The 45,543-nt window shown below is 37.8% G+C and carries 37 protein-coding genes and 1 pseudogene (1 of these 38 cut by a window edge); 30 read left to right on the top strand and 8 right to left on the bottom strand.

Annotated features, from left to right (window positions below; all coding sequences use genetic code 11):
- The 8 genes and pseudogenes from EGI26_RS11635 to EGI26_RS11600 all read left to right on the top strand — a co-directional run.
- A pseudogene (locus EGI26_RS11635) lies at positions 1 to 181 on the top strand (transposase); the annotation flags it as partial.
- 55 nt (positions 182 to 236) lie between these two features.
- Entirely contained in the window at positions 237 to 1,157 is a 921-nt protein-coding gene (locus tag EGI26_RS11630; RefSeq protein ID WP_255077348.1) for a transposase, read from the top strand.
- Between the two features lie 161 nt (positions 1,158 to 1,318).
- Complete coding sequence (locus EGI26_RS11625) at positions 1,319 to 2,062, top strand: hypothetical protein (protein WP_255078509.1); 744 nt, start codon at positions 1,319 to 1,321, stop codon at positions 2,060 to 2,062.
- Positions 2,063 to 2,361: 299 nt separating this feature from the next.
- The gene (locus EGI26_RS11620; protein WP_255078507.1) at positions 2,362 to 2,817 is read left to right on the top strand and encodes a DUF6932 family protein; all 456 of its coding nucleotides are present in this window, start codon (positions 2,362 to 2,364) and stop codon (positions 2,815 to 2,817) included.
- Positions 2,814 to 3,746 (top strand): hypothetical protein, encoded by a 933-nt coding sequence (locus EGI26_RS11615; protein ID WP_255078505.1) that lies wholly within the window; start codon positions 2,814 to 2,816, stop codon positions 3,744 to 3,746. The genes EGI26_RS11620 and EGI26_RS11615 overlap by 4 nt, the downstream gene beginning before the upstream one ends.
- A gap of 350 nt (positions 3,747 to 4,096) precedes the next feature.
- Complete coding sequence (locus EGI26_RS11610; protein WP_255078503.1) at positions 4,097 to 4,765, top strand: hypothetical protein; 669 nt, start codon at positions 4,097 to 4,099, stop codon at positions 4,763 to 4,765.
- A gap of 141 nt (positions 4,766 to 4,906) precedes the next feature.
- On the top strand, positions 4,907 to 5,806 hold the full coding sequence (locus EGI26_RS11605; protein WP_255078497.1) for a hypothetical protein: 900 nt from the start codon (positions 4,907 to 4,909) through the stop codon (positions 5,804 to 5,806).
- Positions 5,807 to 5,902: 96 nt separating this feature from the next.
- Positions 5,903 to 7,531, top strand: coding sequence for an FAD-dependent oxidoreductase (locus EGI26_RS11600; protein WP_409035366.1), 1,629 nt, complete (start codon positions 5,903 to 5,905; stop codon positions 7,529 to 7,531).
- Positions 7,532 to 7,791: 260 nt separating this feature from the next.
- Here the strand turns inward: EGI26_RS11600 and EGI26_RS11595 are convergent, their stop codons facing one another.
- The 4 genes from EGI26_RS11595 to EGI26_RS11580 form a co-directional block, all read right to left on the bottom strand.
- Complete coding sequence (locus EGI26_RS11595) at positions 7,792 to 8,157, bottom strand: endonuclease domain-containing protein (protein WP_255078494.1); 366 nt, start codon at positions 8,155 to 8,157, stop codon at positions 7,792 to 7,794.
- Positions 8,158 to 8,399: 242 nt separating this feature from the next.
- Complete coding sequence (locus EGI26_RS11590) at positions 8,400 to 9,554, bottom strand: VCBS repeat-containing protein (RefSeq protein ID WP_255078492.1); 1,155 nt, start codon at positions 9,552 to 9,554, stop codon at positions 8,400 to 8,402.
- Positions 9,555 to 9,613: 59 nt separating this feature from the next.
- Positions 9,614 to 12,481: a PVC-type heme-binding CxxCH protein gene (locus EGI26_RS11585; RefSeq protein WP_255078490.1), complete on the bottom strand. Its 2,868-nt coding sequence runs from the start codon at positions 12,479 to 12,481 to the stop codon at positions 9,614 to 9,616.
- Positions 12,482 to 12,585: 104 nt separating this feature from the next.
- Positions 12,586 to 13,218 carry a DUF1080 domain-containing protein gene (locus tag EGI26_RS11580; protein ID WP_255078489.1) on the bottom strand — a complete coding sequence of 211 codons (633 nt, stop codon included), beginning with the start codon at positions 13,216 to 13,218 and terminating at the stop codon, positions 12,586 to 12,588.
- 591 nt (positions 13,219 to 13,809) lie between these two features.
- Here EGI26_RS11580 and EGI26_RS11575 point away from each other — a divergent pair.
- From EGI26_RS11575 to EGI26_RS11550, 6 genes are all read left to right on the top strand, one after another.
- Positions 13,810 to 15,075, top strand: coding sequence for an Hsp70 family protein (locus EGI26_RS11575; protein ID WP_255078487.1), 1,266 nt, complete (start codon positions 13,810 to 13,812; stop codon positions 15,073 to 15,075).
- 145 nt (positions 15,076 to 15,220) lie between these two features.
- Positions 15,221 to 15,907: a response regulator transcription factor gene (locus EGI26_RS11570; protein WP_310587956.1), complete on the top strand. Its 687-nt coding sequence runs from the start codon at positions 15,221 to 15,223 to the stop codon at positions 15,905 to 15,907.
- A 63-nt stretch (positions 15,908 to 15,970) separates the two neighbouring features.
- Complete coding sequence (locus tag EGI26_RS11565) at positions 15,971 to 17,338, top strand: HAMP domain-containing sensor histidine kinase (RefSeq protein WP_255078484.1); 1,368 nt, start codon at positions 15,971 to 15,973, stop codon at positions 17,336 to 17,338.
- Positions 17,339 to 17,472: 134 nt separating this feature from the next.
- The gene (locus EGI26_RS11560; protein WP_255078483.1) at positions 17,473 to 19,041 is read left to right on the top strand and encodes a SulP family inorganic anion transporter; all 1,569 of its coding nucleotides are present in this window, start codon (positions 17,473 to 17,475) and stop codon (positions 19,039 to 19,041) included.
- A gap of 19 nt (positions 19,042 to 19,060) precedes the next feature.
- Complete coding sequence (locus tag EGI26_RS11555; RefSeq protein WP_255078482.1) at positions 19,061 to 19,744, top strand: carbonic anhydrase family protein; 684 nt, start codon at positions 19,061 to 19,063, stop codon at positions 19,742 to 19,744.
- A 55-nt stretch (positions 19,745 to 19,799) separates the two neighbouring features.
- A complete protein-coding gene (locus EGI26_RS11550) occupies positions 19,800 to 20,432 on the top strand; it encodes a carbonic anhydrase (RefSeq protein WP_255078481.1) in 633 nt (210 codons plus the stop codon).
- Between the two features lie 38 nt (positions 20,433 to 20,470).
- Here the strand turns inward: EGI26_RS11550 and EGI26_RS11545 are convergent, their stop codons facing one another.
- The 3 genes from EGI26_RS11545 to EGI26_RS11535 form a co-directional block, all read right to left on the bottom strand.
- A complete protein-coding gene (locus EGI26_RS11545; protein ID WP_255078480.1) occupies positions 20,471 to 22,009 on the bottom strand; it encodes a peptidase in 1,539 nt (512 codons plus the stop codon).
- A gap of 84 nt (positions 22,010 to 22,093) precedes the next feature.
- Positions 22,094 to 23,197 carry a C1 family peptidase gene (locus EGI26_RS11540; RefSeq protein ID WP_255078479.1) on the bottom strand — a complete coding sequence of 368 codons (1,104 nt, stop codon included), beginning with the start codon at positions 23,195 to 23,197 and terminating at the stop codon, positions 22,094 to 22,096.
- A 3-nt stretch (positions 23,198 to 23,200) separates the two neighbouring features.
- A complete protein-coding gene (locus EGI26_RS11535) occupies positions 23,201 to 23,521 on the bottom strand; it encodes a hypothetical protein (RefSeq protein ID WP_255078477.1) in 321 nt (106 codons plus the stop codon).
- Positions 23,522 to 23,595: 74 nt separating this feature from the next.
- Here EGI26_RS11535 and EGI26_RS11530 point away from each other — a divergent pair, with 74 nt between their 5' ends.
- A complete protein-coding gene (locus tag EGI26_RS11530) occupies positions 23,596 to 23,829 on the top strand; it encodes a PLDc N-terminal domain-containing protein (RefSeq protein WP_255078476.1) in 234 nt (77 codons plus the stop codon).
- A gap of 5 nt (positions 23,830 to 23,834) precedes the next feature.
- On the opposite strand, the gene EGI26_RS11525 is transcribed toward EGI26_RS11530, so the two are convergent.
- The gene (locus EGI26_RS11525; RefSeq protein ID WP_255078475.1) at positions 23,835 to 24,683 is read right to left on the bottom strand and encodes a RimK family alpha-L-glutamate ligase; all 849 of its coding nucleotides are present in this window, start codon (positions 24,681 to 24,683) and stop codon (positions 23,835 to 23,837) included.
- 193 nt (positions 24,684 to 24,876) lie between these two features.
- On the opposite strand from EGI26_RS11525, the gene EGI26_RS11520 reads away from it, so the two are divergent.
- The 15 genes from EGI26_RS11520 to EGI26_RS11450 form a co-directional block, all read left to right on the top strand.
- Positions 24,877 to 26,889, top strand: coding sequence for a glycoside hydrolase family 127 protein (locus tag EGI26_RS11520; protein ID WP_255078473.1), 2,013 nt, complete (start codon positions 24,877 to 24,879; stop codon positions 26,887 to 26,889).
- A gap of 42 nt (positions 26,890 to 26,931) precedes the next feature.
- Positions 26,932 to 27,624, top strand: coding sequence for an NrtR DNA-binding winged helix domain-containing protein (locus tag EGI26_RS11515; RefSeq protein ID WP_303626741.1), 693 nt, complete (start codon positions 26,932 to 26,934; stop codon positions 27,622 to 27,624).
- A gap of 49 nt (positions 27,625 to 27,673) precedes the next feature.
- On the top strand, positions 27,674 to 28,702 hold the full coding sequence (locus EGI26_RS11510; RefSeq protein ID WP_255078472.1) for an LLM class flavin-dependent oxidoreductase: 1,029 nt from the start codon (positions 27,674 to 27,676) through the stop codon (positions 28,700 to 28,702).
- A 146-nt stretch (positions 28,703 to 28,848) separates the two neighbouring features.
- Positions 28,849 to 29,595: an SGNH/GDSL hydrolase family protein gene (locus EGI26_RS11505; RefSeq protein WP_255078470.1), complete on the top strand. Its 747-nt coding sequence runs from the start codon at positions 28,849 to 28,851 to the stop codon at positions 29,593 to 29,595.
- A 372-nt stretch (positions 29,596 to 29,967) separates the two neighbouring features.
- A complete protein-coding gene (locus EGI26_RS11500; protein WP_255078468.1) occupies positions 29,968 to 32,421 on the top strand; it encodes a glycosyl hydrolase family 95 catalytic domain-containing protein in 2,454 nt (817 codons plus the stop codon).
- A gap of 78 nt (positions 32,422 to 32,499) precedes the next feature.
- Complete coding sequence (locus EGI26_RS11495) at positions 32,500 to 34,122, top strand: glycoside hydrolase family 43 protein (RefSeq protein ID WP_409035365.1); 1,623 nt, start codon at positions 32,500 to 32,502, stop codon at positions 34,120 to 34,122.
- 73 nt (positions 34,123 to 34,195) lie between these two features.
- Positions 34,196 to 35,359, top strand: a complete 1,164-nt coding sequence (locus EGI26_RS11490) for an esterase family protein (protein ID WP_255078465.1) — start codon at positions 34,196 to 34,198, stop codon at positions 35,357 to 35,359.
- Between the two features lie 34 nt (positions 35,360 to 35,393).
- A complete protein-coding gene (locus EGI26_RS11485) occupies positions 35,394 to 36,506 on the top strand; it encodes an alpha/beta hydrolase-fold protein (RefSeq protein WP_255078464.1) in 1,113 nt (370 codons plus the stop codon).
- Positions 36,507 to 36,533: 27 nt separating this feature from the next.
- A complete protein-coding gene (locus tag EGI26_RS11480; protein ID WP_255078463.1) occupies positions 36,534 to 38,459 on the top strand; it encodes an alpha/beta hydrolase-fold protein in 1,926 nt (641 codons plus the stop codon).
- Positions 38,460 to 38,541: 82 nt separating this feature from the next.
- Positions 38,542 to 39,297: an acetylxylan esterase gene (locus EGI26_RS11475; protein WP_255078462.1), complete on the top strand. Its 756-nt coding sequence runs from the start codon at positions 38,542 to 38,544 to the stop codon at positions 39,295 to 39,297.
- 26 nt (positions 39,298 to 39,323) lie between these two features.
- The gene (locus EGI26_RS11470; protein ID WP_255078461.1) at positions 39,324 to 40,754 is read left to right on the top strand and encodes a family 43 glycosylhydrolase; all 1,431 of its coding nucleotides are present in this window, start codon (positions 39,324 to 39,326) and stop codon (positions 40,752 to 40,754) included.
- A 69-nt stretch (positions 40,755 to 40,823) separates the two neighbouring features.
- Positions 40,824 to 41,159, top strand: a complete 336-nt coding sequence (locus EGI26_RS11465) for a hypothetical protein (RefSeq protein WP_255078460.1) — start codon at positions 40,824 to 40,826, stop codon at positions 41,157 to 41,159.
- A 219-nt stretch (positions 41,160 to 41,378) separates the two neighbouring features.
- Entirely contained in the window at positions 41,379 to 42,728 is a 1,350-nt protein-coding gene (locus tag EGI26_RS11460) for a CotH kinase family protein (protein WP_255078456.1), read from the top strand.
- A 205-nt stretch (positions 42,729 to 42,933) separates the two neighbouring features.
- Positions 42,934 to 44,472, top strand: coding sequence for an alpha-N-arabinofuranosidase (locus EGI26_RS11455; RefSeq protein ID WP_255078455.1), 1,539 nt, complete (start codon positions 42,934 to 42,936; stop codon positions 44,470 to 44,472).
- A gap of 21 nt (positions 44,473 to 44,493) precedes the next feature.
- Positions 44,494 to 45,543 carry the 5' portion of an alpha-L-arabinofuranosidase C-terminal domain-containing protein gene (locus EGI26_RS11450; protein ID WP_255078453.1) on the top strand. 924 nt of this gene lie beyond the right edge of the window, so the window shows 1,050 of its 1,974 coding nt (coding positions 1-1,050); its start codon is at positions 44,494 to 44,496; the stop codon falls past the right edge of the window.

Below are 45,543 nucleotides of genomic sequence, written 5' to 3'. Positions count from 1 at the left end.
TGAGGAAGAAACAGTTAGGGATTTCCCACTTCGTGGCAAGGCTTGTTTTCTAAAAATCAAGCGACGTAAATGGCTCAATCATGATAGTGGAAAAATAGTCTATAGAAACTGGAATTTAGTAGCCTCAGGAACGCGAATGACATCGGAATTTGCGGCTTTTTTAAAAGGAGCTCTTGGATAATACGCCAATTAGCTGCAAAGTTATAGGTGAATTGTTTCAATTAGACGGCAAACGCTTGCAAGAACAATATGCAGCCCACCTGAGTGGATATACATCTTGGAAACAGCTTGAACATGCCCAACAATGGATACTTTATCCCGAAAATATTGGCGAAAATCTATCTCTGGATGAGACCTGTCTTTCAAATGGTGATTTATATACCATATTGACCAACAAGGCTGCAAAAGGCAAAAAAGGAGCTTTAATTGCGATGGTCAAAGGTACTGTCAGTGATACAGTCATTGAGGTTCTACACAAAATTCCAGAGTCAAAGAGGAAAAAGGTGAAGGAAATAACATTGGACCTTGCTCCAACCATGGAGCGAATTGCTAAACGTAGCTTTCCTAAGGCTAAGCTGGTTTCAGATAGGTTTCATGTCCAAAAGCTAGCCAGTGATGCAGTACAAGAAATCAGAATCAAACATCGTTGGGCGGCAATAGATCAAGAAAATAAAGAAATAGAATATGCTAAAGAACTGAAGAAGAGGTACGTTCCAGAAGTTTTAGAAAACGGTGATACCTTAAAACAACTATTAATCAGAAGTAGATTTCTTTTGCATCAAAGAGAAAGTAAATGGTCTGCTTCTCAAGTACATAGGTCTGAGGTTTTATTTAGACTATATCCTGACTTAAAGCAGGCATACGACCTCAGCATGGAACTATCCAATATTTTCCACCAGTCAAAGAATAGATTAGTAGCTTTTAAAAAACTGGCCTTATGGTATAATTCAGTAGAAAAGTTTGAGGTGAAAACCTTCAATACCATCGCTAGAACTATTCAGAACAATTATGAATATATCCTAAATTATTTCGACAATAGAAGTACAAATGCTTCAGCAGAGTCTTTTAACGCAAAAGTAAAAGCACTAAGAAGCCAATTCAGAGGAGTAAGAGACATAAGTTTTTTCCTATTTAGATTACAGAAAATATATGCTTAACCTCCCCCCAACTTTTTGGATTGATCCCTTAGAGTCTGTCTTTTTTTAAGTGTTGTTTGTTCCAGAAAGCCTATTTACTTAAAGTTTTCAATTTTTCCCCCGTTCTATAGTTCATAAAATCACATTTTTTATCGACCTTAGCATAAATCTAAATTTTAGCAATGAAAAGAAATCTACTTTTATTAATCACGTTAATAATCCTATTTTTAAAATCTTTCCCTACTACGGCTCAAATACTTAAACCATCAAAGGAAAATATCTTTTATCCCGAGATAGGAATTGAATCAGAGGGTGAATTAGGTTCAACACTCGTAAATAAAACAATACAAGAGGTTTATGATGGCATCCATTTAAATAAAAAGTTAGAAAAGAGTACATTTGGAGCATTTGTTAGCATAGAACCTACCGATTTATATTTGGTTCAAAAATCAGCCAAATGGAATTATTATGTCTGTGTAGATAAATGTTACATTCAGCAAGATAAGTTAGTTAAATCCTTTGTTCAAAATCTTTATTCGGTTCTAATGATTTCTCCTGATTTAAAGTACTATAAAATTGTACCGAGTTTAGAACCTGTAAATTTGACAACTGAGCTAACTGACCCTGCATTGATTAGGGCAACTAAATCCAAGGATTTAATTGATTTAAAACCTAAAAAAGTTGTTTTGAATAAAGAGCTATCGTTTAAACAAGAATTTATCTACAATGGCAAAGTTGGAAATTCTATTAAATTTATTTATCGAGAATTTTCTGATGACTTTGCAAGACCTAGTTTTACTCAAGATATTCAGTATGATTTGAATGAAAGTTCTGTAGTTGGGTTTAAAGGTTTAAAAATCGATGTATTGTCTGCCAGTAATACTTTGATTAAATATAAAGTTTTATCTTACTTTAATAGCAAATAACCCTCTACCTTTCAAATTAGTCTATGCTTTTGTTTACCCAAATCGGCTATAACAATTTAAAACACTTTAAAGATTTTAGAGACCCCGATTTATATTTTTTTTACCTAGGCTTTGAGACAAATTCAATTTTTAGATAAGAAGTGTTTAAGACAAATTCTAATAGATTACATCGATTTCGAAAAGATTCTCTTCGGATTTAAAAAAAGTTATTTATTTTTATGGAAAGAAACCCTTTCATAATGTCTATAATTAATAATGATTGGACAAATTGGTTCAATTACAATTAATGTTTATTTATAATGGCAAAAAAGGAATATCCACCATTAATTAAGAAGGGCTTTGTTGAAATCGGTCTTTGGCAATTTGATGCATTATTTTTACAACCATTTAAGTTTAATGATCACAGAAAGAAATTGATTGATTCTTTTATAGTATTTTTAGAGGAATTTAAAAAGTTGGGGTTAAGGGCTGAAATTTGGATTGATGGTTCATTTACAACAGAAAAGGAAGAACCAGATGATATTGATTTGTTGTTTTTATTAGATATAAATGAGGTTGACAATTTAACTGGAAACAAAGCAAAATTATTTAAAGATCTACTTATAAGTAGAGAAAAAGTAAAAGTAAGGTTTGGTCTTGATGTTTATTTTATAAATATGTATGATTCAAAAGAGAAAGCTAAGTGGATTGAAACTTATGGATTTGATTCTGGAAAACTAAATGAGAAAGGAATATTCAAGCTAGATGTACAATGATAGCTATACCTAGGATTAATGAACTACTTGTTTCAGCACAAGAAACGCTGTTGAAATATGATGAACTGTTAAAAGAAAACCCAAAAAGTTTGTTTTATAAAGGCGTAACCCTAAATACTCGTGATCAAATTCAAGAATTACAAAGAGAACTTAGGATTGAAAAGGAAAGAAGAAATAAAGAAATTATTGATCTAAAACTTCAAGGCTGGGTTGCAAAACATGGAACTTTACCTTTAGATATGTTAGCTAAGGTATCAAAATTGTTTTCTGAACTAATTTTTGAGTCATCAAAAATGGCTGGTTTTGGCTCTAAATCGAATAGTGGGAAAAGTAGTATTGTCAAAGAGACAATTGACTTAAGGATAGAACGATTAGTGCCAGGTTCAACTCACCTTATTATTACTGCAAATACCTCGCCAGACCTTTTTGGAAATAGTTTTGTTGAAGACGCTCTTTTGAATACGTTTGCAGTTCTTAATGCTAATGGAGAGGAGGAAATGATTTCTTTAGCTCCTAAATTGGGGTCTTCTGGAATATTAAAATTACACAATTTACTAACCTGGGGCATTAAGAATAAACTTGGGCTGGGACTAGAGTGGGAATCTGCTTTAAATCAATTTTATAAATGGGATGGCTTGCAAAATAGGGTTAAAATCCTGCATGATTCTCTTTCTCAGATACAAATTCAGGAACCGATTGAGGAACGGTTTGAGGGGATTGTTAGCGTATTAAAACTCAAAGGGCAGTTCGAAATTCAATGTGAAGATGGCACAAAAAATGTTAAGTTTTCTACTTCTCAACTCCCTTCTGTGAAACAATTGAAACTTGGTCAGCTTTCTTCTGGTACTTTTTTAAAGAAAACTGCTGTTAACAAGGCTACTAGTAAGGAAGTAATTGAATATGAACTAGTGGATTTGGAATTTATTTAGCTTTTAAAAGAGATAACTAATTTCATGTAGAAACTCAACTCCAACAATATCCTCAGAGAAATCTCAGGATAATGCTGTTTTTTTTTTTTGAGACAAATATTGGCCAGAAATTTCGAAGCGACTCTTCGCACCGCCCACAAGCCCACGATAGCCTCAGATATTTGGTTAGAACCTTAATGGGAACCGCTGGATCGCCTTCATTAACCACTCTTACCTTATAGAAATTTGAGATTTTTCATCACCATCGGTTTTTTTCTCTTTCAAAATATCATTTCTCAAAACTCACAAAATTCTATTATTCAACATTTCTATCGTATTTTTGACCTATAAACCCTTATAATTCAAACCAAATGAAAACCCTAATCACTATTGTTTCTTTCGCCCTACTTTTAGGATGTAATGCCAAAAAAGACGGCAAAACAGAATTAACTACCAATGCCATTTCTGAAGAAATAAAACTCGACAGCCTTGGCTTAGAAAAACTCTTTGCAGACTCCACTTTGAAAGTTGTAAATGCCTCAGATATAAAAGAGTTGACAAAAAACTTGGCGGATACAAGCCTTTTTGCAGGATTGGGCGAAGGTTTTTTACGTTTAGATTCCATAAAAAAGGCTGGAGCTTATGAGAATTATCTTTCTCATCTAGACATAGGAATGTATAAAGACATCAAGACGGTTTCTTACAAAGACGTAGATTTGGGAGACGGTAATACATTGAAAATTTGGGGATTTGATTATCAGACTTATGAAGCTTGTCCTTATGCCAACGGTAAAGTGATTTTGGTTAGTTCGTTTAAAGACGGTAAAAATGTGGGCTGTGTGCCTTTGGCCTATTTTCATAATTGGGCAGATGCTCCTTTTTATGATAGCTACAAAACAAACTCAGTTTTGGACAAAAACGGAAATTTAACCGTCAAGGAAACTAAAAATAGCGGAGGGATGGACGAAAAAGAGAAAGAATATCAGAGTACAAGTACTTCAAAATATCAGTCTAAATTGGTGGATGGTGTATTTAAGTGATATAATCGATACTAAAATTCGATTTGTATAAATTTTCAATTAACTTTTAGATGATACGTATTTATCTCGCTTTAAAATTCGGCTTAATTTTTGATAATATTTAAATGATTATCAATGCTTTATCATCTTAAATGATTCATTTTGAGAACTTGGTCTAAGTTTTTTGTTGTAGTAATTTTTATTGCGGCTATACTTACTGTTTTTCAATCTTGTAATGTACAAGATAATGTTGCTGTGCCGACCGAGGTAAATTTACTTCATAAAGGCTTGTATGTAGACAGATTTCAAGACATTTTGGGCGATACCACTAGGGAAAATAAGCTTTTGAGGTATGTAAAATCGCACGATTTCAATGAGCTGAGTCTCTACGGTCTTTGGGAAGTTACCAATAAACCAAGCAAATATCCGAGTTTGGCTAGATTTATTTCAAAGGCCCGATTAGACTTTGGTGTTACGAAAATATCTGCAACACACAGCACAACAAAAGCATTTGATGAGTGTGAAGCCTATAACATTGGAAGAAAAAATGAAACTGAGAAATTCGATGTTTTTTCGATAGAAAACGAGTGGTGGCAAACCAATCCTGAGTGTGATTATGCCTGCAATCAAAATCTAGTTTTGCACATAAAAAACCTCAAAACGCAGAATAATGACGTTTTTGACACCGAAATCTACATCGGATGGCTAGATAGCGGAAATAACGATTACGAAGAAGCCAAGTTTTTGGTGAATAATCTTGACAAAATTGCGGTACATTGTTATGACACTGTACCCAACTTTGCATACACAAAAGAACGTCTTCTGCTCCTAGCAAAGGCGGCCAAAGAACTAAATAAAAAACCAGAGATTTTGATAATCTTTAGTGCAGAGCAAGAGTTTATGTTTAAATATTTTTCTAAATCACACCAAAACAAAGAGTTTCTGACTGCTTACAACGACTTCGTAAAAGACCTCAAAACGTCTAATAGTTCGATTCTTTTAGACTTGAACTTTACAGGATATAAAATTTTCACATATTCCGAAGCTGCTACAGCTCGTTGAAAGTTAAGCCTTGTTGAATTTTTGCAAAAACTATGTATCTTGGTACACAATTTATTCAATCTCTCTATGAAAAAAATGCTTGTGCTTATTTTGAGCATGACTTCCCTTTTACTGATTAGTTTTAAAACTCTAATAATATTAAAAACTAATGTTCATTCAGCTGATGTAATCATTTATGGAGGCACCTCGGCAGCAATCACGGCGGCTGTTCAGGTCAAAAAAATGGGGAAATCTGTTATCATTGTTTCACCAGATACACATCTTGGCGGACTTTCATCCGGAGGTTTGGGTTTTACTGATACTGGAAACAAAGAAGTAATAGGTGGCCTTTCTCGTGAGTTTTACCAAAGACTGTATGCTCATTATCAAAATTCCGAAGCTTGGAATTGGCAGAAAAAAGAGGAGTATGGCAATAAAGGACAAGGCACTCCAGCCATTGATGGTACCAACCGCACGATGTGGATTTTTGAGCCGCATGCTGCCGAAAAGGTGTTTGAAGACTTTGTTAAAGAAAACAAACTGCCGGTTTTTCGCAATGAATGGTTAGATAGATCAAGCTACGGAATTGTTAAAACCAATGGAAGTGTTCGTTCAATAAAGACGTTATCTGGTAATGTTTATAAAGGTAAAATGTTTATTGATGCCACTTATGAAGGTGATTTGATGGCTCTTGCAGGTGTAAGCTATCATGTTGGGCGTGAGGCAAATAGTGTTTATGGTGAAAAATGGAATGGTGTACAAGCAGGTATTTTTCATCATGGTCATCATTTTAAATCCAAAATAAGTCCTTATAAAATTGCTGGAGATGCTTCAAGCGGCTTGCTACCTGAAATATCTTCAGAAAAATTGGGTGCAAACGGAACCGGCGATACTAAAATTCAAGCTTATTGTTTCAGAATGTGTTTGAGCAATCATCCAGAAAATCGGATTGCTTTTCCAAAACCGGCGGGCTATGATGCCAAAAGGTATGAATTGGTTGCTAAAGTTTTTGATGCAGGTTGGAGGGAGCTATTTGACAAGTATGATGCAATTCCTAACCGAAAAACGGATACCAACAACCATGGCCCGTTTAGTACAGATTATATAGGCAAAAACTATGATTATCCAGAAGCCAGCTATGAGCGACGCCAGCAAATCATAAAAGAGCATGAATTGTATCAGAAAGGCTTACTTTATTTCTTGCAAAATGACCCAAGTGTACCAGCGGACGTGCACGAACAAATGCAAAAATGGGGATTGCCCAAAGATGAATTTAAAGACAACGGCAACTGGCCACACCAATTATACATACGCGAGGCTCGTCGAATGATTGGTGATTTTGTGATGACCGAAGCAGACGCTCTTGGTAAAACGGCAATACCGAAACCTATTGGTATGGGTTCTTATACGCTGGATTCTCACAATATTCAACGGTATGTTACTGAGGATGGTTATGTGCAAAACGAAGGCGACATAGGTGTGCATCCAGACAAACCATATTCAATAGCTTATGGATCGATATTGCCGAAAGAATCAGAATGTAACAATTTGCTGGTACCTATGTGTGTGTCAAGCTCTCACATAGCCTATGGTTCTATCCGTATGGAGCCCGTTTTTATGATTCTTGGACAGTCGGCTGCAACTGCAGCAGTTTTGTCTATCAATCAGAAAATAGCTCCGCAACGTCTTTCGTATGATATTCTTGCCCAAACTTTGGAAAAATTTGGGCAGAGGTTGAAGCTTTGAGATTGGTGGATAAATTAGTGTGTCACTAACCACCCAACCTACAGTCGACCCTCCTTTTTTAAGGAGGGTAGTGGGTCGGTGTGTTTATTTTGGCATTTGTGGGTTGATTTTTCGCTTCGCTTAAATCTTTACACGTGCTTTGAAAAAGCTGAATTGCTTCTTTCAAATTGTTAAAACTAATTTACCACAACAATCTGCTATCCTCCTTCGCAAGGAGGGTCGGCCGAAGGCCGGGGTGGTTAGTATGGGTTATATTTATTTCAAACCCTAAAACTCCCTTCAATCTCCCTCAAAACTACATCAGTCTGTTCAAAAACATATTTATTTTCAAAGCGAAGTGTTCTGATTCCAAAATTGTGAAGAAGAAACGCATCTCTTCTTTTGTCTTTTTCTATTCCTTCTGGTTCAAAATGACCTTGACCATCTAGCTCAATAGCTAGTTTTTCACTTGGACAATAGAAGTCTAAAATACAGTTTTCCACCGAGTGTTGTCTTCTGAATTTTCTACCTGCGAGTTGTTTGTTTTTTATGAAATTCCAGAGGAATATTTCAGCCGAGGTGCTGTTGTTTCGCAGTGCTTTGCGGTAGGGTTCTAGTTCTTTGCGGTTGTTGATTTGGTGTTTCATGTGTTTTTTATTGGATTTGTTTCATTTACTAACCACCCCGACTTACGGTCGACCCTCCTTTTGCAAGGAGGGTAGTGGTTTGGTTGTTTTATTTTGGCATTTTGGGTTTGATTTTTCGCTTCGCTTAAATCTTATTTTGTGTCAATTTTAAATTTATCAAAAATCTTTTTTACAACTTCAATATACTACTCTCACTCCCTAGGAGGGTAGACCGTAGGTCGGGGTGGTTAGAATGAGTTAATTCACTTCACCCCATTCTCCAACAAAAACACCCCATTTTTGTTAGCGATAATGATATCTAGTTTTTTGTCTTTGTTCATGTCTTTTACCGCTATATTTAGGCCGGCTCCTGAGTCAGAATCGATGATGTGTTCAGTGTAAAAAGGCTGTTTTTTAGGATTTAGGTCAAACCACATCAGTATGGGTGCATCGCCGTCGCCAGCATCGTTGCCATTGTGGGCTAGGAATCTTTTACCAGTTATATAATCTTTTCTGCCGTCGCCGTTAATATCTGCCATTATGGACGAGTGGGTTTGGGCAGTAGTACGGCTTATTTCATGCATTTTGAAGTTTATTTGTCCATTTTCACTGGTTTGTTCATACCACCAAACACCCAATTTGTGTGCGGAGGCTGTAAGCACATCGTTTTTTCCATCACCGTTCATGTCCAATACTTGCATGTGCGAGCAAGCGTCGCCAAGATTGGCTGCATGGAACGTCCAGTCGCCCGAACTTTGGTTTTTCTTTCCTTCAAACCAGCCTTCCTTTATTACCACATCCTTGATGCCGTCCATGTTGATATCGCCAAAGCCAATTCCGTGCGAGAACCTCTCTGTTCCGTTTACGTTTTCTTTACTGATGGCATGTCTTTTCCATTCGGTTTCACCTTTTTTGGTGGGAGCTTGTAGCCAAACTATCTGCTTTTTCTTTACATCGCCGCACAAGAGATCTAAACGTCCGTCACCGTCAATGTCTATAAATCCTGGTGATTCGTTGGCAATGCCCATAGAATCTGCCATGATGTGTTTTTTCCATTGTCCGAGTTTGTTTTTCGGATTTTCGAACCAAAATGCAGGTTTTCCTGGATAATCTATAATAATTACATCTTCCCAACCATCAAGATTTACGTCCATGGCGTGGTTAAGAAACGACTCGCAATATTCTTTTCTAGGGTCGAATATGCGTGAAGGAGCCATTTCGTGACGTGTCCATTTGGGGGCTTCAAACCAATAATAGCCAGCAATGATGTCTGTTTTGCCATCTTTGTTGAGGTCGGCTACAGCTACTCCTTCAGAAACGAAGTCTCTGGTTAAGACAGTTTTTTTGAATGTTGGGACTTGGCCAAAAGCAATTGTTGCTATTAGACAGAAAATGGATAGAATTGTTATTTTTTTCATTTGGTTGATTTTTTTGACATAGAGCAAACGGAGTTTTACACAAAGTACACAGAACTTTTTTAGTGGTTTGTTTCTAATAATTTCTCTATCAAAATCATGTTTTCATGATTTTCGTGAGAGTGTCCAAGTCGAATACTCAAAGCTTTCAAGGCTTTTTTTGCATCCTCGCCATTTATAGCTCCAACACGTTGAATCATATAGTTTAACATTTTAGGCATTTTAGATTTTTCAGCTAAAACGATTGCTCTGTTTGGATCAAGTTCGGCCAACGGTTCCGAGGCATACCAAAGCATCAAAGGCATGTTGTGATCTGTTGCATCCATTTCATTTTTTGTCAATATTTCCAACACATTCCAGCGTTGTGAGGCTTCCAAACGCATCATTCCAGAAGTTAAATATAAACGAACTAAAGGCGATTTTTCTTCCTTTGCCAATACCTCAAAACTTGCTAAAGTTTCGTCCGAAACGTTTTTTTTCTCTGTCAAAAATTGTATAGCCCAACTTCTGATATTTTCATCAGCATGTGTTAGTAAATCTCTCAATTCTTTCTCTGAAATTCCTTTTACTACTTGCAAAGTCCATAATGCACGCAGTTTTCTTGTAATATCTGGATTTTTATTTAGAATATCTTTCAAAGCTGCATTTACTGATGCATTTTCACCTCTTTCTTGCAAAATAGTTCTGGCTTGGCGAACATAAAATTCGTTTTTATTTAAGTGATAATTGACCAATTCCATGTCCGTGGCTTTCCATAAATCCACTTTCACAAACTTGTCATTGTCGTTTGTGATTTTGAAAATCCTCCCCATGGTTTTGTCATGAACGTCAGGGTTGGAGCTATGGCATTGGTTTTTGTCGTACCAATCAATGGCGTAAACTGAGCCGTTTTGGTCGTACTTCATGTTGAGCCACTGACTCCACGAGTCGTTCATGGCCAAGAAATCTTTTCGATGAGAAGCTACATAGCCAGAGCCTTTTCGGGTGAGTTGGTCATTATTGAGTTTTGCTCCATTTATGTTGTTCATAAATATGGTGTTTCGATATTCTTTTGGCCAATTGTCGCCTCCTAAATAAATCATGGCTCCTGCGTGTGCATGCCCACCACCAGCAGAACCAGACTTGAAATTGCCAGCATGTGGCCCTCTTTCGCCCACATAATGTTTGTGGTCGGCTATGGTTTTGATTTCATCATACGTGTGAGGGTTAAAACTTTTGCCTGCTTGACGCTGATAACGTGCACCTTGTATGACGTGATACATGTGCGGAATCACACAAACGGTAATGAATGGATGTCCATAGTCATTAAAATCAACGCCCCAAGGATTGCTAGTGCCTTCAGCAAAAACCTCAAATTTGTTTTCAGTTGGGTGATATCGCCACACGCCAGCATTGATTTTGGTACGCTCAGCATCTGATGCACCTGGTTTTCCGACGTTGGAATGTGTAAAAACGCCATGAACACCGTAAAGCCAACCGTCAGGACCCCATCGGAGATTGTTCAGTACTTCGTGTGTGTCTTGTGTGCCCCAGCCGTCGAGGAGCTTTTGTGGAGGCCCTAACGGTTTGTCGTTTTGGAGGTCGGCAGGAATAAATAAAAGGTAAGGTGCTGCACCCAACCAAACACCGCCCATTCCCACTTCGATTCCACTGACCAAGTTGAGATTTTCCATGAAAATTTTTCTGGAGTCTAGTGTTCCGTCGCCATTGGTATCTTCAAAAATCAGGATTTTGTCTCGCCCTTCGCCCTCAGGGGCGGGTACTGGATATGTGTGTCCTTCCACCACCCAAAGTCTGCCTCGGGCATCAATGGTGAAACTAATTGGTCGAACTACGTCTGGCTCAGCTGCAGCCAAAGTTATTTTAAATCCTTTTGGCAAAGTCATGGCTTTGGCGGCTTCTATACCTGAAAGGCCGGCATTCAGAACTCTGTCAAGTGGAGGTAATATGATGATATCTTTTTGAAACAGTTCGTTTTCAAACTCTGGACGTTCAGAATAAAAAAGGAAATTGTCGAAGTTTATATGAGCCCATTTGTCGTTTGAAATATAAGGAATCTGCGAAATTCCGGTTTCGTTGTCTATGATTCTAATGAAAATGTTTTTGCCCAAATATGGCTTCAAATTAGCCACAACGGGCTGCAAAGTAGCTCTTCCTTGTCCAGTAGATTGAAAAATAACTTTGTTGGTTTCGGCTAGAACCAATTCTACCCGAGTATCCAGCAATGCACCTCCCGAAACCAAGAAACTGGCAAAAGGATGCGAAACTTTAAAAGTAGTAGATTTCAAAGTTCCAGTAAGTTTATAATTGACGGTACCACCACTGCTGAGGAAATTTTTTCCCTCAGCTTCAATTTTCATTTCTTTTTCATGAAAAGGAGAAGGAGTTTCTCCAACTATAGGATTTTTGAAAGCATCGCCAGTGGCGGTCCAATCTTGAAGATTTCCGGATTCAAAATTTAGATTTAATGGTTTACCGTTTTTCATGGGAATTTTCCCAATAACAACTTTTGGAGCAAGCGAACCTTCAACCACTTCAAATTTCCCTACCATCCCAGCAGCTTTGTGACCAGGAACTGTGCAAAAATAAGTATCGCTACTTTCTGCCACAAAAGTTATGCTTGTCGAAGTTCCTTTTTCAAAAATAGTTTTGCTTTTTATACCCAATTTTTCCATCGAAATATCGTGCGTCATCACTTCACCATTGGTGATGGTGATGCGAACCCTCATGCCTTTGTTAGCTTTTAAAACAGGATTTCGGGTGCCATTTTTAGCAAAATAGCCCAACATGGTGGCTTCTAAGAAATATTCTTTGTCGATTTTTGTAGTATCTTCTGAAAGGAATTTTTTAGGAATAGAAATTTCAGGTTTTCCGAAAAGCCATATACTTGAGATAACAAATAATAAGATGCTGATACGAAGAAAGGTCATTTATATATTATGGTTAAATATTGTTTTTCAATAAAATTGAGTAAAACTGTGAATTTATGAAATCGGCGAAAATCTGTTCAATCAGTTTCATCTGTGTTCCAAAATCATAGCAACTCCGTAATAAAAATGTCTTTAAAAGCCACTTGAGCTTTTCCACCACCGTGAATTTGAAGTCCAATGAGCCCAGATTGTGGAATATTGGTATCTGGTTCGGTATAATCTACCGTTTGGTGACCATTGATGAACAATCTGATTCTGCTGCCTTCAGCTTTTACCTCGTAATCGTTCCAGTCGTTTATTTTTATCCATTTAAGTACTTGTGCAGAATCTGGCTTGGCTATGGTTTTGTTTCTTCTTGATTCGTCATAAAGGCTCGCCCAATAATCTTTTCCCCAATCTGCCTGATAACCAATCATTTCATTGGCAGGGTCTTTGGAACGAACACTGCGGAATTGTATTCCAGAATTTATAAATCCCTCGTTTCCAGTAAGTTTTACTTTGAGTTTTAGAATAAAATTATTGTAAGTGCGAGCAGTACAAAGGAAGTCGTTTTGTGGAACAGTTTTCTCCAAAGAACCTCCCACAATTGCTCCATTTTCTATTTTCCACGTGTTTTTGATATCTCCTTGCCAGCCATTGAAGGTTTTTCCATCAAACAAGGTCACTGGTTTTTGATAGTTTTTTAAATAAAAACCACAAAGTCCCAAGGCTATTGAAGCTAAGATGAGTTTTTTCATGGATGGTTGAAATAAATAAGATATTCGAAACAAGAATACTTTTTAGTCTTGCTAAATTAATAAAATTTCTTAGAAAAGCAAAATTTTAAAACTTTGTGAAGTGATACAAACCCAAGATTTTTTTGAAATTAAAAATTCATAAAATTTTTATAACAAGTGGATTATGACATTTAAGTGGTTTGGCTTGTCAAGAAAATGTTCTATTTTTAGAATGCAAATCGTAGGAGTTGGTTTTTTATTTGGTTGGGGTTTAAATAAACTCACCAACCTTCTCTGAGCTTAGTTAAACCTATTTTTTGAGTAGGGTTATCGGTTCGGTGGATTTAATGAGTGTTTTATTTGTTCAAAACTCACATTCTTGTTTAAAAATATTTGATTTTGAAACCATCTTGAAGTTTCAAATATTACAACCTTACTTCCTAAGGGAGCTTGGCTGGAAGCCGGATTGGTTGGTTAAACCTATTTCTCAAAACCAAAACTTTGCAAGAAACCGGAAATTCCCAATCTATCCCCACCATTTTCTCCCTATATTTGTAGCCCTTTTGTGGGATTTACTCTTCAGGGTGGGTTTCTTTACTTCAATAGTTTTACATGCAAAAATACGTTTACGGTATAGATTTCGGCACTTCTAATTCAGCTTTGGCCATTCTTGACACTGAAACCCGCGAGGCGGTGAAGCTCTTTACAGTGCCATCGCTTTTGTTTTTTCAAGAACCTAAGGAACGTGGAGAATTTACCAAGGTAGCGGTGGGTCAAGATGCCATTGACCAATATGTACAAAACCGCATGAATGGGCGTTTTATGAAGTCAATAAAGAAGGTTTTGCCCAATAAAAGTTTCGTGGATACCCGCATTGGCAACCGAATGTATAAAGCCGAAGATTTAGTGGCCTTGATATTAGTTCACTTGAAAACTCTGGCGGACGAGTTTCTTTCAGAAAACGTAAAAACTGCTGTAATTGGCCGTCCGGTGGTTTTTGACGAAGACGCAGATAAGGACACTTTGGCACAGATTAGGCTTGAAAAAGCGGCTCGAATTGCTGGCTTTGAGGAGATTCATTTTCAACTGGAGCCCATCGGAGCGGCTTTCACTTATGAGCGTGAAATTGAGAAATCGGAGTTGGTTCTTGTGGCTGACTTTGGTGGCGGTACCTCCGATTTTTCTCTGATGAAACTTGATCCTGAGGCCAAAAGTTTGGTAAATCGAAAAAGTGATATCATCGGCCAAGGCGGTATTTACATCGGTGGCGACAATTTTGACTCAGACATCATGTGGCACAAAGGCACGCCGCATTTCGGTAGGGGAGTGAAGGAAGAATTTACGCCTGGAAAACCGTTAGATTTGCCGCTTTCGTATTTTCAAAATATATGTTCTTGGGAAAAAATGAACTTTCTTGATACACTACGGATGAAGCTTAACATTGAGAAATCATATCAATACTCAGGAAAAGACCACCGTGTGAAAAACTTACAAACTTTGGTGGCCGAAAACCTGGGATATTCTTTTTTTAAAGAGATTGAAAAGGCCAAAATAGAGCTTACACATGAAGAAAATGTGGGTCTTGTGTTTAGAAATCATGGAATAGACATAGAAGAAACCATAAGTTTGCTTGAGTTTGAAAATCAAATAATAGCTCAAAATTTAATAAAAATTGAAGCCTATTTAGATTCGTTTTTACTGGAAAAGGGTATCTTGAAATCTGACATTGATGTGGTTTTTATGACTGGTGGCACGTCGCTCATAAAGCCATTAAATCAAATATTTAAAAACAAATTCGGTTCAGAAAAGCTCAAATCTGGCGACAATTTTAATAGTGTGGCTATGGGCTTGGCCTACAGCTACTTAAATCTGAACTAATCTTTGGTTTTGTTTTGATTCATTGTTTTGTTGTGGGATGAAGTGTGGTTTGTTTTTAGCGTAATTTTAATTTTAGCTTGCTAAATTGTCGAAACATATTTTTTTATTTCCATTCGTTTAATTCATTATTTTTACGGCAAATATTATGGTTTTGAAAAAAATATTACTCGTAGAAGACGACCCGCATGTGTGTGCCATAGTTAAAAAAGGACTTGAAGAAGAAAACTTTGAGATAGAAGAGGCCAATGATGGCGAAAAGGGTTACTTTTTGGCTCAAAATACTCAATTTGATTTGGTAATATTAGACATAATGTTGCCCAAAATGAACGGCTTGGAGCTTTGCCAGAAGATAAGAACAAATAGCAATGTGCCGATTTTGCTCTTAACAGCACTCGGTACGGCCGAAAATGTAGCCATGGGTCTTAACAAAGGTGCGGATGATTATTTGGTGAAGCCTTTTAAATTCATAGAACTTATAGCTCGAATAAACTCACTTTTGAGACGTTCAACGCGTACCGTAGCAGATACTCCAAAGCTTGTTTTTAGATTTTCTGTAATAGAAATAAACGATACTTCAAAAGTTGTGCTGGTAAATGGAAAGGAAGTGCAGCTGACAAGCACCGAATATAAACTCTTGCTACTGATGGTCAAAAACCCCGATAAGGTGTTTTCACGTCAGGAGATATTAGAGGAAGTATGGGGGATAAACTTTGACCTAGGGACCAATGTTGTGGATGTATATGTAAATTATCTCCGTAAAAAATTGGATAGACAACAATGTCCGAAGATCATCCAAACTGTGGTGGGGATGGGTTATGTAATGAGAGAATAATGGCCTTTATTAAACGGAAATGCTAAATTTTAGGGCAATTCTAAGTTGATTATATGAAAAAACATGAAAACTCAAAATAAGATAATACTCTTACTGTCAGCTATTTTGCTGAGCTTTATCGTGGTCTTTGGAGGGTTTATATATTATACTTTTACGCAGTATTCTTATCAAGACTTTCACGAAAGATTACACATAAGGGCAGTAACCACTGCCAAAATCCAGCTTGAATATCACCGTGAGGGTAGTTATCTGAAGTCTTTTAAGGCCGAATATCTAGAAAAATTGGCCAACGAAAAAGACTATATTTTTGCTTTGGATACCTTAAAAAACCTCGAAAGCCTAGCAAGAAGTTTGGATGTAAGCAACGGTTTTTTGAATGATGCTATAATTTTAAAAGAGTCATATTTTAATAAAAATGGGGTTTTCTACACAGGAATAAATTATGCTGTAGAAGGTAAAAAGTACCTAGTGATTGTGTCTGCCGAAAATTATTACAATACCCATCATGTAGTATTTTTGCGGCAATTGCTGATCGGTGCCTTTATTATATCGCTTCTTTTGGTGTTTTTTGTTTCTTACTGGTTTTCATTAAAAATTACCAAACCATTAAAAGAAATAATGGGAGACATTAACAAAATCGGAACAGATAACCTTTATGTGAGGCTGGAGGGAAATAACGATAACCATGAATTAGGCAGTCTGATAGTCACATTCAATCAGATGCTAGACAGATTGGAAACTTCATTTGAGGCTCAAAATAATTTTGTTTCGAATGCTTCGCATGAACTCCGTACACCTCTTACCACTATTATAGCTGAAGCAGATTTGTCTTTGAGTAGAAAAAGAGAAAGTAGTCGATATGAAGAGTCGCTGATAGTGATACTTGCTGAGGCCGAAAAGCTAAACACCAAAACTCAGGCATTGTTGTTTTTGGCTCAGACTGGTTTTAAGGGTAAAGAGCTGCATTTCGAAACGATCAGAATAGACGAACTCCTGCTAGAATGCAAGCAGACTATAGATAAGATCCATCCCAACAACCACTTGGCTTTAAATTTTTCTACTTTACCTGAAAACCCCGAGAGTCTTTTGATTACCGCCAATCAACAGCTTTTGTTGCTGGCCATTTCAAATATAATAAGTAATGGAATTAAGTATTCAAACAACCAACCAGTCATAGTCAAAGTAGAGTCAGTTTTCGATGTTATTAAGCTCACAATCAGCGACATGGGTATTGGTATTCCAGACAAAGAACTTCCATATATTTACGACCCGTTTTTTAGAGCCTCCAATACTTCCAACTTTGAGGGCTATGGTATCGGCCTCCCTTTGGCACGCAATATTATCAGAATTCACAAGGGAGAGTTGAGTGTTTTCCAGAATATTCCTGTAGGTGTGGTAGTCGAAATTAGAATTCCGTTAAAACAAGATTAGAATTCGATTAAAATCCTATTCAGTCATTTTTCTCAGCAACCAATCTATATTTATTGGCGTTATTTTTACAATTCTAGAGCCTCATAATTGGTTCGAGAAAGTAAACGAGTATCAATAAAATCCGTAAAATAGAGATGTCGAAAATTTTCCAAAACTTAAAGTATGATTTACCCTCGGGTTTAGTAGTGTTTTTGGTTGCACTACCCTTGTGTTTGGGTATATCTTTAGCATCTGGAGCTCCTTTTTTTAGTGGAATTATTGCAGGTATTATTGGAGGGATGCTAATAGGAGCTATCAGCAACAGTCAATTGAGTGTGAGTGGCCCTGCAGCTGGTCTTGTGGCGGTGGTTCTGGCTGCTATTAGTACTCTTGGATCTTTTGAGGCTTTTTTAGTAGCAGTTGTTCTTTCTGGACTTATGCAGATTGCCTTAGGATTTATGAAAGCTGGAGTTGTAGCAAACTATTTTCCAAGTAATGTTATAAAAGGCATGCTTTCAGGTATAGGTATAATCATTATTTTGAAACAAATTCCACATGCTTTGGGCTATGACCGAGACAACGAGGGTGATTTTGCTTTTTTGCAGTTAGATGGAGAAAACTCAATTACAAGTTTGTTTTCAGCTATTCACCATGTCGATTTAGGGGCCACCTTAATTGCTATTATTGGAATGGCAGTTATATTGTTGTTTGAAACATCCGCCCTCAAAAAGGTATCGAAAATAATACCCGGTGGCTTGGCGGCAGTTATAGTGAGTGTACTTGTGAGTGAGTTTATTTTCAAAAAGATACCTCTCTTGGCCATATCTTCAACTCACCTTGTAAATGTCCCAGTACCCAATACCTTAGATGATTTTAAGGCTTTAATAACCTTTCCAGACTTTACCAATATTATGAGTCCTCCGGTGTGGATAGTGGCTCTTACCATAACCGCTGTGGCATCGATAGAAACACTTCTCTGCATAGAGGCAATAGATAAGTTAGACCCAGAGAAACGAATTACAAGTACCAATAGAGAACTTATTGCTCAGGGCATTGGAAATACTTTTTCTGGTTTAATAGGAGGCTTGCCCATCACGAGTGTGATTGTACGAAGCAGTGCTAACCTCAATGCCAACGCCAAGACCAAGATGTCAACTATATTCCACGGGTTTTTGCTTTTGGCTAGCGTATTGTTAATACCATCTTTGCTAAACAAAATTCCGTTGGCGGCTTTGGCAGCCATACTTTTGTTTACAGGATATAAACTTGCCAAACCAAGTATATTTAAGGGGATGTTTGCGAATGGAAAATACCAGTGGATTCCGTTTTTGGTAACAGTATTGGCGGTTGTATTTTTAGACTTATTGAAAGGTGTAGGTATTGGCCTGATGGTGAGTGTGGTTTATATACTTACTGGAAACTTAAAGAATTCATATTATTTCAAAAGAGAAGAATATGAAGAAGGCGAAACCATTAAAATTAGACTTTCAGAGGAGGTTTCTTTTTTAAACAAAGCCGCACTCCGTGAAACTTTAGATCATTTACCGGCTGATGGTAAGGTGGTTATAGACGCCACAAATACTACATACATAGACTTTGATGTTATTGAACTCATCAAAGAGTTCAAGGAAATTAAAGCCCCACTCAAAAACATTGACTGTGAGCTTTTGAATTTCAAGGAAATTTATCAAATCAACAGCAATTTCGTTTCTTCAACGCATTAAATAAAACAGTTTTAAAAGAATGAAAACACAGTCTAAAGAGATTCAACAACATACCACGCCTAGAATGGCACTTGAGATTTTGAAGGATGGAAACCACCGTTTTGTGAAGAATTACAAAGCCAATAGGAACCTCCTTCAACAAGTCAATGATACCCGTGATGGACAATGGCCGTTTGCTACAGTTTTGAGTTGTATAGATAGTCGTACTTCGGCAGAGTTGATATTTGATCAAGGATTAGGAGATATTTTTTCAGTAAGGATAGCCGGAAATATAGTAAATACCGACATATTAGGTAGTATGGAGTTTGCCTGTAAAATAGCTGGTTCTAAGCTTATTGTGGTTTTGGGTCATACAAAATGTGGAGCAGTAAAAGGAGCTTGTGATCATGTTGAAATGGGGAACTTAACCGAATTGTTGTCGAAACTACAACCTGCTGTTTATTCTGAAAAAGAAACACTTAGCGAGCGTAATTCTAAAAACCCTCAGTTTGTAGAAAACGTGGCCAGAATAAACACCAAAAGAAGCGTGAAAAGCATCATTGAGAGGAGTTTTATCTTGGAACAAATGCTTGAGAATGGAGAGATAGGCATAGTGGGAGCCAACTACGACGTAGAAAGTGGATTAGTAGAGTTTTATGATGATACTTTGTATATCAAAGACGATGCGAATCCGGAGTTTTCCGTGGCTGAACTTCGACATTAAGGTTGCCAAAATGGTAATCAGTTTTAACCAACATATTCTAAATTCAACCCAAAAAATGGATTCAATAAATAGATTACTGGCCAATAATAAAAGGTGGGCGACAGAAAAGGTAGCCAAGAATCCATCTTTTTTTAGCAATCTTCAGCATATTCAATCGCCCGATTTTTTGTGGATTGGCTGTAGTGATAGCCGTGTTCCTGCTGACCAGGTTTCTGGTACACAGCCAGGTGAGATTTTTGTACAGAGAAACATAGCCAATATGGTGGTACACACCGATTTAAATCTGTTGGCTGTGTTGGAATATGCTGTAAATTATCTTAATGTAAAGCACATCATAGTTTGTGGGCATTACAACTGTGGAGGTGTGAAGGCAGCCATGTCGCACAGCAACTACGGTATCATAAACAAATGGATACGCAACATCAAAGACGTGTACAGACTGCACCGTGACGAACTCAATGCTTTTAAAGATGAGGAGAAAAAACTTAACAGATTAGTGGAGCTAAACGTCATTGAGCAGGTGACTAATTTGGCCAAAACAAGTATTATTCAAAAAGCATGGAAAGCCGAACAAAGGCCGCATCTACATGGTTGGGTTTATGGTCTTGATAACGGATTGGTCACACCATTAATTGACATGACCCACACCTCACACATTGACGAGATTTACGAATTTGATGATTTATAAAAAAATCTCGCAATTTTTGATTGCGAGATTTTTTGCTTTTAGTCAACTTTCATGTTTACACTCCAAGCTTCAAATAGCTTCTTTTGGGCTTCGCTTGGGTTTTCTATTTTGTTAATTTCTACTTTTTGTTTTGCAACTCTTTTATAGGTCAAACCAATTTTTGCCAAATATTCTTCGTGAGGAAAGGGCTCATTGTTTACAATGTATTTGTTCGTGAAATCTTTAATTTCTGGGAAAGTCATGGCTGCTAAATCATCAAAAAACGTCTTTTCATTAAACGGATTTCCCTTTCCGTATTTTTTTATAAGGTTCAGCAATACTTCTCTTAGTCCAAACTTTCCGTTAGAGAGTTCCAATATTCTGATGTCTAAATAGCTCGCAGTCAGAGCTCCTTTATAATAGATATTGCCATACTGTTGTGCTCCATCTCCACCATTAAATGACTCATCGGCTATTTTTTTCAAGCTCCAGTCTGGTTTAAAATAGTTTTCGCTTACTATCACTTTTTGTTTTAGACCATTAGTTATGTATTCTTCAAGTGTAGTTACCCCGCCTCTAAAAAGCTGAACATGCGATGCCCACTCTGTAACGCCCTCGTATAACCAAAGGTGTTGTGAAGGTGTTGGTTTTTCAAAATTGAAAGATTCTATTATCTCAGAATGAATATTAAGAGGGGTAATCACATGGAAAAACTCATGCGAAGCGATATCAACAACAGATTTTAAAAATGCTGGTGTTGGTTCTTCTTCAGCTATAACGTATTCTGAGCTGTAAGAATGTTCCCAAGCACCTGTAACCCCGCTGGGATTTTGCAAGAAATAAAAAAGAAATGTATAATTGTCAACGGGCAATTTCACCAAGAATTTCTCAGCAGCTTTGAGCATTTGTGTCATTTCTTTCAACAGCATGTCGGAGTTCACTTTGCCGTTTTCCGAAAAAGTATAGATTCTGATAGGCGTATCAGCTATTTTGGTTTCTGCAAAAGAAAGCTTTCCCGACATAATGGGCGAATCAACCAAATGGTCAAAATCATCCGCTATAAAATACCCATTTTGCTCTTTCAGGGCAGTTCCAGTTTTCCAGCCTTCTCTTCCGTTTATTCTGATGCCTACTGGCTGGTTCTGCATTCCCTTAAAATACCCACTCAATGTGTGAGCATTTACAAGCACGTTTTCGCTTTGAATAGAACTGCCAGCCATCATATAGATCGGCATTTCCTTTAGTTCGGTGTCAAAAGTCTCTGCAACCTTGTAATGTAAACTTTTGAGTTTTGTAGGTTTGGATATGATGTATTGATTTGGAACCTTAAATGCTGTTTTCAGAAGTTTACCTTTTTTATCGTAAGCTTCAAAGTCACTCACCAGCCTGCCAATATTCATGGTTTGGTAAGTGCCAGGTGCCGTGGCTGGAAACTGGAAGACATTATTGCTCTTTGAAAGCTTTTGTGGAACTTGAAGCTTCACAAAAAATGTGTCGGCATTTAGTTTCACATCCACATCGATAAGTATGGGCTGCTGTGCAAAAGCCACAATACCGAGTATTGAAAGTATTGCAGTAAATTTAAGTTTGTTGAGCATTGATTTTGGTTTTTAAAATGAAAAACATCCACAAAACTAAAAAAAATATAGTTTAATGGATGTTAATTGCGTTTTTTAAGCTATTTATTCTTCTTCCTCTCTGTCTGCTCTATTTACGGTATAATCGTAGCCATCTTCGCCTCCGTAAACTATGCAGAGTTCGTCTAATGCATTCCAGAAACCCAATTCTTCCTCCGTCAATAGATAAAATTCTTTTAGCGAAATATACACGCCGCCGTCGTCTTCCAAGGTTTCCCAATCAAAAAAGAAGTCTTGTTCACTTTCCACATATTCGAGAATAAGCTCTTCTAATTCATCTGCAAAGTCCTCAGATTGTTCTGTGTAAACATAAAAATCCTTGAAAATCAAGTAGTCGCTATCATAAAACATCGACTCTTCATCGTCTACAACTACGCCTTCGCTATAGTCAAGATTTTCTACGGCTTTAATAATCCAACTATCGTGTGAGTTATAGTCAGGGTGAATCAAATAATCATAAGGCACATAGCAATAGCCTTTATCGCCCCATTCTTCACTCCACGAGTTTCTGACAATAAAAACCCTGTCAATGTCTGAATATCCCACACAAAGCATGGCATGCCAGCCGTGCGTTTCTCGGGTATTATCCGTAGCTTTGGGCATAGGTACGCGTCCTTTGTTGTTGCAGGCTTCGTCAAACGAATCGAAGGTATTCATGGCAAATGCTATCGGATAGCCTTCGGCCAAAGTTTCTCTCCAAAGATCCAAATCAGTATCGATATATTCTTTTTCTACGACTCTGAATGCCGCACCTTGTTCATAAGCTTCCGCTGCAGGTTCTTCGTTTATTTTGTCCTCTTCGTTAGGCCAAAGTTCCTCTGAGCATGCACCGTATTCTATCAAACCGTCAATGGCACACTGCATATACGAGCCAGAGTCTTCGTCTTGGCTGCCATCTACATAGCGGGCGTTGTAATAAATATACAATCTACTCACGTCTGAGGCCTCACCAAGCTCTCTTTTAGCCAAATACTCGTATGCCCCAGCCATGGCGTTGGCCACGCAGCTATTGCCCACTTGGTATTCTACAGATGTCAAAAATTTGCGTAAATCTACTTTTTGAGGAAGACTTTCAGTGTTTTTTAGAGCTTTCATGGCTGCTCCTGCAGGTTTGAGGCCAATTTTATAGCCACCAATACGGTTGTTCATTTTTCAGAGGTTGATTAAAATAAGACCTATAATAAAAAGTACAGATGGCCCAGCCGCCCAATAAATCGACTGTTGAGACCAAGTTTTATAAATACAGAAAATAACAAAAATAGGGTACAGAATCATAGCTCCAATAATCAAATAAGGCCAAACAGACTTTGTAGAGTCCGGAGCATCAAAAGCCATTACGGACATGGGGGCAGATACAGCCCACGGAATAAGCGTGCCTGCGTTGACAAAGGTTAGGAGAATCAATAATATTTTCATGGCCGAAAATATAACATTGGTTAGGTTTCTAGGAGCAATATTAACCAAAATATTCATGCGTCAGACTATCTGAGTTATTTTTTTGGAAATCAGAGTGTGATTATCGTAATTGCTAAAAAAAATACAACACTATGTCAGTTTTATTCATAGCAAGTTTGGGTCTCACCGAATTGTTCATCGGCTTGTTTATAATTTTAATTCCATTGACACTTGTATTTTGGATAATAGCAATAGTTGACCTTGTTCAAAGACAGTTTCAAGACCAAACCAATAAAATAGTTTGGGCCTTAGTCGTTTTGATTTTCCCTTTTTTAGGCTCTATTTTGTATTTTTTGATTGGCAGAAAAGGAGGGGTGAAGAGGTAGGACTTTCAGAGTCCTTTTAACACCGCCTCCACAAATCTATTCGGCCCTTCAGGGGCGTGTTCAAAAAATAAATCTGGCTCTATCATTTCCACTTCCATCAAAAAAAAGCCATTTTTGGTCATTACACCATCAATGTGAGCGTAGGTGGATTTTTTTTCGGTAATTTCCACAATATTTTTTGCTGTGGATATTAGCTCACGTGAAGGTTCATAATTTAGATACTGAGCACCAAATTGTTTCTGAACCCTAAAGTCGCCAGACTTCGGAATCTTTTGAATGGCATGTGAAAATTCACCTCCAAAAAACAACATGGATATTTCGCCTGCTGACTTTATTTCTTCTAAAAATGGTTGGATTAGCCAATCGCCAGTCTCTATTTTCGAATCAAGAATGTCTTGTGTTAGGTCGGCCGTTTCAAAAACCTCGGTCTCGTGTGAACCCGCAGAAACGGCAGGTTTGATGACCACTTTTTCCCAAAATTTGATGGTTTCTAATTCTATTTTTTCTGATGAAAACAAAGTGGGAATGATGTTGACGCCTTTTTTAGAAAGCTCTTTCAAGTAAAATTTATGTGAATTTTTCAGAACAATCTCGGGGGAATTTATAAGCCGAGTTTTTGAATTCACAAATTGCGAAATCCAGTTTTTGAATGCAACAGGTTTAAGATAATAATCCCAAGTACTTCTAACCACTACCAAGTCGTAAGTATCCCACTTGACCTCAGGATTATCCCAGATTTCAGGTACAATCTTGTGGCCTTTTGCCTCAAAGATTGGAATAAGCAAGCGATCATTCTCGGTTAAATTGGGTAGTTTGTTGTAAGTTGCAATACCGATTTTTAACATTTCTTTCATTTTCAAGCCACAAAGATATCTTTTTCTGCTTCAATGAATTCAATTTATTCGCATAGTTTAACAAGCTTTTGTTTCTATTTTTAAGGTAGAAGATACAAGTCAATTTTAGGTTTTTTGGGATAAAAACTGGCTAAACCGTTCTGTTTTTATTAAAATATAGCTAAGTTTATGGCATCTATTCTATCCCTAAACCATGAGAAAAATACTTACCATTGTTCTGATATTATTTTCGGGTGTTTTGTTTGGTCAGAGTTATTACCCTTATCAAGGCATAACCTTTAACAAAGTACATTTGAATGACAATTTCTGGCTGCCTAAAATAGAAATCAATCGTACTGAAACTATTCCTTGGTCGTTTCATCAGTCCAAAATTACGGGTAGAATTAAAAACTTCGAGCAAGCCGCCGCTCGTTCAGGAAAACTTTGTGGAGTTTACGTATTCGATGATTCGGATGTGTACAAAATCATCGAAGGAGCTTCTTACTCGCTCCAAATAAAATATGATAAAAAACTCGATGATTACGTCGATTCATTAATAACGGTTATTGGTGCAGCTCAAGAGCCTGATGGTTACCTTTTTACAACTCGAACCATGGGTGATACCCACGAATGGATAGGCTCTCAACGCTACGAAAAGGAACACGAATTGAGTCATGAATTGTACAACATGGGTCATTTTTATGAGTCGGCTACGGCACATTTTTTGGCCACTGGTAAAAGAAATATGCTAGATTTGGCTATAAAAAATGCCAATCATCTCCTTACGGTTTTTGGGCCAGGTAAAAAATCCGTTGCTCCTGGTCATCAGGTTATTGAGATTGGTTTGGTAAAAATGTATTTGGCCACTGGAGACAAACGCTATCTGGATTTATCCCAGTTTTTTATAGAATGCAGAGGAAAGCGTATCTATGCCAAAATGCCAGGAGACAAAGAAGCCACTGTATGGGAAACTGGAGAATATTGGCAAGATCATAAACCGGCCATAGAGCAAACCGAGGCCATTGGACATGCAGTTCGGGCAACGTATTTATATTCTGGAATGGCCGATGTGGCGGCTTTGACCCAAAACCAGGCATATATAAATGCCATCAATAAAATTTGGGAAAACGCTGCTGGAAAGAAAACATATATCACGGGAGGAATAGGTTCGTCTGGTGGCTGGGAAGGTTTTGGACCAGACTACCAATTGCCCAACGAATCGGCTTATTGCGAAACCTGTGCGGGCATTGGCAATGTTTACTGGAATCATCGGATGTTTATGCTCACAGGCGAATCAAAATATATGGATATGGTGGAGAGAACGCTCTATAACGGTATTTTAGGAGGAATAGGCCTCGACGGAAAGACGTTTTATTATGCCAATCCTATGGAATACACCACCATCAATGGAAAATTGAGTGGCGAGAATAAACGATCGCCATGGTTTAAATGCTCTTGTTGTCCATCAAACATTTGTAGATTTATGCCTTCCATTCCAGGCTACATTTATGCTAAAAAAGGAGCTCAGGTTTTTGTAAATTTATACATTGGAAGCGAAAGTTCTTTCTCTGTAGATGCCAAAAATAGTGTAACTATAAAGCAAACTTCGAACATGCCTTGGGAGGGAAATGTGAAGTTTGAGGTTGGTGCCAATAATAAAAAAGGTACAACCTTTAGTTTAAATCTTCGTGTTCCGGGATGGATAGATGGCAGGATATTCCCTACAAATCTGTATGAAGTAAGGGAAATTTCTGAGTATGGAGGAATTGTTAAAGTGAATGGAATAGAGGTAGATGTCAGAAGAAATAATCAAGGATATTTCGAAATTAATAGGCTTTGGAAAAATGGTGATATTGTTGAACTCAATCTGCCGATGTATACCCAAAAGGTGTATTCTCATGAAAAAATTGAGACTAATAAAAACTTGGTTTCTATACAGCGAGGACCACTTATGTATTGTGCCGAATTTGCAGACAATGACGGTAAAACTTCCAATATAGTGTTTGGAGCGGCCAATAATTTCACTCATAATTTCGAGCCGAATTTGCTGAATGGTGTTACAACTTTGTCTACAACTGCCAAGGCGTTTAATTTTACAGAGCAAGAGATAAATACCTCGACCAAAACGGTTAAGTTGATACCCTATTATGCCAGGTCGAATAGAGGAATTGGAGAAATGAAGCTTTGGTTTTCTACCAAAATTATGGGTGTAAGAATAGAGAATTAGAATTTGTGAATATATAGAATTGGAAATTTTTGAATTGAATAAATGGTGAATCAATACCTACAAGCCGACAAGATAAACCTAGCTATAGATTGCTGCATATTCGGGTTTGACGGCGAAAACCTTAAATTGTTACTCATCAAACGAAATTTCGAACCCGAGCAGGGCAATTGGTCGCTCATGGGAGGTTTTTTGAAACGAGACGAGGATCTTGAAAATGGGGCCAAGAGAATTTTGAACGAACTAACTGGGTTAAATAATGTCTATCTTGAGCAACTCCTCAGTTTTGGAAATGTAACCCGAGATCCAGTTGAACGTACTATTTCTGTGTGTTTTTATGCCTTAATAAACATTCAAGATCATGATTTTGAATTGGCAAAGTCTAAAAATGGCTCTTGGTTTTCTCTAGACGAGAAACCGAATCTGATTTTTGACCACAACGATATGGTAGAAAAGGCTATAGCCGAGGTAAGATATAAGGCGGCTTTGCATCCGATTGGGTTTGAACTATTGCCAGACAAATTTACCATTCCTGCTTTGCAAAGACTTTATGAGGCTATTTATGGGTATAAATTGGACAGAAGGAATTTCAGTAGAAAGATTCTTTCAACAAAACTTTTAATAGATACAGGCGAAAAAGACAACAATTCTACAACCAAAAAGGCTTCCTTGTTTAAGCTAGATACCGAAAAATACACTTCTCAATTCAACGCGTTTCATTATTTCATAAATCTCTAGTTGAACCAACTCTTGTATTTTTTTGTAGAAAAGCAATAACACTGAATAAATGGAAATAGGAATAGATAGTTTTGCGGCAAAAGATAGTTCAAAATCCGATACTAATAAAAATAGTCAAATAGCGATTTCAGAACTTTTGGAAAGAATAGCTTTTGCTGATTACTCAGGCTTAGATTTTTTTGGAATTGGCGAACACCATAGAAAAGAATTTTTGGATTCAGCTCCCACAATGATTTTGGCTGCCGCAGCCGCAAAAACCGAAAAAATAATACTAAGTAGTGCAGTAACAGTTTTAAGTGCAGCCGATCCCGTAAGAGTTTTTCAAAATTTTGCGACTTTAGATTTAATTTCAAATGGCAGGGCAGAAATGGTGGTGGGCAGAGGGTCATTCACAGATGCTTTTCCTCTTTTTGGGCTTAATTTGCATCATTATGACGAGCTTTTTGCTGAAAAATTGGATTTGCTATTAAAAATAAAAGAATCTGAAACGATTACTTGGTCAGGGAAATTTAGGCCAGCCTTACACAACCAAGCCATTTATCCAAGACCGATACAAGAAGATATTCCAATTTGGCTGGGTGTTGGTGGTACTCCTCAGTCGTTCGTCAGAGCTGGCGTGTTGGGTTTACCACTGATGGTTGCCATTATTGGCGGCGATACGCACAGGTTTCGACCTTTGGTAGATTTGTACAGAGAAGCTGGTAGAAAAGCAGGTCATTCTCCCGAAAAATTGAAGGTGGGCTTACATTCCTTAGGGTATGTTGCCAAAGATTTGGATACTGCAATTGAAGAGTATTATCCGGGTTATGCCGAAATGTTTACCCGAATTGGCAAGGAAAGAGGATGGCCGCCTGTAACAAAGTCACATTTTATGTCTCAAATTGGCCCATTAGGTGCTTTTTTAGTGGGAAGTCCTGAGGAAGTGGCGGCTAAAATACTTAGGCATAGCGAAGCACTTGGTGGAGTTTCGAGAGTTACTTTCCAAATGGATAATGCAGGACTTTCTCACGAAAAGTTGTTGAACGCAATTGAATTGATTGGCACAAAGGTGTCGCCTTTGGTGAATGCAGCTATTTGATTTTTAGATAAGGATACATTTTGGTTCTAAATAAAAAGAGAAAGAGTTTATGTTTCGTTTATATTAATGTCATTTTAGAAATAAACCTATAGTTATTCAACAGAAGGTACTTTTGATTGAAATAGTGGACTGGGTTAACAAGAAATATGGAAAACAACCGAAGAGCATTTATTAAGAAACTAGGTCTAGGGAGCTTTTCAGCCTTTGGTTTTTCAGAAAATGAATTTCTTTTGGATTCAAAAATCAAAAAGGAAGGTCTTACAGTGTTGTTTCAAGGAGATTCTATAACAGATGGAAATCGCACCCGAAACAACGACTGGAACCATGTAATGGGTCATGGATATCAATTTATTATAGCAAGCAAACTATGGTTTGAAAATCCGAAATCAAATCTAAAATTTTATAATCGTGGAATTAGTGGTAATCGTGTCACAGATTTAGAAAATCGTTGGCAAGAAGATGCCATTACTCTCAAACCCGATATAATAAGCATATTGATTGGTGTGAATGATACCATGTCGGTTGTTAACAATCAAAATCCACAAACTATTGAAACATTCGAAACTTCGTATCGAAACCTCTTAAAAAAATCAAAAAGAGAGCTCCCAAATGTAAAATTCGTGATTTGTGAGCCATTTATTCTTGAAAATGGCTGGGTTAACAAAAACACTGAGATTTGGAAAATAGAAATTGAAAAACGTCAGAAGGTAGCTAAAGCTATAGCTCAAGAGTTTGATGCTATTTTTGTTCCATTTCAACAATTATTCATCGATGCCTGTGAAAAAGCCCCAATCGATTATTGGATTTGGGATGGGGTGCACCCCATGCCTGCTGGTCATGAACTAATGGCAAGGCAGTGGCTTAAAGTTGTTGGAAAATACATGCATTTTTAAAACGTTTCTGGATAAATTTTCTTGGCATTTTTTTATTCAAGTTTTGTCAAAGATATCTTGACAAGTTTTTTGGTAGTTCTATTAAATCACCAAGTATCATATTAATTTTATCAAATCTATTTGTTTATCAGTCAAATAGCTTTATTATTCTTTGCATAGTGTCCTAATCAAAGTTTTTCGAATTATTCTATTTTTATCTAATTTATTAGAAGATATGAAAAATACATATATATTTGTGTAAAAATGACACATATAAATATTAATATAATATATTGATATATAAACAAATTGTGAAAGTAGTCATTTGATCTATTTTACAGCAAGTTTGTTGTTTTTTCAAGATCGGCATTTTGCAGATATTCAACCTTTACAATGAAAAAAATACTTCTAAGCTCAATCGTGCTTTGGGTGAGCATTGCTCAAGCTCAAACTCCTCTAAAACTTTGGTACAAACAACCAGCAGGTAATACGTGGGAAAACGCCTTGCCAATCGGTAATGGCCGTTTGGGTGCAATGATTTATGGAAATGTAGAAAAAGAAACCATTCAGCTCAACGAACACACTGTTTGGAGTGGAAGCCCCAACCGAAACGATAATCCAAAGGCTCTTGAGAATTTGGCCGAAATCAGAAAACTGATTTTTGAAGGAAACCATAAAGAGGCCGAAAAATTGGCAAATCAAGCCATTATCACCAAAACTTCACACGGACAAAAATTTGAACCTGTCGGGAATCTCAACTTAGTTTTCAATGGCCATGAAAACTACACCAATTATAACCGTGAATTAGATATTGAACGAGCCATTTCAAAAACCACCTATCAAGTGGGCGATGTGGTTTATACCCGTGAAGCCTTTGCTTCGTTGGCCGATAGAGTAATTGTAATGAAAATTTCGGCCAGTAAAGCAGGAAATTTATCTTTTAACGCCAGTTTTTCTTCTCCACAAAAAAGAAAAACGATTGCCACAACGAGTACCAAAGATTTAACAATTTCGGGAACAACGAGTGACCACGAAACCGTAAAAGGCATGGTCGAGTTTAAGGGAATTACTCGCATAAAATTAGAAGGTGGCAGCCTTCAATCTACCGATACATCGTTGGTGGTAAAAGGAGCAAATTCTGCTACAATTTTCATTTCAATTGCTACTAATTTCAACAATTATCAAGATTTAAGTGGTGATGAAAGCAAACGTGCCACCGAATATTTAAACAAAGCCTACCCTAAAACATACACGACACTACTGAATTCGCACACTTTAGTCTATCAAAAGCTATTTAATCGAGTAAAAATTGATTTAGGAGAAACGGACTTAGTAAAACTGCCTACTGATGAACGACTAAGAAATTTCAGAAATACCAACGACCCTCAGATGGTGGCTTTGTATTACCAGTTTGGGCGATATTTATTGATTTCGTCTTCGCAACCTGGTGGACAACCAGCAAATTTACAAGGTATTTGGAATCATAGAATCAACCCACCGTGGGATAGTAAATATACCATCAACATCAACGCCGAAATGAATTATTGGCCAGCCGAGAAAACTAATCTTTCGGAATTGCATGAGCCTTTCTTGAAAATGGTGCAAGAACTTTCAATTACAGGTCAGAAAACTGCCAAAGATATGTACGGTGCAAGAGGCTGGATGGCTCACCACAATACTGATATTTGGCGAGCAACTGGTGCAATTGATGGAGCTTTTTGGGGTATGTGGACAGCTGGTGGTGGCTGGGTGAGCCAACATTTATGGGAACACTATCTGTACACTGGCGATAAAGCATTTTTGGCTTCAGCTTATCCTGCACTTAAAGGAGCGGCACAATTTTATGCCGATTTCTTGATTCCACACCCACAAAAAAACAATTGGTTAGTCGTAAACCCTGGAAATTCTCCTGAAAATGCTCCTGTGGCTCACGATGGTTCTTCGCTTGATGCGGGCGTTACGATGGATAATCAGATAGTTTTCGATGTGTTCAGCAAGGCAATCAGTGCGGCTCAGATTCTAAAAAAAGATGCTGCATTTGTCGATTCTCTCAAAAAATTAAGAGATAAATTGCCACCAATGCACATTGGGAAGCACAATCAGTTGCAAGAGTGGCTCGATGATATCGACGACCCTAAAGACCAACACCGCCATATTTCGCACCTTTATGGACTTTATCCATCGAATCAGATTTCGGCTTATCGAACACCAGAACTTTTTGAGGCTTCAAAAAATTCTCTGATTTACCGTGGTGATGTTTCGACAGGTTGGAGCATGGGTTGGAAAGTAAACTGGTGGGCAAAATTGCAAGATGGAAACCATGCTTATAAATTGATTCAAAACCAATTAACACCTATCGGCAACGAGCGTGGTGCGGGCGGTACTTACAATAACCTTTTTGATGCTCACCCTCCTTTTCAGATTGATGGAAACTTCGGTTGTACTTCGGGTATTACCGAAATGTTGATGCAGAGTTCGGATGGTGCAGTGCATTTACTTCCTGCCTTGCCAGATGTTTGGCCTTCAGGTAAAATTTCGGGTTTGAAAGCAATCGGAGGTTTTGAAATCGTAGAAATGCAATGGAAAGATGCCAAATTGGTGAAATTGGTCGTAAAATCGAACTTGGGAGGAAATCTAAGATTGCGTACACCGAATGAATTGAAGGCAATTAATGGTGCAAAACTAAAAGAAGCAAATGGCAAAAACTCTAATCCATTTTATAGTTTAGATGAAACAGCCAAACCTATTATTTCAGAAAAAGCGAGCATAAAAGTACCGAGTTTGAGAGAAACCAAACTTTATGATATTTCTACTCAAAAAGGACAAATCATTACCTTATCACTTTAAAAATTAACGAATTAAACAAAGATTACAATGTTAAAAACAGTATCAAAAATTTGTGGCATAGCACTTTTGTGGTTTTCGATGAATGTTGCAACTGCACAAGTAACCCTAACTAATCCAATCTTAACAGGCTTTTATCCCGACCCAAGTATCGTAAAAGTTGGGGCAGATTATTATTCTGTACATTCTACTTTTTCTTATTTCCCAGGTTTGCCCATCATGCACAGCCGTGATTTGAAAAATTGGAAACAAATAGGTAACGTAATCACCCGACCATCACAGATGGATTTCATGGGCGAACGTATGAGCCGTGGACTTTTTGCTCCTGCGATTACTTATTATAAAGGCATTTACTATGTTACATGTACCGATATTGACCACGACGGCAATTTTGTGGTAACTGCTACTAACCCAGCAGGACCATGGAGCAACCCTGTAAAAATGCCCCAAGTCCGTGGCATTGACCCTTCTATATATTTTGACGAAGCCACCGATAAAGCCTATGTGGTTTACAACAGTGATGCTCCTGACAATAAGCCACTTTACTCGGGTCATCGTACCGTACAAATGTATGAGTTTGACTACAAAAACCTGAAAACTGTCGGAGAGAAAAAGCAATTGATAAACGGTGGTGTAGATATTACCAAAAAACCAGTTTGGATTGAAGGCCCACATATTTTGAAGCGTAACGATTGGTATATTTTGTATTGTGCCGAGGGCGGAACATCGGTCAATCACTCGCAAGTGGCCTTGCGTAGCAAAGATATTTGGGGGCCGTATGTGCCATATGAAGGAAACCCTGTTTTAACACAAAGAGGCTTACCTGCCGATCGTCCTAATCCAATTACTTCGGCAGGACACGCCCAGTTTATCGAAGGTCCAGATGGAAATTGGTACTCAATTTTCTTGGCTGTTCGCCCTTACGAAGGTGATTATTACAATACTGGTCGTGAAATGTTTATTGCTCCGCTTACTTGGGTAAACGACTGGCCAATGATTGAGCACGGCGAAAAAGCCATCGAATACAAATACAAAACCAATATCAAAGAAGTAAAACAAAAAGGTGCTTTGCCACAAAATGGCAATTTTTCTTACACTATGAAGTTCGATAAAGGGCTTGACTTGTCCCTGATGCACTTGCGAACCATTGATAAAAACTCATTTAGCACTTCAAAAAAGAATGGCCTTACCCTAAACTTAAAGCCCGAAACAATTTCAGAACTGGGTAATCCATCTTTTGTAGCGAAACGCCAGCAGCACATGTATTCAACTGCCGAAACCGAATTGAATTTTACGCCAAAAACAGAAAAAGAGAAGGCAGGTTTAGTGATTTATCAAGATGAAAGCCATTTTTACTTTTTGGCAAAATCTATCAAAGATGGTAAAACACAGGTAGAACTATACAAAAGTGTTCACCGCAAAAAAGAAGTAGAACTAATAAACAGCGTGGCTGTGGGCAATGGAAAACTGAATTTTAAAATAACTTCAAAAGCCGATAAAGTAGATTTCGAGATTTCAGAAAATGGCAAAGACTACAAAATCATTGCCGAAAATTTGGATGGAAAACACTTATCAACCAAATTTTCAGGTGGTTTTATTGGAAATGTTTATGCGATGTATGCTACTTCAAACGGTGAAAAATCAGACAATAATGCCACATTTAAGTATTTGAAATACAGCGGTGATGATGCCGTTTTGAAATAATTACGAGTCGCATTTTTGGGTAAAACTTTATGATTTTTTTTAAATAATATTCAACCTCAAAATCTATTTTAAAATGAAACTCAATTCAATTTTTCGATTATTAGTTATAACCGCTGTTTTGGCTTCACCCTATTTTGCTAGTGGCCAACCACCACGTGGTCCTTACGTAATTTCGCCCAAAGTAAACGCTGATAAAACTGTTACTTTCTCTTATTTAGCACCTAATGCTACCATCGTTTTATTAGGCGGCGGACAGTTTGGTGCAGTAGATGTACCCATGACAAAGAACGCTGATGGCGTTTGGTCGGTAACTTTCGGACCCATAAAACCTGATATTTACCCCTATAGTTTTAAAGTAGATGGAGTTACTGTAAACGACCCAGCCAATGTCTATTTGTTTCCAAACGAGCGTTTCAAGGGTAGTTTAGTAGAAATCCCATCGGATGTACCTGCCATTTATGCTTTGAAAAACGTGCCTCACGGAACACTTTCGTATGAATTATATCCTTCGGTAGAAGGCTCAACTGGTACGATAGTGGTTTACACACCGCCAGGTTACACCAAAGAAAAATCGAAAAAATATCCGGTTTACTACCTCATTAGTGGTACCACCGATACCGAAGAAACTTTCTGGAAAGTGGGTAAAGTAAATTTGATGCTTGACAATATGATAGCCGAAGGCAAAGCAAAACCCATGATTGTGGTGATGCCGTATGGCAATCCGATGGCTAAAATTGCCGAACAAACTGGCAAAGACAAGCCTGCCGATGTGACGAGTCGTGATGGAGAAGATGCCCTCAAACGCATGAAATTATTTGAAACAGACCTTATTACGAACATTATTCCTTACGTCGAGAAAAATTATCGAGTAATTACCAACCGTGATAACCGTGCTATCGGTGGTTTCTCTCGTGGTGGCGGCCAAACGCTCCGTGCTGCCTTCAACAATGTCGATAAGTTCGCTTACGTATGTAGCTATGCGTCATATATTTCTCCTGCCGAAATGGACAAAAGTTTTACGAACATTACGGCAAATCCTGCTAAAACCAACAAAGATTTCAAACTTTTATGGTCGGGCATCGGTACTGAAGATTTCTTGTACAAAGGCACAACTGAATGGGAAGCATATTTGAAAGATAAGAAAATAAATGTTAAAACTTATGCTATCCCAGGTGGACATACTTGGATGAATGTGAAGCAATATCTCAATGAAACTTTGCCGGTGCTTTTTAAATGACATTCAAAATAATTATTCAACCTCATAAAAAACAATGAAAAATACGCTCAGAAAAATTGTTTTTATTACTGCTTTATCAAGTAGTATTTGCTTTGCTCAAAATACCTCGATTTTGGAGGATTTCAAACCTTCCACCTTCAACCAACCCGGGCAAGAATACCCTATGGTAAATTCTCAAGGTTACGCCCGCTTCAAAATTGTTGCTCCAGCTGCAGATAGCGTGAGAGTAAGTTTAGGACTTGGCGGTAAAGGTGGTACAAAACTCAAAAAAGCTGACGACGGAACTTGGATGGGAACTACCGACGGTCCAATGGATGAAGGTTTTCATTACTACAACGTAAATATTGACGGTGGAAAATTCAACGACCCCAACGCTTTAAACTTCTATGGGTCAACTCGTTGGGAAAGTGGCATCGAAATCCCAGCCCACGACCGTGACTTTTATGCCTTAAAAAACGTTCCGCATGGCCACGTTCAGCAAGTGCTTTTTCCTTCACCGAGCACCAATACTTCACGCAGAGCCTTTGTTTACACGCCTCCAGGTTATGAAAAAAACACAAAGGCCAAATATCCAGTGCTCTACTTACAACACGGTTGGGGCGAGGACGAAACCGCATGGATGAACCAAGGGCACGCCAATTTGATAATGGATAATTTGATTGCAGAAGGAAAAATCAAGCCATTTATTGTTGTGAATACTTACGGAATGACCAACGAAGTGAAATGGGGCAAAATGAAAGACTTTAGTATTGTTCCTTTTCAAACCGTTTTGATTGACGAACTCATTCCTTATGTAGATGCCAATTTCAGAACAATTGCCAAACAATCGCACCGTGCAATGGCGGGCTTGAGCATGGGCGGCATGGAAACCAAAACCATAACGCTCAATAAACCAGACGTTTTTGCTTATTATGGATTGCTAAGTGGAGGCACTTATGCACCCGAAGAAATTAAAGACAAATCGAAAGTAAAAATGATTTTTTTGAGTGCAGGTAGCAAAGAAAGACCAGAAAGAATTTTGGATGCCACAACGAAATTGAAAGAAGGTGGTTTCAATGCTATTTCTTATGTTTCTGACAAAACTGGCCACGAATTCCTGACTTGGAGACGCAGTTTGTTGGCCATGGCTCCTTTGCTTTTTAAATAAAATTGATTTACTATTTTTAAAAATATTATGAGAAAATTAACCTCACTATTTGCCTTTCTTATTTTGTGTGGAAACTTGGTTTTTGCACAAAAAATGGAAAAAGAAATGCCCAAAGGCTACGAACAAGAAAAAATGGGCATTTCCAAAGGCAAAATTGACACGGTGCTTTACGACTCAAAAACCGTAGGCAATAAGCGTAAAACATTGGTTTACACACCGCCAGGTTTCGACAAAAAGAAGAAATATCCTGTATTTTATCTCCTTCACGGAATTGGTGGCGACCATTTAGAGTGGTTCAAAGGGGCAAATCCACAAAATATCTTGGATAATCTTTATGCCGAGGGTAAAATTCAACCCATGATAGTGGTTATGCCAAACGGTCGTGCCATGAAAGACGACCGCAATGGCGGAAATATTATGGCTCCAGACAAAGTTCAGGCTTTTGCAAATTTTGAAAAAGACCTTTTGAATGACCTTATTCCTTTTATCGAAAAGAAATATCCTACGCTAACCGATAAGGACAATCGTGCCATTGCTGGTCTTTCGATGGGTGGTGGCCAGTCATTAAATTTCGGTTTGGGAAATTTGGATAAATTTTCTTGGGTTGGAGGATTTTCTTCGGCACCTAATACCAAAGTTCCACAAGAATTAGTACCCAATATTGAAGCCACTAAACAAAAACTGAAACTACTTTTCATATCATGCGGAGATGCTGACGGACTTATAGGATTCAGCAAACGCACACACGATTATTTGTATCAAAATGACGTTCCACATATTTATTATTTAGAAACTGGTGGGCATGATTTTAAAGTTTGGAAAAACGGTTTATATATATATTCACAGTTTTTGTTTAAACCAGTCGATAATACTTCTTTGGAGCAATATACTGTTTTGGGAACGCCTGCCGCTACCAACATTCGTAATGGAAAATACCCTCAAATTTTACCCGATAATCGAGTAATTTTCAAAGTAAAAGCCCCTGATGCTCAGAAAGTTCAAATTGATTTGGGTAAAAAATACGATATGGTGAAAGACACGAGTGGGTTTTGGAACGTTACGACTGATGTAATCAGCAGAGGCTTTCATTATTATTCATTAATTATTGATGGTGTAGTTTTGGCAGACCCAGCTAGCGAAACTTTTTACGGAATGGGTCGCCAAGCAAGTGGTATAGAAATTCCGTACAAAGAAGGTGGTTTTTATGCTTTGAAAGATGTGCCACATGGTGATATTCGCATCAAAAAGTATTTTTCAAAAGCAAGTAATTCTTGGCGTGAGATGTATTTGTACACCCCGCCAGGTTATGACAAGTCGACTGAAAAATACCCAGTTTTGTACCTTTTGCATGGAGGTGGCGAAGACCAACGTGGTTGGGCTACGCAAGGAAAAACAGATTTGATTTTGGATAATCTTATAGCTGAAAACAAAGCCAAACCAATGATTATCGCCATGCTAGACGGCAATGTCGGTGGTGGAGGAGGTATTGCCAACTTTGGCGAACAACAACTGAGAGCCTTTGAAAACGAGCTCAAAAACGGAGCGATTCCGTTTGTAGAAAGTAATTACAGAGCAGAAACCGACGCTAAAAATCGAGCTTTAGCAGGGCTTTCAATGGGTGGTTTACAAACGCTGCATGCAGGAATTAAAAACACCAATATGTTTGCGTATTTGGGTGTATTCAGCTCGGGTTGGTGGGCAAACAACACCAAACTTTCTGACCCTCAGTATGAATTTATGGCAAAAAACAGCAGCACTATTAACGAAAACATCAAAGAATTTTGGATTTCGCAAGGTGGCAAAGAAGACATTGCTCACGCCAATGGCCTAGTTATGATGAAAAAGTTTGACGAAATGGGCATTAAATACAAATACAGCGAGTACTCCGGAGGGCATACTTGGCCGGTTTGGAGACATGATATTTATTTGTTTTCGCAGTTGCTTTTTAAATAGAAGGCGAATGTGATTTTTTTGACAAAAAGAAAAAATCTGTACAATTTAAAATAAGTTTAAAGATATTTTAATAATTCAAAAAATGAATAAAATACGCAAATCATTGCATCCAGTTTTGGCATTTTTTACGCTGTTTAGTTTACAATTTTTTGTAAATACAGCTACAGGACAACCGCCTGGTTTTCAAAGACCTCCTTTGCCGCCAATTCCTATAAAAGGTGATACAACACATACTTTAAGCAGGCACTTTTCAACTGCTACCAACACTAAAATAGCACCCTATACCAATGGTTTTGTTCATAGGTGGTTGGTTTTAGAACCAATCAAGAAGGACATAGCACGAAATAATATCTTCACAGACAATTATCTCCGAAATACATTTCAGACAGATAATTTTTTGGATAATTATTTGGTAGTTCCTAAAGATGGCGAAATGGTAAAAGTAGGCAACCAAGATCTCAAATGGTATGGTTTAGATAGTAAAACCTTTAATTTTAATCTGTTCAATTTTTCTTATGACATCAACAAACCGAAGTATGGATTACTTTTTTGGTTGGTTACAGTAATTGACTGTCCAGAAGAAATACAGAATGTAAGAATGACTGCTGGCTGTAATTCGGGAGGAATGTTTTGGCTCAATGGTAAAGAAGTTCTCATGCTTTCTGGTGACAGAGATATGATTGTTGACAATGTGGCTTCACCATTATTAACCTTAAAAAAGGGTAAAAATATTATTCGAGGAGCAGTAATTAATGGCCCAGGCATGGCCAATTTTTGTCTTCGTTTTATTGATGAAAAAGGCAAGCCTGTTAAAAGCATCAGCATCAGCAAAAATTAAAGTCTAATCCAAATTTTAGCAAAGAAATGAAATTTAAACTAATAGTTTTTTTATCAATATTACTCACAAATACAGTTAAAGGTCAAATTGGAAAACCTTTCATACATGACCCTTCAACCATTGTAGAGTGTGAAGGGAAATTCTACACCTTCGGAACAGGAGGCGGAGGGTTAATCTCCAACGACGGTTGGACATGGCACGGCGGGGCCGTAAGACCAGGTGGGGGAGCAGCCCCAGATGTTATAAAAATTGGCGATAGATATTTGGTGGTTTATGGAGCAACTGGTGGCAGTACTTCACACAAGGGTATCATTTATACCATGTGGAATAAAACACTAGATCCAAAATCGCCCGATTTTAAATATTCTGAGCCGATCATAGTGGCTACTTCAGACGGCTATGAAGAAAACGATGCCATCGACCCAGGCATCATGTTAGACCCTACAACTGGCCGCCTTTGGTTGGCTTATGGCACTTATTATGGATACACTCGCATTATAGAGTTAGATCCAAGAACAGGAAAACTCAAGGCAGGAAATAAACCTGTCGATGTGGCCATAGTGTGCGAGGCAGCAGATTTGATCTATCGAGATGGCTGGTATTATTTGCTTGCTACCCATGGCAGTTGTTGCGACGGTGCAAACTCAACTTACAACGTAGTAGTCGGTCGTTCTAAAAAAGTAACCGGGCCTTACATTGATAATGTTGGCAGAAGCATGATGGAAGGCGGTGGTAAAATGGTGGTGGCCACTCGTGGGAGATTGATTGGTCCTGGGCATTTTGGACGAGTAATTCTTGAAAAAGGAGTTGAAAAAATGTCAATCCATTATGAGGCGGATTTAGATCAGAGCGGTCGTAGTGTGTTGGGTATTCTTCCTATAGTTTGGAAAGATGGGTGGCCAGTAGCTGGTGAAAAATTTAAAGAGGGAACTTATGAAATAGAATCGGTAAGGAGAGGATATGGTTTAGAACTGGCAGTAGATTTTACAAGAATGGCGAATGCACCAAGAGGTTTTGGCCAAGTTAATAACGACCCTATCAAACCAGTTCCTAATCAGGAATTAGCTGATGTAATTAAAAATTGGCCAAATGGTAACATCAATGTACGAATTGGAGATTATATGCACAGACCGCACCAAAAATGGACTATTACGGATGCTCCAGATTCTACGGGCTATTTAGGCGGGCCTTATTACAAAATTGTATTGGAAGGCACAGAACGAGCATTAACCGCAACTGCCGATGCTCAGTTAATAACTGTCCCCGCCTTTACAGGTAGCCCAGAACAATTATGGAGAATAGATCAACTGACCGATGGTACGTACAGAATTATGCCCAAAATAGTACCCAATTCAAATAAAAAATTGGCATTGGTATCTGCAGGAGATAGCACGCCATCGCTTGCCGAATTCGACTTTGCAAGCGATAATTCTAAATGGAACTTTAGGGTGCATTAAAAGTCCTTTGTAAAGTTTAAAATCAGATTATTTTAAATAAATGTTCAACCAAAACTCAATTTTTCAATTATGAAAAAGCTATTTTTTTCTCTATTTTTATCAATTGCCAGTTTAGTCGCATTTGCCCAAAACCCGATTGATGGTAGCTGGAAAGGTTCCCGTGAAACGCCAAATGGCACTTTTGAAGTAAACTACACTTTCAAAGCAGAAGGTAACAAGTTAACAGGAACTTGGAAAACGCAATTTGGAGAAACCACATTGGAAGAAGGCCTTATTGATGGCAAAAAGATTTCATACAGTATTTCTTTAAATGGTAACAAAATGAGTTACACTGGCGAGATAGTTTCAGACAAAGAAATTGTTTTGAAAAGTGAGCGTGGTGAAATGAAAATTACCAAGCAGTAATTACAAAGTACCAATCAATTGATTCTGTTTTTGGGTCTAGAGATTGGTTCTTTGAGTGCTATGTTGCATAGATTAAACATCCATTGGCCGATAGCGGCTTAGAGAATTTTTTGACCGATTATAAAAAAGATAATGGCTAATTCAGCTATATTTGACGATAGGTGAGATGCTTGGATTCCCTATTTATATTCTATATTTATAATCATTATCTACTCAAATATGCGGTCTGCGTTTTTAGTGGCTATTTTGCTAATGTGTCTGTTTTCGTGTGATAAAAGCATCGACCCCAATGTTCAAAAGGCTTTTGGAAGCAGTCCAGATTATCCATGGGTCTTTCCTGAGGAAGAAGTCAGAACGATTAGCATTCACATAGGTGTAGAAAATTGGGAGAGAATTCAACGAGACATGGAGAGTCGAATCGCCCGAAAATTTGGTAGTCAAACTGCAATTCCGGGTGTTACACCCATGCAAGCTACCAATCTTGATGCCGTTCCAGGAGATCCTATTTATGTGTCGACGGAGGTTAAACAAGGAGAAAATACGTGGAAGAAAGTGGGGTTTCGCTTAAAAGGTAATGCATCTTTAAGTTCGAGTTGGCGAAGCGGTATTTACAAATTACCATTCAAACTTCAGTTTGATGAGTTTGAGGATGAACATAAAGAAGTCAAGAATCAACGTTTTTATGGTTTCAGAGAATTATCATTTTCTCCAAGTTTTGGTGACAACACTTTCATGAAAGAAAAACTATTGACTAGTCTATTTCGAGAAAGTGGAGTTTTGGCATGTAAGGTGGCTAATTATAAGGTTTATATTGACTTTGGTCAAGGTTCAAAATATTGTGGGGTTTATCAAGTTATTGAAGCCGTAGCCGAGCATTTGGTGGAAAATCAAACAGGTAAACAAGTCGGTAACGTTTACAAACCCGAGTCGAGTTTTCAAAACTTAAATTTGACATTATTCGAAAAACAAAACAATAAGCAACAAGCCGACTATGAAGATGTAAAACGATTAGTAACCGTCCTTAATAACGGAAATCGGCTGTCTGATAAAATACAATGGAAAAAGGATTTGGAGGCAATTTTTGATGTAGAAAGGTTTCTGAAGTATTTGGCTGTTAACAATACAGTCGGTAACTGGGATGGATATGGGCAAATAACGCACAATTATTTTTTGGCAAATATTGATGGCAGACTATCTTATTTGCCTTATGATTTGAACCTCTCTTTTCAGATGAAAGGCGGTAACAACCGAACGGCCCTATCTTTTGATATGAATGAAGTTACCAGTCAATGGCCGTTAATACGCTATTTGATCGATGATTCGGAATATTTTGCTTTTTATAAATCTTCAGTTAAAGAGTTCATAATAAGCCATTTTAACCCAGCTTTAATGAAGGAATATCTCGAAAAGCACAAAACGATTTTACAACCTAATTTCATGGAACCATCCTTAGAAAAACCTCCCTATAGCCACCTATCCAACGCCCAAAGTTTTACTCAATCTGTTTTGAGTTTAGACAAATACATCAATGAAAGGCATACCGCGGCTTCGATTTTTGTAAAAGAGTAATTGTATTTTTAGGTATTGAAACGCTTTATGAATATTTTAACATGCAAGGCTTGCATACTGTTTTGATATTTCTCTTTCGAAAACTAATTATTTCATGTCAAAATTTGAATTGCCTAAGAGAATATAATAATTTCAATAAATTTTTGTTAAAAATACTAGATTGTGTTAATTTTACACAATCTATGTTTCAATCTTAATTTGTATCATGAAAAAGTTATTTTTAATAGCCTTTGTATTGGTGTGTATTAGCGGGTTTTCACAAACCAAAATCACACTAAATACTGATTTGGCCAAAACCAAAATTAATAAACATATTTATGGCCATTTTGCTGAACATTTGGGCAGGTGTATTTACGGAGGAATGTACATTGGCGAAAGCAATACCAAGATTCCAAACACAGCAGGTGTAAGAAATGATGTAATTCAAGCTTTGAAAGAGCTAAAAGTGCCAAACCTTCGTTGGCCAGGTGGTTGTTTTGCAGACGCTTACCAATGGAAAGATGGTATTGGTCCAAAAGCAAATCGCCCAAAAATGGTGAATGTTTGGTGGGGTGGTGTAACCGAAGATAATAGTTTTGGTACACACGACTTTCTAGATTTGTGTGAGAGAATCGGGGCAGAGCCATATTTGGCTGGTAACGTAGGGAGTGGTTCAGTAAAAGATTTGGCAGACTGGGTAAGTTACGTAAATCAGCCAACTGGCAGTCCAATGTCTGATCTTAGAATCCAGAATGGACGCAAAGAGCCTTGGAATGTAAAAATTTGGGGAGTTGGTAACGAGGCTTGGGGCTGTGGTGGAAACATGACGGCTGAGTATTATGCGAATATCTATCGTCAGTATGCTACATTTATGAAAGACATTACGCCAGAATCTAAACTTTACAAAGTGGCCTCAGGTGCAAGTAGCGATGATTTTAATTGGACAGAAACGCTGATGAAAAACATTCCGCATAGTCAGATGTCGGCACTGGCATTGCATCATTATTCGGTGTTGAGTTGGGTAGAAACCAAAGGCCCTTCGGTGGGTTTTTCAGAATCAACTTATTTCAAAACCATGCAAGAAGCTTGGAAGATGGAAGAGTTTGTGACCAAGCACAGCACCATTATGGACAAATATGACCCTGAGAAAAAAATTGATTTGATTGTGGACGAATGGGGCGGTTGGTACGACACCGATGCCGAAGGCAAAGGAGCATTGTATCAGCAAAACACCATGCGTGATGCCATGATTGCAGGGCTTACGCTCAATATATTCAACAATCATGCAGACCGTGTTCGTGGAGCAAATTTAGCTCAAATCGTCAATGTTTTGCAGGCGGTTATTTTGACCAATGAAGAAAAAATGTTGCTCACTCCGACATTTCACGTCATGAAAATGTATAATGTGCATCAAGATGCTACACTTGTGCCCATGACCATTGAATCGCCAACTTACGAATTCAGTGGTAAAAAACTGACAGCCGTTTCTTCGTCGGCATCAAAAGACGCTTCGGGAGCATTGAATATTTCAATAACCAATATTGATTACCGCAAATCACACGAAATTACAATCAGTCTGAGAGGTGAAGATTTTTCTAAAGTTTCTGGGCAAATTTTGGCATCATCAAACATCAGCGATCACAATACTTTTGAGCAGCCAAACAAAGTATCCGTAAAAGATTTTTCTGGTACGAAACTAGAAAAAGGTGTTTTGAAACTTTCGATACCTGCTTATTCTGTATTAGTTTTGACTTTAAAGAAATAAAAGAGTTTTAGCGATAAAAATATGAGAAAAATAAACCTGTTGATAGTCGGCCTATTTTTTTGGCTTAATGCTTTGGCTCAAAACCCTCAAAAAATTGAAATAGATGCTACCCAAACTTTGGTGCCCATTCAACCAACGATGTATGGTATTTTCTTTGAAGACATTAATTTTGGAGCGGATGGTGGTCTTTATGCTGAACTTATCAAAAATCGTTCGTTCGAATTCGAATATCCGTGGATGGGCTGGAAACATTTGCCGCAAGCCGAAACCCGTTTCAATACAAGCAATGAGCTCACAATATTTAACAATGCCAGAAACAATCCCACAAACCCCCGAGTGGTAAGAGTTGAAAAAAGGGATGCTTCGCAAGAATTGGGACTTCAAAATGAAGGATTTGATGGTATTGGTTTAAAAAAAGGCGAGATGTATGATTTTTCAGCTTTTGTGAAAATCAATAGTGGTGATGTATATATTGAAGTGCAGCTACTAAACGAAAAAGGTGAAGTAATTGGTTCTACTCAAGTTCGGTCTAACTCCTTGGGTTGGGGTCGTGTAGAAGGGGTCATTACCGCCTCAGAAACTGTGCAAAAAGGAAAAGTGAACATTAACTTTAAAGGCAAAGGTCAACTCGATATCGATCAAATATCACTTTTTCCGCAAGATACTTGGAAAGGCCGCAAGGGTGGTCTTCGTAAAGATTTAGTGCAATTGTTGGCCGACATGAAACCTGGTTTTGTACGTTTTCCAGGAGGATGTATTGTAGAAGGCCGAACCCTGGCGGAGCGTTATCAATGGAAAAAAACGGTTGGAAAAGTAGAGAACCGTGAGCTCTTGGTCAACCGTTGGAACATGGAGTTCAGCCATCGACCAGCACCTGATTATTACCAGACATTTGGCTTAGGTTTTTTTGAATATTTCCAAATGTGTGAAGACATCGGTGCTCAACCACTACCAATTCTTTCATGCGGTTTGGCTTGTCAGTTCAATTCCTCAGAAACTACCCCTCTCGAAGACTTAGACCCATTCATTCAAGATGCCATAGACCTAATAGAGTTTGCCAATGGTGATGTA

It is taken from the genome of Lacihabitans sp. CCS-44, from assembly GCF_024343735.1.
GTDB lineage: Bacteria > Bacteroidota > Bacteroidia > Cytophagales > Spirosomataceae > Leadbetterella.
The sequence above is the reverse complement of the archived record's forward strand: the minus strand, read 5'-3'. Positions and strand labels throughout refer to the sequence as shown.

What these genes read in the sequence shown, in the direction of transcription:
- EGI26_RS11625 (WP_255078509.1), top strand. Translation starts at nt 1,319, where the DNA reads ATGAAAAGAAATCTACTTTTATTAATCACGTTAATAATCCTATTTTTA.
- EGI26_RS11620 (WP_255078507.1), top strand. Translation starts at nt 2,362, where the DNA reads ATGGCAAAAAAGGAATATCCACCATTAATTAAGAAGGGCTTTGTTGAA.
- EGI26_RS11615 (WP_255078505.1), top strand. Translation starts at nt 2,814, where the DNA reads ATGATAGCTATACCTAGGATTAATGAACTACTTGTTTCAGCACAAGAA.
- EGI26_RS11610 (WP_255078503.1), top strand. Translation starts at nt 4,097, where the DNA reads ATGAAAACCCTAATCACTATTGTTTCTTTCGCCCTACTTTTAGGATGT.
- EGI26_RS11600 (WP_409035366.1), top strand. Translation starts at nt 5,903, where the DNA reads ATGACTTCCCTTTTACTGATTAGTTTTAAAACTCTAATAATATTAAAA.
- EGI26_RS11595 (WP_255078494.1), bottom strand. Translation starts at nt 8,157, where the DNA reads ATGAAACACCAAATCAACAACCGCAAAGAACTAGAACCCTACCGCAAA.
- EGI26_RS11590 (WP_255078492.1), bottom strand. Translation starts at nt 9,554, where the DNA reads ATGAAAAAAATAACAATTCTATCCATTTTCTGTCTAATAGCAACAATT.
- EGI26_RS11585 (WP_255078490.1), bottom strand. Translation starts at nt 12,481, where the DNA reads ATGACCTTTCTTCGTATCAGCATCTTATTATTTGTTATCTCAAGTATA.
- EGI26_RS11580 (WP_255078489.1), bottom strand. Translation starts at nt 13,218, where the DNA reads ATGAAAAAACTCATCTTAGCTTCAATAGCCTTGGGACTTTGTGGTTTT.
- EGI26_RS11575 (WP_255078487.1), top strand. Translation starts at nt 13,810, where the DNA reads ATGCAAAAATACGTTTACGGTATAGATTTCGGCACTTCTAATTCAGCT.
- EGI26_RS11570 (WP_310587956.1), top strand. Translation starts at nt 15,221, where the DNA reads ATGGTTTTGAAAAAAATATTACTCGTAGAAGACGACCCGCATGTGTGT.
- EGI26_RS11565 (WP_255078484.1), top strand. Translation starts at nt 15,971, where the DNA reads ATGAAAACTCAAAATAAGATAATACTCTTACTGTCAGCTATTTTGCTG.
- EGI26_RS11560 (WP_255078483.1), top strand. Translation starts at nt 17,473, where the DNA reads ATGTCGAAAATTTTCCAAAACTTAAAGTATGATTTACCCTCGGGTTTA.
- EGI26_RS11555 (WP_255078482.1), top strand. Translation starts at nt 19,061, where the DNA reads ATGAAAACACAGTCTAAAGAGATTCAACAACATACCACGCCTAGAATG.
- EGI26_RS11550 (WP_255078481.1), top strand. Translation starts at nt 19,800, where the DNA reads ATGGATTCAATAAATAGATTACTGGCCAATAATAAAAGGTGGGCGACA.
- EGI26_RS11545 (WP_255078480.1), bottom strand. Translation starts at nt 22,009, where the DNA reads ATGCTCAACAAACTTAAATTTACTGCAATACTTTCAATACTCGGTATT.
- EGI26_RS11540 (WP_255078479.1), bottom strand. Translation starts at nt 23,197, where the DNA reads ATGAACAACCGTATTGGTGGCTATAAAATTGGCCTCAAACCTGCAGGA.
- EGI26_RS11535 (WP_255078477.1), bottom strand. Translation starts at nt 23,521, where the DNA reads ATGAATATTTTGGTTAATATTGCTCCTAGAAACCTAACCAATGTTATA.
- EGI26_RS11530 (WP_255078476.1), top strand. Translation starts at nt 23,596, where the DNA reads ATGTCAGTTTTATTCATAGCAAGTTTGGGTCTCACCGAATTGTTCATC.
- EGI26_RS11525 (WP_255078475.1), bottom strand. Translation starts at nt 24,683, where the DNA reads ATGAAAGAAATGTTAAAAATCGGTATTGCAACTTACAACAAACTACCC.
- EGI26_RS11520 (WP_255078473.1), top strand. Translation starts at nt 24,877, where the DNA reads ATGAGAAAAATACTTACCATTGTTCTGATATTATTTTCGGGTGTTTTG.
- EGI26_RS11515 (WP_303626741.1), top strand. Translation starts at nt 26,932, where the DNA reads ATGGTGAATCAATACCTACAAGCCGACAAGATAAACCTAGCTATAGAT.
- EGI26_RS11510 (WP_255078472.1), top strand. Translation starts at nt 27,674, where the DNA reads ATGGAAATAGGAATAGATAGTTTTGCGGCAAAAGATAGTTCAAAATCC.
- EGI26_RS11505 (WP_255078470.1), top strand. Translation starts at nt 28,849, where the DNA reads ATGGAAAACAACCGAAGAGCATTTATTAAGAAACTAGGTCTAGGGAGC.
- EGI26_RS11500 (WP_255078468.1), top strand. Translation starts at nt 29,968, where the DNA reads ATGAAAAAAATACTTCTAAGCTCAATCGTGCTTTGGGTGAGCATTGCT.
- EGI26_RS11495 (WP_409035365.1), top strand. Translation starts at nt 32,500, where the DNA reads ATGAATGTTGCAACTGCACAAGTAACCCTAACTAATCCAATCTTAACA.
- EGI26_RS11490 (WP_255078465.1), top strand. Translation starts at nt 34,196, where the DNA reads ATGAAACTCAATTCAATTTTTCGATTATTAGTTATAACCGCTGTTTTG.
- EGI26_RS11485 (WP_255078464.1), top strand. Translation starts at nt 35,394, where the DNA reads ATGAAAAATACGCTCAGAAAAATTGTTTTTATTACTGCTTTATCAAGT.
- EGI26_RS11480 (WP_255078463.1), top strand. Translation starts at nt 36,534, where the DNA reads ATGAGAAAATTAACCTCACTATTTGCCTTTCTTATTTTGTGTGGAAAC.
- EGI26_RS11475 (WP_255078462.1), top strand. Translation starts at nt 38,542, where the DNA reads ATGAATAAAATACGCAAATCATTGCATCCAGTTTTGGCATTTTTTACG.
- EGI26_RS11470 (WP_255078461.1), top strand. Translation starts at nt 39,324, where the DNA reads ATGAAATTTAAACTAATAGTTTTTTTATCAATATTACTCACAAATACA.
- EGI26_RS11465 (WP_255078460.1), top strand. Translation starts at nt 40,824, where the DNA reads ATGAAAAAGCTATTTTTTTCTCTATTTTTATCAATTGCCAGTTTAGTC.
- EGI26_RS11460 (WP_255078456.1), top strand. Translation starts at nt 41,379, where the DNA reads ATGCGGTCTGCGTTTTTAGTGGCTATTTTGCTAATGTGTCTGTTTTCG.
- EGI26_RS11455 (WP_255078455.1), top strand. Translation starts at nt 42,934, where the DNA reads ATGAAAAAGTTATTTTTAATAGCCTTTGTATTGGTGTGTATTAGCGGG.